50 protein-coding genes (2 of these 50 running past the window's edge) are annotated in these 56,805 nt (G+C 71.6%); 23 read left to right on the plus strand and 27 right to left on the minus strand.

What is annotated here, in order from left to right; translation table 11 throughout:
• A protein-coding gene (locus AC5L3X_RS18410) for a YybH family protein (RefSeq protein ID WP_494858291.1) crosses the window boundary here: on the plus strand, positions 1-112 show its 3' portion. 329 nt of this gene lie to the left of the window's left edge; only the last 112 of its 441 coding nucleotides appear in the window; its start codon lies off the left edge, out of view; it ends in the stop codon at positions 110-112.
• Between the two features lie 84 nt (positions 113-196).
• On the opposite strand, the gene AC5L3X_RS18415 is transcribed toward AC5L3X_RS18410, so the two are convergent.
• Positions 197-1,231: a helix-turn-helix domain-containing protein gene (locus AC5L3X_RS18415; RefSeq protein ID WP_494858293.1), complete on the minus strand. Its 1,035-nt coding sequence runs from the start codon at positions 1,229-1,231 to the stop codon at positions 197-199.
• A 108-nt stretch (positions 1,232-1,339) separates the two neighbouring features.
• Between AC5L3X_RS18415 and AC5L3X_RS18420 the strand changes: the two genes are divergently transcribed.
• Positions 1,340-2,236: an alpha/beta hydrolase gene (locus tag AC5L3X_RS18420; protein WP_494858295.1), complete on the plus strand. Its 897-nt coding sequence runs from the start codon at positions 1,340-1,342 to the stop codon at positions 2,234-2,236.
• 78 nt (positions 2,237-2,314) lie between these two features.
• On the opposite strand, the gene AC5L3X_RS18425 is transcribed toward AC5L3X_RS18420, so the two are convergent.
• Positions 2,315-3,154 carry a TetR/AcrR family transcriptional regulator gene (locus tag AC5L3X_RS18425; protein WP_494858297.1) on the minus strand — a complete coding sequence of 280 codons (840 nt, stop codon included), beginning with the start codon at positions 3,152-3,154 and terminating at the stop codon, positions 2,315-2,317.
• A gap of 115 nt (positions 3,155-3,269) precedes the next feature.
• On the opposite strand from AC5L3X_RS18425, the gene AC5L3X_RS18430 reads away from it, so the two are divergent.
• Entirely contained in the window at positions 3,270-3,743 is a 474-nt protein-coding gene (locus AC5L3X_RS18430) for a flavodoxin family protein (RefSeq protein ID WP_494858299.1), read from the plus strand.
• A gap of 51 nt (positions 3,744-3,794) precedes the next feature.
• On the opposite strand, the gene AC5L3X_RS18435 is transcribed toward AC5L3X_RS18430, so the two are convergent.
• Complete coding sequence (locus AC5L3X_RS18435; protein ID WP_494858300.1) at positions 3,795-4,799, minus strand: erythromycin esterase family protein; 1,005 nt, start codon at positions 4,797-4,799, stop codon at positions 3,795-3,797.
• Between the two features lie 45 nt (positions 4,800-4,844).
• Positions 4,845-5,069, minus strand: a complete 225-nt coding sequence (locus tag AC5L3X_RS18440) for a hypothetical protein (RefSeq protein WP_494858302.1) — start codon at positions 5,067-5,069, stop codon at positions 4,845-4,847.
• Positions 5,070-5,109: 40 nt separating this feature from the next.
• Here AC5L3X_RS18440 and AC5L3X_RS18445 point away from each other — a divergent pair, with 40 nt between their 5' ends.
• Positions 5,110-5,664 (plus strand): helix-turn-helix domain-containing protein, encoded by a 555-nt coding sequence (locus AC5L3X_RS18445; protein ID WP_494858304.1) that lies wholly within the window; start codon positions 5,110-5,112, stop codon positions 5,662-5,664.
• Here the strand turns inward: AC5L3X_RS18445 and AC5L3X_RS18450 are convergent.
• The 3 genes from AC5L3X_RS18450 to AC5L3X_RS18460 form a co-directional block, all read right to left on the minus strand.
• Positions 5,654-6,349: a hypothetical protein gene (locus AC5L3X_RS18450; RefSeq protein WP_494858306.1), complete on the minus strand. Its 696-nt coding sequence runs from the start codon at positions 6,347-6,349 to the stop codon at positions 5,654-5,656. The two genes, AC5L3X_RS18445 and AC5L3X_RS18450, sit on opposite strands and share 11 nt — an antisense overlap.
• Positions 6,350-6,553: 204 nt before the next feature.
• On the minus strand, positions 6,554-7,009 hold the full coding sequence (locus tag AC5L3X_RS18455) for a hypothetical protein (protein WP_494858307.1): 456 nt from the start codon (positions 7,007-7,009) through the stop codon (positions 6,554-6,556).
• A 257-nt stretch (positions 7,010-7,266) separates the two neighbouring features.
• Entirely contained in the window at positions 7,267-8,154 is an 888-nt protein-coding gene (locus AC5L3X_RS18460) for an NAD(P)-dependent oxidoreductase (RefSeq protein ID WP_494858309.1), read from the minus strand.
• Positions 8,155-8,240: 86 nt separating this feature from the next.
• Here AC5L3X_RS18460 and AC5L3X_RS18465 point away from each other — a divergent pair, with 86 nt between their 5' ends.
• The 5 genes from AC5L3X_RS18465 (at position 8,241) to AC5L3X_RS18485 (ending at position 19,685) form a co-directional block, all read left to right on the plus strand.
• Positions 8,241-8,552, plus strand: a complete 312-nt coding sequence (locus tag AC5L3X_RS18465) for a winged helix-turn-helix transcriptional regulator (protein ID WP_494858310.1) — start codon at positions 8,241-8,243, stop codon at positions 8,550-8,552.
• A gap of 258 nt (positions 8,553-8,810) precedes the next feature.
• The gene (locus tag AC5L3X_RS18470; RefSeq protein ID WP_494858311.1) at positions 8,811-11,543 is read left to right on the plus strand and encodes a helix-turn-helix transcriptional regulator; all 2,733 of its coding nucleotides are present in this window, start codon (positions 8,811-8,813) and stop codon (positions 11,541-11,543) included.
• A gap of 3 nt (positions 11,544-11,546) precedes the next feature.
• Positions 11,547-12,425, plus strand: coding sequence for an alpha/beta fold hydrolase (locus AC5L3X_RS18475; protein WP_494858313.1), 879 nt, complete (start codon positions 11,547-11,549; stop codon positions 12,423-12,425).
• Positions 12,426-12,644: 219 nt separating this feature from the next.
• Complete coding sequence (locus AC5L3X_RS18480; RefSeq protein ID WP_494858315.1) at positions 12,645-15,575, plus strand: helix-turn-helix transcriptional regulator; 2,931 nt, start codon at positions 12,645-12,647, stop codon at positions 15,573-15,575.
• Between the two features lie 195 nt (positions 15,576-15,770).
• Positions 15,771-19,685 (plus strand): S8 family serine peptidase, encoded by a 3,915-nt coding sequence (locus AC5L3X_RS18485; RefSeq protein ID WP_494858316.1) that lies wholly within the window; start codon positions 15,771-15,773, stop codon positions 19,683-19,685.
• Between the two features lie 215 nt (positions 19,686-19,900).
• Here AC5L3X_RS18485 and AC5L3X_RS18490 read toward each other — a convergent pair whose 3' ends face one another.
• The 8 genes from AC5L3X_RS18490 to AC5L3X_RS18525 form a co-directional block, all read right to left on the minus strand.
• Positions 19,901-20,353 carry a hypothetical protein gene (locus tag AC5L3X_RS18490; protein ID WP_494858317.1) on the minus strand — a complete coding sequence of 151 codons (453 nt, stop codon included), beginning with the start codon at positions 20,351-20,353 and terminating at the stop codon, positions 19,901-19,903.
• A 270-nt stretch (positions 20,354-20,623) separates the two neighbouring features.
• Positions 20,624-22,051: a hypothetical protein gene (locus AC5L3X_RS18495; protein ID WP_494858318.1), complete on the minus strand. Its 1,428-nt coding sequence runs from the start codon at positions 22,049-22,051 to the stop codon at positions 20,624-20,626.
• Positions 22,052-22,096: 45 nt separating this feature from the next.
• Entirely contained in the window at positions 22,097-22,783 is a 687-nt protein-coding gene (locus AC5L3X_RS18500) for a polysaccharide deacetylase family protein (protein WP_494858319.1), read from the minus strand.
• A 40-nt stretch (positions 22,784-22,823) separates the two neighbouring features.
• Entirely contained in the window at positions 22,824-24,068 is a 1,245-nt protein-coding gene (locus AC5L3X_RS18505) for an acyl-CoA reductase (protein WP_494858321.1), read from the minus strand.
• Positions 24,065-25,090, minus strand: a complete 1,026-nt coding sequence (locus tag AC5L3X_RS18510) for a LuxE/PaaK family acyltransferase (RefSeq protein WP_494858322.1) — start codon at positions 25,088-25,090, stop codon at positions 24,065-24,067. Before AC5L3X_RS18510 ends, AC5L3X_RS18505 begins: the two co-directional genes overlap by 4 nt.
• Positions 25,087-26,400, minus strand: coding sequence for an AMP-binding protein (locus AC5L3X_RS18515; protein ID WP_494858323.1), 1,314 nt, complete (start codon positions 26,398-26,400; stop codon positions 25,087-25,089). Before AC5L3X_RS18515 ends, AC5L3X_RS18510 begins: the two co-directional genes overlap by 4 nt.
• 1 nt (position 26,401) lies before the next feature.
• On the minus strand, positions 26,402-27,127 hold the full coding sequence (locus AC5L3X_RS18520; protein WP_378611255.1) for an SDR family NAD(P)-dependent oxidoreductase: 726 nt from the start codon (positions 27,125-27,127) through the stop codon (positions 26,402-26,404).
• 7 nt (positions 27,128-27,134) lie between these two features.
• Positions 27,135-27,380 (minus strand): acyl carrier protein, encoded by a 246-nt coding sequence (locus tag AC5L3X_RS18525; protein ID WP_189126290.1) that lies wholly within the window; start codon positions 27,378-27,380, stop codon positions 27,135-27,137.
• Between the two features lie 366 nt (positions 27,381-27,746).
• On the opposite strand from AC5L3X_RS18525, the gene AC5L3X_RS18530 reads away from it, so the two are divergent.
• From AC5L3X_RS18530 to AC5L3X_RS18540, 3 genes are read left to right on the plus strand one after another with little or no spacing between them, the layout of a single operon-like run.
• Positions 27,747-28,376: a hypothetical protein gene (locus tag AC5L3X_RS18530; protein ID WP_494858325.1), complete on the plus strand. Its 630-nt coding sequence runs from the start codon at positions 27,747-27,749 to the stop codon at positions 28,374-28,376.
• Complete coding sequence (locus AC5L3X_RS18535) at positions 28,373-29,956, plus strand: hypothetical protein (RefSeq protein WP_494858327.1); 1,584 nt, start codon at positions 28,373-28,375, stop codon at positions 29,954-29,956. The genes AC5L3X_RS18530 and AC5L3X_RS18535 overlap by 4 nt, the downstream gene beginning before the upstream one ends.
• Before the next feature lie 15 nt (positions 29,957-29,971).
• Entirely contained in the window at positions 29,972-31,831 is a 1,860-nt protein-coding gene (locus AC5L3X_RS18540; RefSeq protein ID WP_494858329.1) for a glycosyltransferase family 2 protein, read from the plus strand.
• Positions 31,832-31,877: 46 nt separating this feature from the next.
• Here the strand turns inward: AC5L3X_RS18540 and AC5L3X_RS18545 are convergent, their stop codons facing one another.
• Both AC5L3X_RS18545 and pseB read right to left on the minus strand, forming a co-directional pair.
• Positions 31,878-33,002: a DegT/DnrJ/EryC1/StrS family aminotransferase gene (locus tag AC5L3X_RS18545; protein WP_494858330.1), complete on the minus strand. Its 1,125-nt coding sequence runs from the start codon at positions 33,000-33,002 to the stop codon at positions 31,878-31,880.
• Positions 33,002-33,985, minus strand: coding sequence for a UDP-N-acetylglucosamine 4,6-dehydratase (inverting) (gene pseB, locus AC5L3X_RS18550; RefSeq protein WP_189126285.1), 984 nt, complete (start codon positions 33,983-33,985; stop codon positions 33,002-33,004). The genes AC5L3X_RS18545 and pseB overlap by 1 nt, the downstream gene beginning before the upstream one ends.
• Positions 33,986-34,087: 102 nt before the next feature.
• Between pseB and AC5L3X_RS18555 the strand changes: the two genes are divergently transcribed.
• Positions 34,088-34,816 carry a cytidylyltransferase domain-containing protein gene (locus AC5L3X_RS18555; protein WP_494858331.1) on the plus strand — a complete coding sequence of 243 codons (729 nt, stop codon included), beginning with the start codon at positions 34,088-34,090 and terminating at the stop codon, positions 34,814-34,816.
• Positions 34,816-35,868, plus strand: a complete 1,053-nt coding sequence (locus tag AC5L3X_RS18560) for a PseG/SpsG family protein (protein ID WP_494858332.1) — start codon at positions 34,816-34,818, stop codon at positions 35,866-35,868. Before AC5L3X_RS18555 ends, AC5L3X_RS18560 begins: the two co-directional genes overlap by 1 nt.
• A gap of 18 nt (positions 35,869-35,886) precedes the next feature.
• Here the strand turns inward: AC5L3X_RS18560 and pseI are convergent, their stop codons facing one another.
• Both pseI and AC5L3X_RS18570 read right to left on the minus strand, forming a co-directional pair.
• On the minus strand, positions 35,887-36,930 hold the full coding sequence (gene pseI / locus AC5L3X_RS18565; protein ID WP_494858333.1) for a pseudaminic acid synthase: 1,044 nt from the start codon (positions 36,928-36,930) through the stop codon (positions 35,887-35,889).
• Positions 36,927-37,427 carry a GNAT family N-acetyltransferase gene (locus tag AC5L3X_RS18570; RefSeq protein WP_494858334.1) on the minus strand — a complete coding sequence of 167 codons (501 nt, stop codon included), beginning with the start codon at positions 37,425-37,427 and terminating at the stop codon, positions 36,927-36,929. The genes pseI and AC5L3X_RS18570 overlap by 4 nt, the downstream gene beginning before the upstream one ends.
• A gap of 156 nt (positions 37,428-37,583) precedes the next feature.
• On the opposite strand from AC5L3X_RS18570, the gene AC5L3X_RS18575 reads away from it, so the two are divergent.
• From AC5L3X_RS18575 to AC5L3X_RS18585, 3 genes are read left to right on the plus strand one after another with little or no spacing between them, the layout of a single operon-like run.
• Complete coding sequence (locus AC5L3X_RS18575) at positions 37,584-39,032, plus strand: glycosyltransferase family 2 protein (RefSeq protein WP_494858335.1); 1,449 nt, start codon at positions 37,584-37,586, stop codon at positions 39,030-39,032.
• A gap of 48 nt (positions 39,033-39,080) precedes the next feature.
• Positions 39,081-39,926 carry a CDP-alcohol phosphatidyltransferase family protein gene (locus tag AC5L3X_RS18580; RefSeq protein WP_494858337.1) on the plus strand — a complete coding sequence of 282 codons (846 nt, stop codon included), beginning with the start codon at positions 39,081-39,083 and terminating at the stop codon, positions 39,924-39,926.
• Positions 39,927-39,947: 21 nt separating this feature from the next.
• Positions 39,948-40,997: a sulfotransferase family protein gene (locus tag AC5L3X_RS18585; RefSeq protein WP_494858338.1), complete on the plus strand. Its 1,050-nt coding sequence runs from the start codon at positions 39,948-39,950 to the stop codon at positions 40,995-40,997.
• A gap of 65 nt (positions 40,998-41,062) precedes the next feature.
• Here AC5L3X_RS18585 and AC5L3X_RS18590 read toward each other — a convergent pair whose 3' ends face one another.
• The 8 genes from AC5L3X_RS18590 to AC5L3X_RS18625 form a co-directional block, all read right to left on the minus strand.
• Positions 41,063-42,127: a glycosyltransferase gene (locus tag AC5L3X_RS18590; RefSeq protein WP_494858339.1), complete on the minus strand. Its 1,065-nt coding sequence runs from the start codon at positions 42,125-42,127 to the stop codon at positions 41,063-41,065.
• Positions 42,124-44,763, minus strand: a complete 2,640-nt coding sequence (locus AC5L3X_RS18595; RefSeq protein ID WP_494858341.1) for a bifunctional glycosyltransferase/CDP-glycerol:glycerophosphate glycerophosphotransferase — start codon at positions 44,761-44,763, stop codon at positions 42,124-42,126. The genes AC5L3X_RS18590 and AC5L3X_RS18595 overlap by 4 nt, the downstream gene beginning before the upstream one ends.
• An 86-nt stretch (positions 44,764-44,849) precedes the next feature.
• Complete coding sequence (locus AC5L3X_RS18600; protein WP_494858343.1) at positions 44,850-45,593, minus strand: SRPBCC family protein; 744 nt, start codon at positions 45,591-45,593, stop codon at positions 44,850-44,852.
• 82 nt (positions 45,594-45,675) lie between these two features.
• Entirely contained in the window at positions 45,676-46,530 is an 855-nt protein-coding gene (locus AC5L3X_RS18605) for an FAD binding domain-containing protein (protein ID WP_189126274.1), read from the minus strand.
• Entirely contained in the window at positions 46,527-48,929 is a 2,403-nt protein-coding gene (locus AC5L3X_RS18610; RefSeq protein WP_189126273.1) for a xanthine dehydrogenase family protein molybdopterin-binding subunit, read from the minus strand. The genes AC5L3X_RS18605 and AC5L3X_RS18610 overlap by 4 nt, the downstream gene beginning before the upstream one ends.
• Positions 48,926-49,408, minus strand: coding sequence for a (2Fe-2S)-binding protein (locus AC5L3X_RS18615; RefSeq protein ID WP_189126272.1), 483 nt, complete (start codon positions 49,406-49,408; stop codon positions 48,926-48,928). Before AC5L3X_RS18615 ends, AC5L3X_RS18610 begins: the two co-directional genes overlap by 4 nt.
• A gap of 75 nt (positions 49,409-49,483) precedes the next feature.
• Complete coding sequence (locus AC5L3X_RS18620) at positions 49,484-49,684, minus strand: hypothetical protein (protein ID WP_189126271.1); 201 nt, start codon at positions 49,682-49,684, stop codon at positions 49,484-49,486.
• On the minus strand, positions 49,674-51,566 hold the full coding sequence (locus AC5L3X_RS18625; protein WP_494858345.1) for a PspC domain-containing protein: 1,893 nt from the start codon (positions 51,564-51,566) through the stop codon (positions 49,674-49,676). Before AC5L3X_RS18625 ends, AC5L3X_RS18620 begins: the two co-directional genes overlap by 11 nt.
• A gap of 113 nt (positions 51,567-51,679) precedes the next feature.
• Between AC5L3X_RS18625 and AC5L3X_RS18630 the strand changes: the two genes are divergently transcribed.
• The 6 genes from AC5L3X_RS18630 to AC5L3X_RS18655 form a co-directional block, all read left to right on the plus strand.
• Positions 51,680-52,888 carry an ATP-binding protein gene (locus tag AC5L3X_RS18630; protein WP_494858347.1) on the plus strand — a complete coding sequence of 403 codons (1,209 nt, stop codon included), beginning with the start codon at positions 51,680-51,682 and terminating at the stop codon, positions 52,886-52,888.
• Positions 52,885-53,517: a response regulator gene (locus AC5L3X_RS18635; protein ID WP_189126268.1), complete on the plus strand. Its 633-nt coding sequence runs from the start codon at positions 52,885-52,887 to the stop codon at positions 53,515-53,517. The genes AC5L3X_RS18630 and AC5L3X_RS18635 overlap by 4 nt, the downstream gene beginning before the upstream one ends.
• Positions 53,518-53,647: 130 nt before the next feature.
• The gene (locus AC5L3X_RS18640) at positions 53,648-55,111 is read left to right on the plus strand and encodes a glutamate-cysteine ligase family protein (protein WP_494858349.1); all 1,464 of its coding nucleotides are present in this window, start codon (positions 53,648-53,650) and stop codon (positions 55,109-55,111) included.
• Positions 55,112-55,196: 85 nt separating this feature from the next.
• The gene (locus tag AC5L3X_RS18645; RefSeq protein ID WP_189126266.1) at positions 55,197-55,784 is read left to right on the plus strand and encodes a neutral zinc metallopeptidase; all 588 of its coding nucleotides are present in this window, start codon (positions 55,197-55,199) and stop codon (positions 55,782-55,784) included.
• 121 nt (positions 55,785-55,905) lie between these two features.
• On the plus strand, positions 55,906-56,163 hold the full coding sequence (locus tag AC5L3X_RS18650) for a WhiB family transcriptional regulator (protein ID WP_189126265.1): 258 nt from the start codon (positions 55,906-55,908) through the stop codon (positions 56,161-56,163).
• 9 nt (positions 56,164-56,172) lie between these two features.
• A protein-coding gene (locus tag AC5L3X_RS18655; protein WP_189126264.1) for a CPBP family intramembrane glutamic endopeptidase crosses the window boundary here: on the plus strand, positions 56,173-56,805 show its 5' portion. 51 nt of this gene lie beyond the right edge of the window; the window shows 633 of its 684 coding nt (coding positions 1-633); it begins with the start codon at positions 56,173-56,175; its stop codon lies beyond the right edge, outside the window.

Raw genomic sequence — 56,805 nt, forward strand, 5'->3', positions numbered from 1 at the left:
GGCCACGTTGTGCTTCCGGAAGAGCGACGACCATTGGTTGATCGCGCATGACCAGGCCTCTGTGCCGTTCGACATCGCGAGCGGCAGGGGCGTGGCCGACCTCGAGCCCTGACGAGTCGCCGACGTCGGGGGCGTCGCGGGCTACCTCCTGCTCCAGCTCGGCCGTGGTCATTCGGGTCACATCTGATGTTCTGCCTCAGTCATTGAGCAGCCGCCACGCGGTCAGCGCGATCCTGGCCCGGGTCAGTCCGGTGGGCTCGGTGAGGTCGACGCTCAGGGCCTTTCCGAGCTGTTGGATACGGCGGGCGACGCTGCTGTGGTGAAGGTGGAGCAGGTCGGCGGCCCGGCGCAGGGAGCCGGTGGCGCAGTAGGCGTCCAGCGTGTCCAGATCCTCCGGGCTGCCGGCCAGGCGGGCGATCGCGGCCACGTCGGCGTTGTCGCGCAAGGCGGCCGGAGGGATCTCGGCCAGGAGCGCCAGCGCGCCCAGGCTGCCGTAGCGGACGACCGGCTGACCTGGGCTGGTGAAGCGGAGGGCGGTGCGGGCCTGCAGCCAGGATCGGTCGGGGCTTTCCACCGAGCCGATGCCGGCCAGGACACCTGCCGGGAAGCGGTCCGGGTTGACGGCGGTGGCCAGGATGACACCGACGTCGGCCAGCAAGGCCGCCTTCACCGGACGGCCACGACAGATCGGGGCGCCGACCTGGTCGAGCGGGAGCGGCGAGCGTACAGCGACAACATGCATGGGCAGGTCAGCGGCGAAGCCCAGCAGGCGAAGCGCCCGGGCTCGGGCCGCCTCGTCACTGGCAGGGCTGACCGCCAGTTCGACCAGAGCTGGATCGGCCATGGTGGTGCCGGTCGGGCCGTACTGCTCGACGACCGCTGCGGCGGCGATGGACAGCCGCTCCAGCAGCACCGCGTCGAGCGGACCTGGCGGACCGGCGCGCTCCAGCCACACCGTGCCGATCTTCTCCTCGTCGAGGGTGATCGACGTCGCGCTGGACGTGGGAGCCGGTGGGTCGGACGCCTGCCGGCCGTCGGGCGCGAAACGGATCACCCGGCCGGTGCCGTTGATCCGGATCGCGGCCACGCACTCAGCCAGGCCCGCCGAGGCCCGGGCGAGGGCAGGGAGGTCGACCCGGCGGCGCATCAGCGTGTCGTAGAACATCACGACCCGGATCGCGCCTTCGACTTGGGAGTCCAGGTGCGACAGCCGTACGGCGAGGGCCTCCATGACAGCAGGATAGGCGGGGATCGTCGCGCCGATCGGCGCTTGATCGGGGCCGCATGACCGACGCATGGCGGATGACCTCTCGCGGCGGCGACCGGAAGGATGATCGGCATGGATCCCGAACTCGAGGCATTCGTCCCCTTGATCCCGCGTCCCGACTACAGCGACCCGGTCTCCGAGCGCGAGAACATCGCCAAGCTGGTGGCCTTGTTGCCCGCGCCTGACACCTCCGCGATGGAGGTGAGCAACCGCAGCGTGCCCGCGGACCCGGAGGTGCCGGTACGCGTCTACCGGCCGCAGGCGGCCCAGGGCGCCATCGTCTGGCTGCACGGCGGCGGCGGCATCGTGGGTGACCTCGACACCGAGCACCCCACGGCGGCGCGGCTGGCCGACGCGTCCGGGGTCATGGTGGTCTCGGTCGGCTTCCGTCTCGCTCCCGAGCATCCTTTCCCCGCCGCGCTCGACGACGGCTACGCCGTCCTGCTCTGGCTCGCCGAGAACGCCGCGGAGCTGGGCATCGACCCGGAGCGGATCGCCGTCGGCGGCATGAGCGCGGGCGGTGGTCTGGCGGCAGGCATGGCGTTGCGAGCCCGCGACGAGCGCGGACCGGCGATCCGGTTCCAGCTGCTGAACCAGCCCATGCTCGACGACCGGAGGGAGACCTGGTCGGCGCGGACCTTCACCGACACTCCCCGGTTGGACGCGGACAACCTGGCCACCATCTGGCGGCTCTATCTCGGAACCGCATCCGCCACGCCGTACGCCGCCCCGGCCAGGGCCACGGACCTGGCCGGGTTGCCGCCCGCCTACATCGCCACGGCCGAGTTCGACCCGCTGCGCGACGAGGGTCTCGGCTACGCGTTGCGGCTGTTGCAGGCTGGGGTCTCGGTCGAGTCGCACCTGTGGGCGGGCACCTGCCACGGGTCGCAGGCGATCCTGTCGGCCGAGGTGTCGCAGCGGCAGAACGCCGAACTGGCCGCCGCTCTGCGCCGGGCCCTGGCCGGGTGAAGCGTGTGAACGGTCACGGGGGACCTTCCACATCGGCTGGCTGAAGGCCCCGGTCCTGGAGACTGATGGGAAAGCGGGTCAGGTCCCGCGCTCAGCGTGGCCTTGGTCCACGAGGGTCGCGAGTTCGTCGAGGAGGGCGATCGAAGCGGCGATCCGGGCGGCGGTCCAGTGGACGGAAGGATCGGGCTCGAGGTAGGAGAGCGTGGCGGCGACAAGGGCATAGGTCGTGCTCGTCCAGTGCGACTCCATGGAAGAGCCGAACGCCCGGGCCCGAAATGACGTGCTCTCCTCGTTGACGGAGGCGCGGACCACGAACCCCGTCAGGAGCGCTCCCATGGCCTGGGACATCAACTCGAAGCCGCCGCCGCCGTCGACCGGCGGCGTGGTGAGCCGGTACCCGAACAGCTTCGGAAGGCGGCTGTACACGGCTGCGCGCAGTGCCGTGAAGGAGCGCTCCGCCGCTGCCAGTTCGGCCGTGACGACCGCGCGCAGGTCACTGTCGGGCAGGCCGCTGGAGGTCGCGCGGAGTGCGAGGTAGTCGCGCCATTCGCGCGAGGTCGCGAAGCGCTGGAAGTCGGCCTCCAAGGCGATGCGCAGGCCCTCGACGACCAGTGTCCGGCGTCCCGCTTCCGTTGCCAGCTCGCCCTGGTGCGCGGACACGAACTCCCGGAGCGCGTCGATCTCTTCGATGCCCTCCGGTTCGAGTCGGGTGTCGCGCACCACCCGCACGAGCACCGCGCGCAGGAATTCGGCCCGATTCGGCCAGTGGCGGTAGGCCGTGGCCCGGGAGACTCCCGAGTCGGCGATCGCCTCCTCCAGGCTGATGCCGTCGAGGCTCACCATGATGCCGCGCTCGCGGACCCGAGTGATTGCGGCGTCGATGATCCGGTCGGCGGGCTTGCGACGGGGACTGTTCACACTGCTAGCATGGCAAATGAGACATCATGTCTCAAGTTCTACCCGAAGAGAAAAGCGGCCTCGAAGCCCGCCCAGGATGATCCGGCCCTCGATGCTCGCACCTGCTGGAGGAACAATGCGCGTGGTGGTCGTTGTCGAGTCCTGCTTCGGTAACACCTCACAGGTGGCCGAGGCCATCATTGAGGGGTTACGCGCAGGCGGTGTCGCGGTCGAGGTGGTGTCAGCCGACTCCGCGCCGCCATCCCTGGCCGCCGACCTGGTCCTTGTCGGTGCGCCGACGCACAACATGGGCTTGCCCAGCAGTGCTTCGCGCGGTCAGGCAGCGCAGAAGGGCGGTAGCGCCCCCTCCTCTGGCGTCCGCGAGTGGATCGACCGGGTCGACTCGGTCGACGGCAGAGTCATCGCCTTTTCGACCACGACCGGTGGTCTGTTCGCCGGTTCAGCGAGCAAGGCGGTCGTCAAGGCGTTCAAGCGCCACAAGGTCCGGGCCGAACGTGGCACGGATTTCACCGTCATGGGCACACCCGGCCCTCTGGCCGACGGGGAACTCGCTCGAGCGCGCGAGTGGGGCCGCACGCTACAAGCCTGACCCGTCTGCCCGCACTCGTTGGGCGGCGGGTGTGTCGACCGCCGCACGGTGTCACTGTGGCTTCCACTGGGAGAACGCCTCCCGCACGTCCCGGGGTGAGTGGGCGAGTGCGTCGTCGTCGGGATCGGCTGCCGTGACGTGGGGCAGGTGCACGATGATGTCGTAGGCGTCCAGCGGGCTCACGGGGGAGTAGAACGTACCGATGCCGGCGCGCTGCCCAGTGATGCCGCGAACGGTGTCGGTCGGCGACAGCCGCCGCAGGTCGGTGGCGAAGGGCCCGTCGTGGCTGGCGTGCATGAGCGCGTCGAGGCTGCCGGGCTCGGGCGCCTCCATCTCCGTGAAGAAGGTGCCGGTGTAGAAGTCGGGGCCGGTGTTGAGGATCTGACCGGTCCCCGAGGTAGTACCGATGACCAGGTAGTCCTTGCCCAGCCGATCGGCCAGGTGCATGCCCATCGGCGTCATCGGCGTCAGGCCGGGTAGTGTGCCGGGCCCGCGTTGGATGTGGCCGTTGTGCGCGGCCAGCACGATCCGGTCCTGTCCGTCCAAGATCCACTCGACGGTGTCCGCGATCGCGGCTTCGCGGTTGAACATCACGGTCCGCTGGTCGCCCCGCACCATCGCGCGGACGATCGTGTCGAGAGTGACCGTTATGCGCAGTGATTGAAGCGCGCGCTCGTAGTCCTCGACAGTGGTCCGCTGAAGGTAGTCCAGGCGTCGGCCCATCATGAGCGCGACGAGTTCGGCGAGACTCGCCGTCAGTGCGTCCTTGGTCGCGGAGGGGAACTGGCCGTAGGCGGCGATGGCCGCGGGTGCGGAGAACGCGGACGTCGCCGCGAAGGCTGAAGCCGTCTCCCGGACGCTCGGGTCAAGCCGAAACTCGGGATCGGCCTGCGCGAGGTAGCCGAGCACGGCGTCCAGGCCGGGCAACAGGGACATGTTCGAGCCGGGCAGGTCGATCCCGGAGAAGCCGAGGGGGCGCGTGGCGGTCTCATTGTGGTGTCGCATCCACCGCAGAAGGTCGCGCATCTGCGCCCACAGCCCCATCAGCGAGGTCATGCCGTTGGCCATGACGTGGCCGAGCCGGTCGTCGCCGCCTCGGACCTAGGCGTCGACCAGGAGTCCTTCGGCGAAGCCGGTCTCCATCGCGTAAACGCTGAACCCGTGCCGCTCGACCAGGTAGCGCAGCAGGCGGTGGCGGAGCCGGTAGAACTCTCCGTTGTAGTGCGCGCTCTCGCCGATCGCCACCACCCGTGCGTCGCCGACCGCCTGGTCCAGCCATTCGAGATCGTCCAACGGCCCGGTCGGATCCAGCGTGCGCAGTGGCATGACCGCCTGGTCGCTCAGCCGCGCCGCAGTCGTTGGGCGAATGGACTCGCTTGATCTGCTCCTGCACCCGGTACGGCTGCGCATCGTGAACGCCATGTCGGGCGGACACACCCACACCACGTCCGACCTGTGCGCCCGTCTGCCCGACGTCCCCAAGACCAGCGTGTACCGGCACGTCGGATTGCTGGTCGATGGGGGAGTGCTGGAGGTCGTCGGCGAGCAGCGGGTACGCGGCGCCGTGGAACGGCACTACCGGCTACGCGGCGAGCGGACGGTGATCGACGCGGACACGGCCGCGTCGATGTCCCTGGACGACCACCGCCAGGGGTTCGCGGCAGCCATGGCCGCCCTGCTCGCCGAGTTCGACGCCTACCTCGATCGGGACGGAGCCGACCCGTCCGCCGACTTCGTCGGCTACAAGCAGGGCGTTTTCTGGCTCAGCCAGGACGAGATCGCGGAGATGGCCGGCGAGCTGCGCGCCGTCTTCGCCGCCCGTGCGGCCAACGGTCCCGAGCCCGGCCGCCATCCCCATCTGATGAGCCTGATCCTGTTCCCGGCCGAGGAGCCACGGCAGAGTGAGCAGGTCACGGGCTGAGGGGAGGTGTCCCTTGCCGGCTCGCCTGTCCTTCGGCGGCGGAAGTGCCGTCGGCATCCTGCCCGGCGACCTTCTCCCACGTCTCCGCAGACGCCAGGCCGCCCATCTCCAGGAGCCTCATCCAGCTGTCCCGGTGTCGGCGCCGCCGCTTACGGCGGTTGACGGCGTGCCCCCCGATGACGGACGCGACGAGCTGGGGATAGCCCTCGCCGAGGACGTGGAAGTCGAAGAACGTGACGATGTCGGATGCCAGCTCCGTGGTCTCGACCTCTTCGACGTCAACGTGCTCGTAGGCGAAGACGTAGTCGTCCCCGTCGCAGAAGTAGACGTCGCCGCCCTGGAGATCAAGGTAGATGCCGCTGCCGCACTCGATGTCCTCGGGAGCGCCGTAGCGTTCACAGCCGATGTGGAGTGGATTGCCCAGAGGGCAGTGCGGATCGATGTGGCGGTCGGCCCAGGCTTGGCGACCGGCCATCTCTGGTGGCTGCTGGAAGCGGAAGTAATCTCCGCCCAACCGGTGGAACAGGCCGAACACCTCCGTCACCCCCGCAGGAAGCCCAGGGACGGGCTCCAGCTCCCTGGGCTCCTCGATGATGACGCCGAAACCGTGCTCGGCCTCCACCCGCTTGAGCAGATCGAGCTTCGACCTGATCGCGGCCAGCCTCCCGCTGCGCTCCTCGGCCATCGGAAATCTCCGCCGTTCCTGAAGATGGTGTGCCATCGCACTGTGAATGGGGTTTGACCGATCCTTCGCCGCGCGTGATCCACGGACGCGCATCGGCGGCACTCGATGTGTCAGGCGAGTCGCCCATGGTCGCGTACCCGTAGGTCGACGGGCTCCATCGCCGCGGTCAACTCGACGCTGCCGAGCTCGTGCACGAGCAGGTATTCAGGAAGTGATCACGTCGGGCAGGTCGACGACCACGGTCTCCATCAGTCCGGGTGCGAGTTGCCGGGTGAGCAGGGAGTCCCGCAAGCCGGGCACCTCCGCCAGCTCCGCCTCCGGGTAGATGCGCACGCGCAGCGCCTCGGTCTCCAGGAGGCGTTCGATGTCGACCGCGGCGGCCTGTTCAAGGGCCTGGTCCCGTCCCGCCTGCGTACGAATCTCCCGGGCGAACCCGCGCGCTATGTTCGCGGCAATCAGGGGCAGTTCCTCCAGGTCGACATCGGCAAGGACGTCATAGACGTGGGCGTACCAATCGCTGACATCGACGAAGACGTCGGCAGGCTGAGAGCTGATGCTGAGCGTCCTGGAGTCTGTGAACCGGGCCTCTAAGCCCTCATCCGCGAATGCCTGGACTATTGCTTGGTTGATGGCGCGGTGAAGCACCTGTTCTCCCATCATGATCGGATAGCGGACTGAAGTCGCGAGCTTATGCGATAAGACCGACATCTCCTGGCGTCGCGTCGTGCGTGACCAGGTCCCGATCGACTTCCTCCCGCTATCGGAAACGCGAGGTCGCATCCGACGTCAGCACCTGTCCGTCCGCGGCGAACGCATAGGTCCAGCGGAACGTCACCAGAGGCCAACTCACCTCGATCAACCGGACCCAGCTCTCGACGCCCGACGTACGTTCGTCCTGCGGTATCGAGTATCAGTGATCACCGAGGGTTGAGGATCTCGGTGATCCGGAGGAATCCGTCAGTGCCGTGGCCCCGTCCGATGGCGCGGCGCCCGAGGCCTTCAGCCGCCCGCATCACGCCCGCGTCGATGCCATGGGCCTCGGAGGTGTGGACGATATGGGCCATGGACGACACCGCCGAGGTGATCGGGTTGTCCTCGCCGGAGAACCTCCCGCTGTCGACCTCCTCCGCAGACTGCTCGAAGATCGCCGGAAGGATCGTGGCGATGCCTTCGGCGAACGGCGCCAGCTCCCGCGCGGTGATCCCCTCGGCTTTCGCGACCGCCAGCGCGTGCGCGTAACCCGCCATCGCGGTCCAGAAGATGTCGAGCAGTGCGATGTCGTACGCGGCCGCCCGGCCGATGTCCGCACCGAGGTGGGTGTGGGTGCCGCCCAGGGCGTCGAGAACCGGCCGGTGCTTCCGGTAGAGCTCCTCCGGACCGCTGTGGAGGAACACCGCGTCCGGCGTTCCGATGGTCGTGGTCGGCGTCATGATCGCACCGTCCAGGTACCCGATGCCGTGCTCGGCCGCCCAGGCCGCGGTGTCCCGGGCGCGGTCAGGGGTGTCGGCGGTCAGGTTCGTGACAGTGCGCCCCTTGAGCGCGTCGGTGACCGCGTCACGCCGCACGATGGCGTCCACCGCGTCATAGTTCACCACGCAGAGCACGGTCAACCTGCTTGCGGCGACAGCCGCTTCGGGCGATCGGGCGCCGACCGCGCCCCGTCCGACCAACTCCCGTTCCCTGCCCGGCGTCCGGTTCCAGACCGTGGTCCGCAGCCCGGCGTCCAGGAAGGCGCCGGCCAGGGCTCGGCCCATCGGCCCCAGGCCGAGTACGGTGACGGCAGACTCTTCAATGTTCGAGGTCATGCCTCAACTCCTCAATAAACAGCAAACGGTGATGAATGGGGATGAAGATGACGCGTAGCCGTGCTCAGGATCCGAATGTCTGCGGAGTGACCGCCGCGATCGCCGTGATCGACGGCAAGTGGAAGACGATGTTGCTCTGGCTCCTCGAATCTGGTCCGCACCGCCCGGGCGAGCTGCGCCGGCGACTGCCGGGCCTCACCGAGAAGGTGCTGACTCAGACGCTCCGCGAGATGGAGGGCGACGGACTGGTCCACCGGGAGGTGCACGATGTGCGACCGCTGAAGACCGTGTACTCCCTCACCGCGTTCGGCCGCGAACTCTCCGAGGCGTTGGAGCCTCTCGCCGACTGGGGCCACCGCCGCCTGGAGCAGCTGGCCGAGCCCCAACCGGTTTCCTGATACACCGCCAACCCGCCCATCTCAGCCTGGATTTGACGGCCTTCGACCGCCCACGACCAAGCTTCAGGCCGCTCCGGTACGGCCGACAAGTACCCACAAAAAAGTGGCTACCGCCGGGTGTCAGGATCTTCATCGTGTAGGACACCGCCGTACACGATGACCTGATCCACGCGTTGCTGCGCGCCGTACCATCCCGGCTCGCCACCCGGCAGCTTGCCGCGCTCTGGCACGCCTACCTGGCCTTTACAGTGGGTTTCTGTGCTTTACGGCAGATCTGCGGAAATCAGCGCGCTCGACGAGGTGATCGCGCGGGCTCGCCATGGCTGCGGCGGGGCGGTGGTGCTCCGGGGTGAGGCCGGCGCGGGCAAGACCGCCCTGCTCGACGCGGCGGCCGCGCGGGGCGGGGCGATGAGGGTGCTGCGGACCGGCGGCGTCGAGTCCGAGTCCGACCTGGCGTTCGCGGCGCTGCACCAGCTGCTGTGGCCGGTGGCCGGATCGCTCGACGCGCTGCCCGGGCCGCAGCGCGACGCCGTGCGAGCGGCCCTGGGGCAGGCCGCCGGCGGCGCGGGCGACCGCTTCCTGCTGGCCGCCGGCGTGCTGTCGTTGCTGGTCGAGGCCGCCGGCCCGGAGGGCCTGATCTGCGTGGTCGACGACGTCCAATGGGCCGACCGGGCCTCGGCCGACGCGCTGCTGTTCGCCGCCAGGCGGCTGGGCACCGAACGGATCGCGATGTTGCTCGCCGTCCGCGGCGACGCCCCCATCAAGGGCGTGCCGTCGACGGTGGGCGTGCGCGGCCTGCCCGAGGACGCCGCGGCCGAGCTGCTGGAGTCCCGGCACGGGCTGCTGTCCGCCCCGGTGAGACGCGAACTCATCACGCTGACCGGGGCGAACCCCCTGGCCCTGGACGAGATCGCCGGCCGGCTGACGCCCGCGCAACTCGCCGGCCGCGAACCGCTGCCCGACCCGCTGCCCGGAGGCGCTCGGCTCTTCGGCGACCGGGTGACCGGGTTGTCGGCCCCCGCCCGGCTGGTCGCCCTGCTCGCCGCCGTCGAGACCGACGTCGAGGTGGTCCTGCGGGCCGCCGAGCGGCTGGCGGCCGGGGCGGCGTCGGGGTCGGTGGCGTCGGTGGCGGCGGCGGCGGGATCGGGAGCGGGGTCGGGGGCGTCGGTCGTGGCGGCGGCCTTCGCCGAGCTGGAGGAGAGCGGGCTGGCCGAGGTGTCGGGCACCGGCGTGCGCTTCCGTCACCCGCTCATGCGATCCGCGATCCACGAGGCGGCCGCCCCCGCCGAGGTCCGCCACGTGCACGCCGTCCTGGCGGAGCTGACCGCGGGCGACCGTAGGGCCTGGCACCTGGCCGGAGCCGCCCTGGGCCGGGCCGAGCCGGTCGCCGCCGCGCTGGCGGAGGCCGCCGAGCGGGCTCGCGACCGTGGCGGGTACGGCGCCGCCGCCACCGCCCTGACCAGGGCCGCCGAGCTGACCCCCGAGCCGCGCGCCCGCGCCGTCCGGCTGAAGGACGCCGCCGGGGCGGCCTGGCTCGGTGGCCGGCCGGGACAGGCCGAATCGCTGCTGGCCGAGGCACGCGAAGCGGCCGGCGGGGACATCACGCTCGCGATGGAGATCGCCCAGCTCCGGGGCCGGTTCGAGCTGAACTCGGGCAACGCCGCCGAGGCCGTGCGGATCCTGGCGGCGGGCGACAGCCTGGACATGCTGGCCGACGCCCTGGAGGCGGCCTCGTACGTCGGCGACACGGCGGCCATGGTCGAGCTCGGCCGGCGGGCGGCCGCCCACCCTGAGGGATTCCTGCGGGACACGGTCGCCGGGATCGGTCTGACACTGGACGGCGACGCCACCGGTCCCGGCCTGCTGCGGCGGGCACTGACGCGGGTCGATGAGCTGGAGGACGCGGCGGGCTACCTGTGGGCCACGGCCGCGGCAAGCACGCTGGGCGAGTCGGATCTGGCCACCGAGCTGGCCACCCGGGCCGGCCAGGTGGCCAGGGTGTCGGGGATGACCGGGCAGTTGCCCGTCGTGCTGGAGTTCGTGGCGACCGCCGACCGCCTCGCCGGGCGGCTCGCGCGCAGCCAGGCCGTCTCCGAGGAGGGCCTGGCGCTGGCGCGGGAGGCCGGGTACGAGAACACGGTGGCCGCGCACCTGGCCAACCTGGCGGTGCTGGCGGCTCTGCGCGGCGAGGAGGAGCCCTGCGAACGGCAGGCCCGCGAGGCGCTGGCCATCGCCCTGCCGCACCGGGTGGGACTGCGTGCGGGGGTGGCCGCGTACGCGCTGGCGATGCTCGACCTGTGCCTGGGCCGCTACGCGTCGGCGCACGACCGTTTCCGGGCGATCGCGGTGGCGGGGCCGGGCGCCGGGCATCCGACCGTGGTATGGCGGACCATGCCGGACCAGATCGAGGCCGCGGTGGGCGCGGGCGACGAGGCCGGCGCGCGGGCGGCGCTTTCGGCCTACGAGCGGTCGGCCGAGCACGCCGCGACGTCCGAGTCGCGCGCGTTGCTGGCCCGTTGCCGGGGGCTGGCCGAATCGTCGCAGGACGCCTTCGGCGAGGCGCTGCGGCTGCACACCAACCCGTTCGAGGCGGCCAGGACGGCCCTGCTGCTGGGTGAGCACCTGCGCCGCGCGCAGCGGCCGGGTCAGGCGCGAGCGCATCTGCGGATGGCGTGGGAGATCTTCGAGCGGGCCGGCGCCCGGCCGTGGGCGCGGCGCGCGCAGGAGGAGCTGCGGGCGGCGGGCGAGAGCGGCAGCGCCCCGCCCCCCAGCGTGCTTGACGCGCTGACCCCGCAGGAACTGCGCATCGCCGGCCTGGTCGCGGACGGGTTGTCGAGCAAGCAGATCGCCGCCCAGCTCTTCCTGAGCCCCCGTACGGTCGAGTACCACCTGTACAAGATCTATCCGAAGCTGGGCATCGGCACCCGTACGGAGCTGGCGCGGCTGGTAGTTCTACAGAAGGCGCCCGTGGCCGGGGACGGCATGCTCTGAGGCATGCACAACGTAACCATCTGGAGCGAAGAGTTCGGCGCCGAGACGGACGCGCCCATTCTGTTGATCATGGGCTCGATGTCGCAGGGCATCCTGTGGCCGGACGAGTTCGTCGGCCGGCTGACCGCCGGAGGCCGCAGGGTGATCCGGTACGACCACCGCGACACCGGCAGGTCCGGCACCGTCGACTTCGCGGCCGAGCCGTACACCTGGGACGACATCAAGAACGACGTCTACCGCGTGCTGGAGGCCCACGGCCTGGACAGCGCCCACCTGGTGGGCCACTCTGCGGGTGGGCTGCTCAGCCAGCTCATCGCCGTGGAGGCGCCGGAGCGGGTGCGGTCGCTGACCGTCATCGCCTCCTCGCCGCTCGGCGGGGGCGAGGGCCAGGTGCTCCTGCGGGCCCTGACGGGGCAGCCGCAGCCCGAGGGCAGCCTGCCGGAGCCGGAGCCGGAGTTCGTGGAATTCTTCCGCGCGCTGATGACCGCCCCGCCCGCCCAGGACCGCCGCGCGCTGATCGACGGCATGATCGCCGAGCAGCGCGTGCTGCACGGCACCGGGCTGCCGTTCGACGAGGACGCGGCGCGCCGGCTGCAGGAACGCGTCTACGACCGGGCCCGCGACCTGTCGGCGGTGGCCAACCACCGGCTGGCCGCGGGGGCCGACCCCGACTTTGAGCCGGTGGGCGCGCTGCACCGGGTGAAGGCGCCCACACTGGTCATCGAGGGCAGCCACGAGCCGGTCAAACCGGGTCACGGCGCGATCATCGCCGAGCGGATCCCGGGGGCGCGGCTGATGATCGTGGCGGGCATGGGGCACACGCTGCCGCCGGAGACCCACCAGGAGCTGGTCGACGCGATCCTCACGCACACGGCCGAGTGACGACGGCACCGTCCAGGTCGTGCGGCCAGGTGGAGCGGCGCCCGGCACCAACCTGGTGTCGTGTGGGTTATAACGACTATTATGATCTCGCTCCGGCTGTGCCGGACGGTAGTGCGCTCGGGTCCGAAGTCCGTGTCCGGAACGGTGCTCTCGTCAAGGCGATCGCCGGGTGGGAGCGGATCCCGCGGGCCGTGGTCTCACGGTAGGGAGCTCCCGCCTGTGGCTGGTACAGCGACTCCTGGCGCCGGCGCCTCGCGCCTGATGTCGATGCCCGCGCTGGTCGGCCGCGACTCGGAGCTCGCGGCGTTCCAGCAGGCGCTGGCCGGAGGGCCGGCGATCGTCCTCGTCGAGGGAGAGGCCGGGGTCGGCAAGAGCCGCCTGCTGCGAGAGTTCCTCAGTTCGCGGGTGGCCCGCGACAAGCGGAGCCTGGTGGCCTCATGCCCGCCCTTTCGCGAGCCGTGCACGCTGGGCCCGATCGTCGACGCGATCCGCCAGGCGACCGGCCAGGTCGCCGGACTGCGGCTGAGCGCGCTCGGCGGAGCGCTGCGGCCGTTGTTCCCCGAGTGGGCGGACGAGCTGCCACGGGTGCCGGATCCGCCGGAGGATGCCCGTGCCGCCCGCCACCGGCTCTTCCGGGCCCTCGCCGAGGTGCTGGACCGCCTCCAGGTGTCGGTGCTGGCGATGGAGGATCTTCACTGGGCGGATGACGCCACGCTGGAGTTCCTGCTGTTCCTGGCCGCCCGGCACCCGCTGCGGACCAGCCTGGTCGTGACCTACCGCCCGAACGACGTGCCGCAGGGCTCGTTGCTCCTGCGGCTGTCCTCCCGGCTGCCCACGGGCACGACCGGGCTGCGGCTGGCGGTGGAACCCCTGGACGTGGCGCACACCGGCGAGATGGTGTCGTCGATGCTGGCGGACGAGCCGGTCTCCCCGGCGTTCGCCACGCTGCTGCATCGGCACACGGACGGGATCCCGCTGGCCATCGAGGAGTCCGTACACCTGCTGTACGACCGCGCGGACCTGATCCGGCGGAACGGGCAGTGGGCACGCCGCAGGCTCACCGAGATCGACGTGCCCCCGACGGTGCGTGACGCGGTTCTCGAACGGGTCGCCCGGCTGGACCCGCCCGCGCGGGCCGTCCTCCAGGCGGCGGCGGTGCTGTCCGCCCCGGCGGACGAGGCCACGCTGGGCGCCCTCCTCGCCGGTCCCTTGGACGGCCTTGCGGAGGCGCTGGCCGGTGGACTGCTGCGCGAGGACGGCGGGCTGCTGTCGTTCCGGCACGTACTGGCCTGCCGGGCCGTGTACGAGGCGACCCCCGCGCCGGAACGCCGGGCGATGCACCTGCGAGCAGGCGACGCCCTGGCCGGCCGGACGCCGCCCCCGGTGTCCCAGCTGGCCCGTCACTTCCGCGAGGCCGGGGACGTGGCCGCCTGGAGGAGGTACGCCGAGCGGGCCGCCGATCTCGCCCTGGCCGCCGCCGACGAGGCCGGAGCCACGTCGCTGCTGTACGACCTGCTCACCCACCCCGAGCTGCCCGCGTCCGACGCGGCCCGGCTGGTCGTCAAGATCCCGTTCTCCTCGTTCACCGGCGACGACCGCTTCAAGGGGCTGGTCCGGAGTCTGCGCGCCGCGCTCGACTCGGACACCATGTCGCCCGTGGAGGGGGCGGAGACCCGCTACCAGCTGGGCCGGGTCTTGACGATCATGGAGGAGTACGAGGCGGGCCAGGCCGAAATGAAGAAGGCGGTCGTCCACCTGCCGCCCGGCTCGCTCAGCGCTGCCCGGATCATGGTCACCCTCGGCTGGCCGCGCGAACCGTCGGCGCCGGTGTCCGCGCACCTGCGCTGGTTACGCCAGGCGGCGCAGGCCGCCGAGTCGTTGCCCCCGATCGAGCGCCTCGGTGTGCTCGTCGAGCGCGCCTCCGCCCTGCTGTTGCTGGGAGAGGAGGAAGGCTGGGCGGAGGCGTCCCGGATCCCCGGCGACCCGGCCTGCGCCGACGAGGCCCGGCATGTCGACAAGGGCTACATGAATTTCGGCGACGCCGCGGTGCGCTGGGGACGCTACGCCGAGGCCGCCCGGCACTTGGCGGCGGCCGCGCGGATGGCCGAGCGCTACCAGTTTCTCCGTCACAGAGGCATCATCGACGCGACTCGCGTCCATCTGGACTGGTTCAGGGGCGAATGGCAGGGGCTGGCCGAGCGGACCGCCGCCCTCGCGGACAACGACGAGCTGCAACCGGTGACGAAACTGGAGGCGGTGCTGGTCGCCGCCCTGTTGCGTGCGGCGGCAGGTGATCCCGAGGCCGGTGAGCGGCTCGAGCACGTGCTCGCGCAAACCCACCGGCGCGGTGCCGCCGAACTCGTGGCCGAGCCGGCGGCGGCCCTGTGCGAGCTGCTGCTCGCGCGGGGAAGCGTCGAGGAGGCGCTGCGGGTCACCGACGAGCCCATCCGGCAGGTGGCGGACAAAGGCATCTGGCTGTGGGCCGCCGACCTCGCGCCGGCCCGCACCCGGGCGCTGGTCGCCGCCGGCCGGCTGGACGAGGCCGCCGACCTGGTCTCCGCGTTCGCGGACTGGGTACGAGACCGGGACGCGCCGGCGTGCTGGGCCGGTCTGGAGCTGAGCCGCGCCATCCTGACCGAGGCAGGCGCCATACGCGGGGAGACCGCGACCGCTCTGACCGAGGCAAGTGCCGGGCGAGGAGACGCGGCGACCGCGTACGCCCGCGCGGCCGACGCCTGGCAGCGGCTGCCCCGGCCGTACGACGCGCTGCTCGCCCAGGAGCGGCAGGTCGCCTGCCTGCTGGCCGCCGGCGAGACGGAGGCGGCCCTCTCTCTGGCCCGGCTGGTGTTGCAGGGCCTGACCGGCCTCGGCGCCCGGAGGGCGGCGGAGCGGCTGGCGAGCCTGCTGCGCGATCACAAGGTCGAGGTGCGCGGGCGCGGCCGGCGCGGCTACGGTGACCAGCTCTCACCGCGCGAGCTGGAGGTCGTCCGCCTGCTCGCCACCGGCAGGACCAACCGGGAGATCGCCGTCGTCCTGTCGCGCTCACCGAAGACGGTCGCCTCCCAGATCAACTCGGCGATGCGCAAACTCGGTGTCAACTCCCGTACGGCACTCGCGGTCAGCGCCGTCGAATCGGGACTCGTGTCCTGACTCCAGACCAGGGTCGATCGTCATTATTAGGTCATCCGACTCATGACAAGGGTTTCCGGCTGACCGAAGCTCTGCCCATGTGCATCCCTCCGGATGAGCCTCGGGACGACCCTTCCGACGAGGAGCAAGCCCTGCCCGAGGCCGAGGCCGGCGCCGACGAGTACGAGCCACTCTGACACCCCTCAGGAGACCCCCATGAAGTTCCCCCCAGGCGCGCGGCGACGATGGCCGGTCGCGGCCGTCGCCGTGATCGCGATGGCCGCGACGGTGGTGCCGGTCCGCTCCGCCGCTGCCCAGGACCAGGCCCAGGCCAGGCAGACCTCAGGGCCGATCACGCTCGACGGCGTCAAGCCGGGCAAGCACGAGATCACCCTCATCACGGGTGACAAGGTGACGCTGACCGACGCGGGCGGCGGGCGCTACGGCTTCGAGACCAAGGCCGCCGTCAGGCCCGGCAGGCCGCTGCCCGTCTTCCACGGCCAGGCCACGCCCGACGGCTTCTACGTCTACCCCGACGACGTGCTGCCCGCGATCGAGGCGGGGCGCGTCGACCGCGAGTTCTTCGACGTGAAATACCTGGCCGAGCACGGCTACGCGAACGACCGCTCGGCCCACACCCCGGTGATCGTGCAGTATCCCGAGGCCACGAAGGGCCTCAAGGCCACGGCCGAGGCGCTGCCGGCCAGCTCGGCGACCGGGACTCTCGACAGCATCAACGCCGCCGCGCTGGCCGTGCCGCACCAGGAAAGCGCCACGTTCTGGTCGGCCGTACTGGGCCGGACGGCGGAGGGCAGGACGGCGAGCACCCTCAGCGCGGGGCTGACCAAGGTGTGGCTCGACCGCAAGGTCGCGGCCGACCTCGACCGGACCGTGCCGCTGATCGGCGCGCCGCAGGCGTGGGCCGCCGGATTCGAGGGCACCGGCGTCAAGGTCGCCGTCCTGGACACCGGCATCGACGAGGCACACCCGGACTTCGCCGGCAAGATCGCCGAAACCCGGTCGTTCGTCCCCGACGTCGAGTCGGTCAAGGACGGCCACGGGCACGGCACGCATGTCGCCTCGATCATCACCGGCAGTGGCGCAGCCTCGGACGGGAAGTACAAGGGCGTCGCACCCGGCGTGAAACTCGTCGTTGGCAAGGTGCTCGACGACTCCGGCGGTGGGTACGAGAGCGACGTCATCGAGGGCATGCAGTGGGCCGCCACCAGCGGCTCCAAGATCGTGAGCATGAGTCTGGGCGGTGACGCGACCGACGGCACCGATCCGATGAGCCAGGCGCTCGACAACCTGACGGCCGACACCGGCACGCTGTTCGTCGTGGCCGCGGGCAACGCGGGCGCGGCCGAGACCGTCGGCGCTCCCGGCGCCGCCCAGGCCGCCCTGACCGTCGCGGCCACTGACAACGATGACAAACTGGCCGATTTCTCCAGCCGTGGCCCCCGGCTCGACGGGGCGCTCAAGCCGGACATCGCGGCTCCCGGCGTCGACGTCGTCGCCGCCCGCGCCGCTGGTACGAGCATGGGCAACCCGGCCGACGACTCCTACACGGCGGCGTCCGGCACGTCGATGGCCACGCCGCACGTCTCCGGAGCCGCGGCGATCCTCGCCCAGCAGCACCCGGACTGGAAGGCCGCCGAGCTGAAGGCCGCGCTGATGAGCACCGCCAAGGACGTGGACGGGACCGTTTACGAGCGCGGAGCCGGCCGGCTGGACCTGGCGAACGCGATCACCCAGCGGGTGCGCGCCGCCACCGCGAACCTCGACTACGGCTCGGTGAACGACGGCAGCGCGCCGATCAGCAAGGAGATCGCGTACGCCAACACGTCCGACCAGCCGGTGACCCTCACCCTGACCCCCAGGCTGACGACCGTCGCCGGCGAAGCCGTCCCCCAGGGCGTCCTGACGGTGGACGGGACCCTGACCGTTCCGGCGGGCCAGACCGCCAAGGCCACCGTCACGTTGACCTCGGCCGATCTCGGACTGGGCACGTACACAGGCGCGGTGACCGCGACCGACGACCACGGCACCCGCCTGACCGTCCCCGTCGGCCTGACCCGCGAGCCGCCGCAGGTCACGCTCACCATCCGCACCTTCGACCGCGAGGGCGCGCCCGCGAACCCGCGCCTGCTCGGCGTCCTGGACCTCACCGGTGGCCGGGGCGATCTCGCCCGCCGCGCCAAGAGAGAGTCGCCCGGCGTCTTCCGGGTCCAGGTGCCGCGTGGCTTCTACAGCGTCACCGCGGCGGTCAACTGGGTGGATCCGTCCTCGTACCTGTCGAACGTTGGCTGGACGCTGGCACCGGAGGTCGAGGTGTCCGAGGACACCGAGGTCACCCTGGACGCGCGCAAGCTCAAGGAGATCGGCTTCAGCACCCCGAAACCGGCCGTCGCGTCCCCGGGCTCTCAGGGGTTCACCTACTTCCAGCACACGCTCAAGGACGGCAGCACCTGGTACTCCATAACGGCGTCCGCTCCTTTCATCCGGCACTGGGTCACTCCCACCAAGAAGGTCACCAAGAGCGAGTTCCGCTTCTCCACCCACTGGGGACTGGCCCCTCGCGAGGTGACCATGGAGGTACGCGGACGCGACCCGCTCCAACTGCACCCGGAGGTCTGGGCGCATGACGGAGACCTGCTCAAGGGCACCCCGCTGGAGTACGTCCCCTTCACCGGCGACCTGACCGCGAACCTGGTCGACGCCGGGGTCGGCAAGCCGGAGAACCTGGCCGGCCTCGACCTGCGCGGCAAGCTGGCGCTGCTCGACGACGACGGCGCCTGCGGCGCGGGGCTGGACCGCGTCCGGAACATCCGTGAGGCGGGGGCGTCCGGAATCCTGCTGTGGCCGTCGGCGCCGCTCTACTCCTGCGGGGACGGGCCGCATATCCCCCAGACAGTGTGGCCCGAGTCCTGGGAGAACCCCGCGACCATCGGCATCCCCTACGTGAGCGTGTCTCCCGGCGAAGCGCGAGCGCTGATCAAGCGGCTCGCCAAGGGGCCGGTCACCATCGCCGTTCAGGGCAGGCCTCATGCGTCCTACGGCTACCAGCTGGCTCCCGCCGAGAGAGGCCGGGTGCCCGCCACGCCGACCTTCAAGATCACTAACAGGCAGCTCGCGACCATCGACACCCACTACCACTCCGGTGTCCCCACGGAGTACCTCGTCGCGGCGTCCTTCATCAGGAAGGGGCAGATGGGGGCCTTCGCCGCGCACCTGCCGGTGATCAACGGACCGGGCAGGCGCACCGAGTACGTCGGCCCGATCGACCCCGAGCTGATCGTCGTCCGCGAGGTGAGCAGTGAGCAGCAGAGGTCGCTCCGCACGCTGCACGTGTTCGACAAGCCGGGACGCCACACCCAGCACTGGAATGCCGGGCCGTTGACACCGGGCGCGACCACCGTGCCCGACCCGGTCCAGCGGCTGATCGATGACTCTCCGCAGAGCGTCGCCGCCTGCTCGATCTGCCGGCAGGGCGACACCCTGTGGACCAACTACAACGAGATCGGGGCACAGAGCCAGACCGGAATGATCTGGCTCGGTGACACACGCCTCTACCGGAACGGCGCGGAGATCCCGCTCGACCTCACGAGTGGCCTCCCCGGGTTCACGTTGCCCAAGGAGGCGGGGGACTACCGGCTGACCCTCGACAACCCGAGCACCCGGACGACGGCGGAGTGGACCTTCCGCTCCGAGACGGTCACCAAGAGCGCCACGTTGCCCGGCCAAGACTGCCTGGGCTCCCTGATCGGCGCCCCGGACCCGTGCCGGCCGGAGCCGGTCGTGTTCGTCTCCTATGACCTGTCCGACGACATCGGGCTCGACAACACCGTGCCGGCGGGAAGGCGGCACACCTTCGACGTCAACGTCTACCACTCGCCGGGGACCGCCCGGATGCCCGCCATCGCCGGCCTGAAGCTGTGGATCAGCACTGACGACGGTCAGCGCTGGACCGCCGTCGACGTCCGCCGCGGTCGCGGAGGCGACTACACCGCCTCGGCCACGTATCCGCGCCTGGCCGGCACCAAGGGCGCGGTCAGCCTGAAGGCGGAGGCGTGGGACGCGGCCGGCAACCGCGTCAAGCAGACCACGCTCCGCGCCTTCACCCTGCGCTAGGACGGGAAGGTCCCGTGGCTCTCCAGAAGGGCCACGGGACACCACCGCCAGGTTGCCGGCCGATCCGCGTCGGTGCCCCCGACTCCCTGGGCGTCAGCCCACTGGAACTCCGCCACCAACTCGCCGACTTCTGGTGCCCGCGGATCGACCGGAACGTCCGTGGCGCCGCGAGCAGTTCGGCGACGGACGCTCGCGGCTCTCGGCCCACGGCGCTGTCAGGAGACGCGGGTGGAATCCATGACCCAGTTGGTCTCCCAGGACCGCTCGCCGTCATAGGAGAACGCCTGCTCCCAATGGCAGGAATCCGGCATGATCCCGGACCAGGTGAACCGTACCCGGATCGGGCGCCCATCGTCGGTGTCGTCGGCGTAGAACCTGCCGACCCCGTCGACGAACCGGCCGACGACCGGAACCGGGTCGAGGCCACGCTCACTGTTGATCCAGTGGAGCGACCACTCGTTCCGCCCGGCGTCGTACAGGCGAATCGTCGCGCCGTCGAAGTCCTTGGTCGGGAAGGTGATCTCGTCGAAGTTGCCCGCGCCACCGAACACGCTGTGTGAGACGGACCTTGCGGGAAACTCCTCCCATTCTTCGCTGCCGATACCTCGCTTCAGGAGCCTGCGGTTGGCCACGTTCCAGGTGCCGATGTAGAAGTCGAAGTCGTTCAAAGGCCTATTGGTCCTTCCGGGCGCGTGTCGGCGAGATTGCCGTCGAGTTCAGGGGGTCAGGGAAGAACCTGTGGCGACTCCAGGTGGCTCGCTCGTACTCAAGCGCGGGGAGCTCATGTTCTTCTCGCTGAACGTCATGGACTGTACGACGAGTCCACTGACACCTACTGTCAGCGGATGCGAGCCTCTCGGCTTCTGCCCATCCCCCTGCCGCTCCAGGCGCACGGGAGCGTGGCGGCCCGGCACGGAATGCCCGCCACCGGCTGATCGTCAGTCGGGTGCCGGAGCCTGCGCAGGCGGCCTCCTCCGCCGGACCAGGCGCCAGGCGGCGGCCACCAGCAGCGGCAGGAGCAGCATGCCGACGTAGATGGGCGTGGCCATGTAGCGGAAGTCCTGGGCCGAGATGTTGGCCAGAATCGCCAGCTGCTGCCCGGCGACCACCGCGGCCACGGCCACCACGTAGCGGTTGCGCAGCGCCCACGCCGCCAGCGCGACGGCCACGTACGCCAGGTAGGCCCAGAGCGCGCCCCGCCAGATCAGCGAGTCGTACTCGGTGCTGCCGATCAGCCAGGCTTCGGCCACCCGGTGCAGGTCGGGCGACTTCGGCCGGAGCCGGAAGACCTGCCGCTCGGGATAGTCGGGCACCTTGCCCGGGCCGACGTACGTCTCGGAGGTGGGCCGGAGCGAGAAGTGGTAGGTCTCCCCGCCGACGGCCCACTCGTCCTCAGCCGGCCGCCAGGCGATCTGCCCCCTGCAGAGCCTGGCCTCCACGATCAGACCGGGGTGCTCCAGCAGCAGGCGTTTCCACAGGCTGAGCAGCTCGCCCGCGTGCTTGTCGGCCTGCTGCCAGCTGAAGTCGCGCCGCCAGATCAGCGTGTTGATCGTGTGGCAGGTGCCGCCCTCCCGCCATCTGGACAGTGGCGCGACGGCGGTCATCAACGTCTGGTCCTGGTCGGTGAACACCTCGGGATGGTCGCGGTAGAGGACGGCGACGTCGCCGAACGCCGTGTGGTAGACGTACGTGCTGGACGGGGCGGAGATGCCGGCGTGCGGCAGCACCACGTTGTTCAGCAGCAGGGGCACGGCCGCCGCCGCGGCGCCGACGACCGCCAGCCCGGCTCTCCTGGTCCTGACCACCACGACCAGCACGACGACGGCCACCGCCACGACCAGGAAACCGTTGGCCCTGAACAGGCCGAGAGCGGTCATCAGCCCGCCGAGCGCGACCAGCCGGGGGCCGCTGAGGGTGCGGCCGGCCGCCATCCCCGCGCACACCGCGGCGATCGCGACGGCGCAGAGCGTGAACGGCACGTCCTTCCACAGCGCGACCGCGAACGCGCCGACCGGCGGCAGCAAGGGCAGCAGGATCGCCACCGCCGTCGTGGACCGGCGCGGCGCGCCGAGCGCCTTCAGCGCGCCCGCGAGATAGGTGAGCACCGCGGCCATGGCGGTCGTCTGGAGCAGCGTGACCAGGCCGACGTCGCCGGTCATCCGCATGCTCAGCCACAGCAGCCCGTCGTAGGCCACCGAATGGTCGCTCACCCACGGGCCGGCCATCGTGTGGCTGAGATACAGCACCGAGTCGCGGCTGAACAGGCCCGGATAGAAGGCCGCCCACCAGCAGGCGAGCACGGCCTGAATGGCGACGAAGGTCGCGAGCGGCGCCCAGCGCGGACGTTTCGCGGTCTCGGTCTGCATGGTTCCATTTCCCGGGCAGCCGGGAAACCCCGGACTCGGCGAGCTCTAGGGGTAGCTGACGCCGGGTCGCAGCCCCTTGGCTCCCTTGGCTCCCGCTAACGCAGGCACGGTGACCAGGTGGTAGCCGCGTTTCTTCAGCTCCTTGACGATCGCCGGCATGGCCTGGACGGTCTGCGGGACCGTGTCGTGCATCAGGATCACGCCGTCACGTCTGGCCAGCCGGAGCACCGCGGCCTTGATTTTCTTGGCGTCACGCAGGCTCCAGTCGAGCGTGGTGCCCGTCCACAGCACCTGCGCCAGGTCCTGCTCGCCGGCGATGCCCAGCACCCGCTCGTCCGTGTGCCCGTACGGCGGGCGGAACATTCGCACCCGCCTGCCCGTCGCGTCCTCGATGGCGGCCGAGGCGGCGCGCATCTCGTCGCTGATCTCGTAGGTGAGCAGCGGTGGCAGCGACTGGTGGGAGTAGGTGTGGTTGCCGATCGCGTGTCCCTCGCGCGCGGCCCGCCTGACGACCGACGGAGACTCCTCGGCGTGCTTGCCCGTGACGAAGAAGGTCGCCTTGACCTTCTCCTTCTTCAGCAGGTCGAGCAGGGTGCGGGTGTGCTTGCCCGGGCCGTCGTCGAAGGTCAGCGCCAGGCACTTGACCTTGGAGCAGTCGATCTTCGCCTGGACGTCGGCGGCGGGGAGGACGCTCGTCGCCAGTGACAGTGCCAGCAAGCCGTGAACCACCACAGGTGACACCTTAAGCCCAAAACTGGACGGGTGCGCCGGGTCACCCGGTGACGGTGACCAGGCGGGTGAACTCGGCCGGTAGGTCGACACCGTCCCACACCCGGTGGAAGCTGAGCGCGCCGCCGACGGGCACCATGCGGTCGACCCCCCGTCCGGCCAGCGACTCGGCCAGCTCCTCCAGCTCGGCCCGCGCGAAGCCGAAATGCGCCAGCGTCTGGTCCTTGCGCCTCACCAGGCCGGTCAGCTCGGCCAGGGCGGCGAGCCGGGTGTGCGCGAACGTGCCCGCACCCAGCCAGCGCCGGGGGGCCGCCTCGGGACCGGCCAGAACCACGCTGGCCAGGGTGTTGCCGTGGAAGCCGACCGTGTCGGCGGCGCCGTCGGCGGCCAGGCCGTAGGTCGCCACCCGCTTCTCGACCGCCATCGCGGTGTCGACGGTCCAGCCCCGCCGCTTCACCGCCCGCGCCAGGCAGGTGGTGAAATCGGCCCGCGCCGCGTCACAGTCGGCGGCCGAGCCCACCCAGAACACGGTGCGCGGCGACGAGCAGGCGGCCTGGTCGAACCAGTAGGAGTCGCTCGCGAACCCGTCGGCCACCGCCTCACGCGTGCCCGGAGGAGCCTCCAGCCACGCCGCCGCCCGGATGACCGCGAACGACGACCGGTCAGGGAAGGTGAGGTCGCGCGCGTGCGGCGCCAGCGGATGCCGGCGGATCTCCGCCACCGTACGGTCGCCGCCCCAGATCACCCGCAGGTCGCAGGCCGCCGAGAGCGCCGCGGTGACCACGTCGGAACGGTCGTAGGTGACGATGCGCTGCGTCGCCGCCACCACCGGGTCGGCCCCGGCGAGCGTCTCCTGGAGGGTCCGCACGATCGTCGAGGCCACGGCCCCGGCGCGCGGCGAGAGCCGTACGACGTTGCGGTTGCCCATCAGGGCGGACAGCGCCCACGAGTAGACGAAGACGGTGTCGACGTTGGCGGGCGGGATGTGCAGGATCAGGCCGCGCGGCACCCGCAGGTGCTCGCCACGCAGCCCGTCGACGGTGCGCGCCAGCTCGCCGGGCCGCAGGAAGAAGCCGAGCGAGGCCAGCTCGGGATGGCGACGCGCCGACTCGGGGGTCAGCAGCCGCCGCCCGAACGCCGCCAGGAAGTCACGCATCCGCCCGTCCCCGGCCCGCAACGTCCCACCCGAGAGCGTCGCGCCGGAGGAGAGCTCGTCGAGCAGGGCCTCGACCGTCACGGGTCGCGTCGTGGGAAACAGCACCTCGACCAGTGCCGCGGCGGGTGTCACGCGGGCACCGCCGTGTCGCTGCAGCCGCGGACCTCGGCACGGGGCAGCCGCCCGAGGATGGAAAAGCGCTTGCCCGGCCACACGCCGTCGTCGATGCCGTGCACTACGCCGAGATCCTCGGTCAGCAGGACGTGCCCCGGATAGGAGGTGGGCAACGTGCTGACCACCTCGACCACCCCGGGCACGCCCGGCGGGGCCTCCTCCCACGTCTCCGGGTCACGGATCAGCACGTTGGCGAAGTCGGGGCAGTAGAGGCCGCCGCCGTCGGGGCCTTCGAGGAAGACCGTGCCGATCTGCTCGACCATCCCGTAGAAGTCGTGGACGCGGGTCAGCCCGCACTCGCGGCGGAGCGCGCCGCGGAACACGGCGGCGTCCACCGCCTGGTCGGCCAGGCGTTTCCAGCCGCCGGAGTGGATCAGGATCCCGCGCGACAGGTCGAGGCCCAGCTCGCGCAGGTGGAGCCAGACCATGAAGGTGAACCCGAAGATCAGAAAACGCCCGCCGCCGTGCCGCGCGAGGAAGGCGCGCACCGCCGCGGCGTCGACCTCGCCGCCCTCGTCGAGGACGAACGTGTAGTGCCTGCCGAGGTTCATCATGCCGAGCACGCCCGCTCCCCGGGCGCTGAGGGCCGGGCCGCGCACCGCCGCGCGGCTGTCGACGATCAGCATGGGCAACCGCTGCTCGCCGAGCACGGTCCTGAGCGTCGCGGCCAGCATGCGCGGCTGGGCCGCCGCCGCCTCCCGGTCGAGGTGGATCCGGCTGGGCGCCTGCCCGGTGGTGCCGCTGGAGGTCAGCACCCGGAACACCCGCTCTCGCGGCACGCTGCGCAGCTCGTGGGTCTTGAACAGGCGCACCGGCAGCCACGGCAGGTCTGCCACCCGCGCGTAGGGGGGCTCCGACCTGATCGCGGCTAAGATCCGCGCGTAGGGCGGGCAGGCATCGCGGTGCCGGACGGTCAGCGCGGCCAGCCGTGGCAGCAGGAACGCCTCCCGCTCGGCCTCCGTCAGGGTGAAGACCGTCACGCGCGGGCCTCCAGCGCGCGGTAGTCGACCTTGCCCGTGGCGAGCATCGGCAGCCGGTCGACCGCGCGCACGTCGAAGCCGCTCCAGTGCAGCCGCAGCTCCACGCCCAGCCGCCGGGCGAGCCGGCCGCACCCGTCGCGGTCGAGCCCCTCGGCCCAGACGGTGACCCGGTCGTCGCCACTGGTCACCGCGATCGGGCCGCAGTCGCGCAGCAGCCCCTCGACGTCGTCGAGGTTGACCCGCACGCCGAAGATCTTGGCGATGCGCCTGGCCCGGCCGGTCAGGAAGAGGAAGCCCTCGTCGTCGAGGTGGCCCAGGTCTCCGGTGCGCAGCACGCCGCCCAGGTCGTCGCCCCGGGCCAGGTCGGCCGCGGTCTCGGCGTAGCCCATCATCACGTTGGGGCCGTGGTAGACGATCTCGCCGCCGTCGACGGCCAGCCGCCCGCCGGGCAGGGCCAGGCCCGCCGAGCCAGGCTTGTCGGGCAGCCGCTCGGGCGGCAGGACGGCGATGCGGGCGGTGGCCTCGGTCTGGCCGTACATCACGAAGAAGCGCTCGGCGACGGCGGCGAACCGGGTCACCAGCTCGGGTCGCAGCCGCCCGCCCGCCTGGGTGAGCGTGGTGAGGCTGGGATGCTCGGCCGGGTCGAAGCGGAGCCGGCGCAGCATCTCGTACTGGTAGGGGACGCCCGCGAGGGAGGTGCAGCGGTGGCCGTCGAGATGGGTCCAGAACGAGCGCTCCAGCAGGCCCGCGTCGGTGAGCACCACGGTCGCGCCCGCGGCGAGATGGCTGTTGAGCACCGACAGCCCGTAGCTGTAGTGCAGGGGCAGGCTGGTCGGCGCGACGTCGCCGGGGCCGATGGCCAGGGCGTCGGCGATGGCGCGGGCGTTGGCCAGCACGGCCGCCCGCGACAGCCGGACGAGCTTGGGGTTGCCGGTCGAGCCCGACGTGGCGAGCAGCACGGCCAGCTCGGGATGCGGCTCGGCGTCGGGGCGCCGGCCGCGCGGCGAGCCCTCGACGGCGTGCGCGAAGCCGGTCAGCCCAGCGGGCCTGAACCGCGCGATCAGCTCGGTCAGCGCGCCGGCCGAGAGGTCGGGGTCGAGCAGCGCGACCGGCCGGCCGGCCCGCCACGCGGCCAGGTAGCGCACCACGGACGCCAGGTCGTTGCGCATTCCGCAGAACAGCGGGCCGGGCGGCAGCCGGGTCAGGACCTGGGCGGTGCGCTCGATCCGGGTGGTCAACGCGTCGCCGGCGAGCGCGCCGGGCTCACCGGCGACGACCAGCCGGGCTTCGGGATGCGGGAAGTCGGCCACCTCAGAGCACCAGCCCGCCGTCCACGCCGATGACCTGGCCGGTGATGAAGCCGGCGTGGCCGGAGAGCAGGAAGGCCACGGTGGCGGCCACGTCGTCGGAGCTGCCCAGGCGGCCGAGCGGGGTCGCGGCGACCGTCGCGGCGCGGGCCCGGTCGTCGAGGGTGGCCAGCATGCCGGTCTCGATGTAGCCCGGGGCCACCGCGTTGACCCGGATGCCCGCCGGCCCCAGCTCCCGCGCGGCGGCCATGGCCAGACCGAGCAGGGACGCCTTCGTCGCGGAGTAGACCGCCTGACCGGGCGCCCCACGGTGGCCCATGACCGACGAGATCAGGACCACGGCGGGGCTCATGCCCCGGCGCAGCAGCCGGACCGCCGCCTGCAGGGTGTGCGCGGCGCCCATCGCGTTGGTCTCGAACAGCCTGACCACCGCGGCGCTGGACATCATGCCGAGCAGCCCGGCCTCGTGCACCCCGGCGTTGATCACCAGTGCGTCGAGGCGCTCGTGTCGTCTGCGGACCTCGCGCATCATCGCGGACACCGCGTCGGGGTCGGCCACGTCGCCGTGGACGGAACCGGCCCGCCCGCCGGTCTCGGCGGCGATCTCGGCCGCGGCCTTCGCCGCGCGCTCCTGGTCGCGCCCGTGGACGACGACCTCGTGCCCGGCCTTCGCCAGCCTGACGGCCACGGCCCGCCCAATGCCCGAGGTCGAACCGGTGACCAGCGCCACGCGCGGGTCAGAGCGCGGCGCTGACACCGTGCTTTTCCAGCAGCCGGGCCGCGTGCGCGAACGAACTCATGTCGATCATCTCGTCCGTGTCGATCATCACGGCGAACTCGTCCTCCATCGCGGCGACCAGCGCCATGTGGGCGAGCGAGTCCCACTGCGGGATCGCCCGGTATTCGAGGCCGTCGACGTCGGTGCCCTCTGGAAGGCTCAGCGCGGCGCGGAAGACGTCGCGCAGCCGGTCGAGATGACTCATGATGACTCACTCTCTGTGGTCGTGCCGGAACGTAGTGTAGCCCCGATCGTGCACGGCTCAAACCCGGAACCGTCGCGGGTAATGGAACCGTATAAACGCCTCTGGCGCGGTGGCCGGGCTGCGAATCTCGGACGCGGCACGCCGGTCACTTCAGGGGGAATGATGGACAAGTCCAATCACTGGTACGGGCATTCCCGAATACTCGGTAGATACTGCGGCCTGGCGGACGACACGCCCAAGCGAATCCAGGGATTCCTGCAACACGGCTGGAACTACCTTCACGGATTTCCGCCCGACGACCACTGGTGCAGCCCCGGATATCCCCGGTTCGTCTGGTCTGACGTGCTCCGACGCCGCGGTTGGTCGATGGGGCGCAGGGGCCACTACGTTATCGGGGCCCCCTGGGTCTACCTCCTCCAGTTGGAGCCCGATCTCGGCAGGGTGCCGGAACGGAAAGGGACGATCTGGTACCCGTTCCACGGCTGGGAGAAAAGCTCGGTCCGCGGTGACCACGCCCGGCTCGCCGCCGAGATCCGCGAGGTGGAGACCGGCCCTGTGACCGTCTGTCTTTACTGGCTCGAATTCGCCAATCCGGCCATTCGGCAGGCGTACGAATCGGTGGGTTTCCGGGTGGTCTGTCACGGCGAGCGCGGCTCGCGCTGGGACCGCAAGGGGCGCGGGTTCCTGCGCAGGCAGCTCATCGAGCTGCGCAGGCACCGCCGGGTGGCCTCCAACCGGCTCGGCAGCGCGCTGTTCTACGGCGTCTCGGTCGGCTGCGACGTCGCCGTCTACGGCGATCCCATGCAGTACGAGGACGAACGGCCCGAGTACGGCGGCACGGCCCGGCGGCGGCGCCTGTGGCCGGAGCTGCACGGAGTGCACGTCGATCGCGCCCTGGCCGCCGAGACCGCCCGGAGCGAGCTGGGTTTCGACCACCAGGCGACACCGGAGGAGCTACGGCGCATGTTCGGCTGGAAGCGGGTGCGGTCCGCATGAACGAGGCACCCCAGAACGTCCGGTTGATCGGTGGCGAGATGCTGCTGTGGTCGGACGCCGACGACCCCGTCGACTGGCGCGGAGCCGGACTGGAGCTGGTCAGGCGGCTGCTCCCCGCCGAGGGCCGGGTGCTGCTGGCAGGCCCGCATCCGCAGGCGCTCGTCGACGCGGTCGCGGCCAGGGCGGGGTCGGTCGCGGTGCTGGTGCGCTCCTATCCCGACGCGTGCGCGCTCGGCGAGCGTCACCCCGCGCTGACCGTGCACTGCGGCAGACTGCGGGCGCTCACTGTCGAGGAGCCGTACGACCTGGTCCTGGCGCTCGACGGTCTCCAGCGCACCAGCTCGGCCGAGGAACCCGCGCCCGCCTGGCGGGCCTCGCTCGACGCGCTGGCCGCTCTCGTGGCGCCGGGCGGGCGGCTGGTCCTGGCCGTGGCCAACGACCTCGGCATCGACCGGTTCGTCGAGGCCCGGCCCCCCGACCGGGAGGGCGGCGACGGCCAGTGGGAGCCGCACGGCTTCGACCCGAGCCACCCGCGCGGCTCCGGCCCGCTCGACCAGGCGCTGGAGGCGTCAGGACTGGCCGTCGACCGCTGCTACGCCGCCTACCCCGGACGCCGCGCCCCGCGCGCGCTGCTCGGGCGCGAGCTGCTGGAGCGTAACCTGCCGGAGGCCCTGACGGTCCCGCTCAGCGCGCGCGGCGGCGACACGATGCGCGTCGCCGATCCGCTGCGGCTGTCGCGGCTCGCGTTCCGGCACGGGCTCGGCGAGCAGCTGGCCCCGGCGTGGGTGGCGGTCGCCACCAGGCCGGGCGACGCGGGCGACGTCGAGCTGCCGCCCGGCCTCATCGAGGTGGGCCGGGCCGTGCACGAGATCACGCCGGAGGCCATCAGGCGGCTGCCGGGCGGCGCCGCCCGCCCGATCCCGCGTGGCCGGGTCGTGGAGGAACTGCTGGTCGAGGCGTGCGCCCGCGAGGACGTCCGCGCGGTGCGCGAGCTGCTCGCCAAGCTGGCCGACTGGGTCACCGACGGCGGCGACGCCACGGTCGACAACCTCGTGTGGGACGGCGAGCACTTCGCCGCCGTCATCCCGGTGCCCGCTCCGGCCACCACGCCGGTCGCCCGGGTGGTGCTCTGCCGGATCCTGTGGAGGTTCGCGGTCCGGCTGCTGGCGGCGGGCCACCACCACCCGTGGCCGTGGCCACTGGCGGCCGACCAGCTGACCCTGACGCTGTGCGGCATGGCCGGGAAGCCGTGCGACCAGGCCGACCTCGACCTGGCCAGGAAGCTCGACGCCGAGCTGGGGCAGCCGGCCGAGGTGCCCGACGCGTCGCCCACCTACCGCGACCTGCTCGGCGCCCGCGACCGCCTGGCCGACCAGCTCACCGCCGCTCTGGCCCGGGTCGCCCGCCTGGAGACCAAGCTCACCTACCGCGAGCGCGAGCTGGTGCGCGCCCGGGCCAAGGTGCGCAGGAGCCAGCGGAAGGTGGCCGCCTACCGCAGAACGCTCGGATATCGCCTCTCCCGCCGCCTCGTCCATCCGCGGAAGGTGGCCCGCAGGGTCAAGCGCATGCTGTCTCGCTGAGGAAAGAAGGCTCTCGTGCCGGTTCTTTCGGTGATCGTCCCGTTCCACGACGTGGAGAAGTATCTCGGAACCTGCCTCGACTCGATCGGGGCGCAGACCTTCCGGGACCTGGAGGTGATCTGTGTCGACGACGGCAGCCACGACGGCGGCGCTGCGGTGGTGGAGGCCGCGATGGCGGCCGACGAGCGGGTGCGGCTGATCCGGCAGGCCAACCACGGCGCCGGGCACGCCCGCAACACCGGGGTGCGCCAGGCGACCGGCCGCTACCTCGCCTTCGTCGACGGCGACGACACGGTGCCGCCCACCGCCTTCCAACGGCTGCTGTCGTCGCTCGAGTCCACGGGCTCCGACCTGGCCTGCGGAAACGTCATGCGGCTGCACCGCAACCTGCTCGTGCCGTCCTGGGCGCACCGCAAGGCGTTCGCCGAGCCGCTGAAGCGCACCCACATCACCAGCCATCCGCTGCTGATCCGCGACCGCATGGTCTGGAACAAGGTCTACCGGCGTTCCTTCTGGGACGACCTCGGGCTGAGCTTCCCCGAGCGCAGGTACGAGGACCAGCCGGTCTCCGTCGCCGCCCACGTGGGAGCCGCCGCCGTCGACGTGCTCAAGAGCGTCGTCTACCACTGGCGGCAGCGCGACGAGGAGAACGCCTCGATCACCCAGTGCCGCCTGGAGCCGGGCAACCTCCACGACCGCCTGCTCTCGGTGCTGCAGACGGCCGAACTGCTCGCTGAGCGGGCGCCCGAGCTGAAGCCGTACTTCGACCGCGACACGCTGGTCATCGACCTGACCGTCGCGGTGGAGGCCGTGGCCGCGGTGGGCGACCAGGCCGACCCCGCGCTGGTCGAGCTCGCCGTCCGCTACCTCGACGGCGTCGCGCCGGAGGAGTGGCTGGGCGTCCCGTACGCGCACCGGCTCCTCGTGCACCTGCTGCACCAACGGCGGCTGGACGACCTCGCCTTTCTGTTCGCGCAGGAACGCGACGAGCGCCTGTGGCCGCGCCTGTGCCGCCCCGGCTTCGGCCGCAGGCGGTGGTACGGCCGGCATCCGGCGATGCCCGAGCACCTGTCGGACGTCACCGACGAGCTGGAGCTGGTGACCCGGCTGACGACCCTGGAATGGCGCGACGGCGTCCTGTACGGCCAGGGGGTGCTGTCGGCCGGCCGGTTCGACGGCAGGGACCTGCGCCGGACCGCCGTCCGCGTGTGGCTGGAGGAGCGCGGCACCGGGGAGACCGTGCCGCTCCCCGGCCGGGCAGGCAGGCGCGGCGTCCCCTGGGAGAGAGGCGGTTTTCCCTTCGGGTTCGCGTTCGACCCGGCCGCGCTGACCACGGCGCAGCTCACCCGCAGGGGGCAGTGGGACCTGCGAGCCGAGCTGCGGGCGACCGGGCTGCGGCTGGCCGGACGGGTCGCCACGCCTCGCGGACTGCCGCTCGCGCCGCCGGCCCCGGCGCGCCGGGGCAACACCTGGCTGGTTCCCGTCCGCAACCGCAGGGGGGTGTGGGGGTTGCGGCTGTGCCGGGCCCAGGCCGTCATCGGCGAGTGCCGGGTCGACGGCGACGACCTGGTCCTGTCGGGGGAGCTGGCCGATCTCGGCGACGGCGAACCGGTGCTGCGGCTGGTGCGCAGGAGCGACGGGGAGGAGATGTACTTTCCGCTGGTCATGGCCGGGCACCGCTTCCGGGCCCGGGTTCCGCTGCGGGACGTCGACGAGTCCGTGGGCCAGGAGTCGAGGTGGGAGGTGGTCATCGACCAGGGCCGGGAGATCAGGCCCCTGGTGCGCACCCGGGAGCGGCCGATGGCGACCGTCGCCGACCGGCGCTTCGAGGTGGACCGGGGCGGCGACGGCTGCCTGGTGCTGGCCGAGCTCTGAGCCGGGGCGGCGACGGCGGCTGGTGCCGGCCGAGCTCTGAGCCGGGTCAGCGCAGGACGGCGGCCAGGTGGTCGGCCACCCGGTCCTGCTGGGCGTCGGTGAGGTCGGGGAAGAGCGGCAGCGAGAGCTGCTCGGCGTAGTAGGCCTCGGCCTCGGGGCAGAGCCCGCGCTGGTAGCCGAGGTCCTCGAACACCGGATGCCAATAGGCGGGCACGTAGTTGACCTGCACCCCGATGCCGGCCGCGCGCATCCGCTGGTAGACCTCGCGCCTGCGGCCGTCGTGGATCCGTATCGGATAGAGGTGCCAGCTCGGCTCGGTGTAGGACCGCCGCGCCGGAAGCGTCAGACCGGGCAGGCCGCCGAGCAGCGCATGGTAGCGGGCGACCAGCTCGGCCCGCCGGGCCCGGAAGGCCCCGAGCCGCCGCAGCTGGCTGAGACCGAGCGCGCAGAGCACGTCGGGCAGCCGGTAGTTGAGCCCGAACTCGTGGACCTCCTGGTGCCAGCCGCCGTGCTCGGGGTCGCGCTGCTCGGCGGGCTCCCTGACCAGCCCGTGGTTGCGGAAGCGGGAGGCTCGCGCGAACCGCTCGGGGTCGGCCACCGCGACCGCGCCGCCCTCGGCCGTGGTCACGGTCTTGGTCGGGAAGAAGGAGAACGTGGTGAGATCGGCCAGCCGCCCCACTGGGCGGTCCCGGTAGGTCGAGCCGAGGGAGTGGGCCGCGTCGCCGATCAGTGTCGCGCCGGCCCGCCCGGCGACCTCGCGCAGCTCGTCGTAGTCGGCCGGATGGCCGGCGTAGTCGACCGCGGTGATCGCGCGAGTGCGGCCGGTCACCGCCGCCGAGGCGGCGCCGGGGTCGAGGTTGCCCGTGTCGGGCTGTACGTCGGCGAAGACCACGCGGGCCCCGCGCAGGACGGCGGTGGAGGCGGTCGCCACGAACGTCAGCGGAGAGGTGATCACCTCGTCACCCGGCCCGACACCGGTGGCCGCGTAGGCGACGTGCAGGGCGGCGGTGCCCGAGGTGACGGCCAGGCAGGGCACCCTGCCCGTCCAGCGGGTCAGCTCGGCCTCGAACCGGCCGACCGCCGGGCCCGTGGTCAGCCAGTCGCCGCGCAGCACCTCGGCGACCGCCTCGACGTCGTCCTCGGTGATCGAGTGGCGTCCGTAGGGCAGCATCAGACGCCGGCCGCCACGATGGCGCGCAGGTCGTCGACCGACAGCCACCGGTCGTTGGTGTCGGAGCGGTAGCAGAAGCCCTCGGGCAACTGCTCGGCGTGCTGCGGCGGCTGGTAGCCCCAGGTGGCGATCGTCGGCTGGACGATGTAGCGGTCGGCCAGCCGGAGCGCCCGGCGGCCGTCGTCGGGGCCGATCATCTCCTCGTGCAGCTTCTCGCCCGGCCTGATGCCGATCTCGTAGACCGGGCTCCGCGGGGCCACCGCCTCGGCCAGGTCGGTGATCCGCATGCTGGGGATGCGCGGCACGTACAGCTCGCCGCCCCGCATCAGCTCGAACGACTCGACGACGAACCGCACGGCCTGGTCGAGCGTGATCCAGAACCTGGTCATCCGCTTGTCGGTGATCGGCAGGCTGCCGCCCTCCTCGGCCAGCCGCCGGAAGAACGGCACCACCGAGCCCCGGCTGCCGACCACGTTGCCGTAGCGCACCACGGCGAACCGGGTGACGTGGCCGGCGGCGTAGTGGTTGGCCGACACGAACAGCTTGTCGGCGACCAGCTTCGTGGCGCCGTAGAGGTTGACCGGGCCGGAGGCCTTGTCGGTGGAGAGCGCGACGACCCTGCTCACCCCGCTGTCGATCGCCGCCTCGACCACGTTCTGTGAGCCCGACACGTTGGTGCGGACGTACTCGAACGGGTTGTACTCGGCGGTGTCGACCTGTTTGAGGGCGGCGGCGTGGACCACGTGGTCGACGCCGTGCATGGCCCGGGTCAGCCGGTCGCGGTCCCTGACGTCGCCGATGAACCAGCGCAGCCGCCGGTCGTCGCCGAACAGCTGGCGGGCCTCCCACTGCTTCAGCTCGTCGCGCGAGAACACCACCAGCCGGCGCAGGTCGAGGGAGTCAAGGGCGTGCCGGATGAACGCCTTGCCGAAGGACCCCGTGCCTCCGGTGATCAGAACCGACGATCCACTGAGAATGCTCACGTGGCCCCCTGGTGGCGTTTACGCGCTGTAGTCGTCCGGGTCGGCCGGTAGCATAGCGCGGTCTGCTGGCCACGCACGGTCACATGGGGGATTGGGGCTTCGGTGCGGATTGTCGGAATCATCCAGGCGCGGATGGGATCCACGCGGCTGCCGGGCAAGGTGCTGCGCGATCTCCACGGCCGTTCGGTGCTGGGCTGGGTGGTGCGCGCCGTACGCCAGGCGGGCGCCGTCGACGACCTGGTGGTGGCGACCACGACCGAGCCGGCCGACGACGCGATCGTGGCGCGGTGCCGCACCCTCGGCGTCCGGTGGCACCGGGGCCCGGTCGACGACGTCCTCACCAGGTACGTCCAGGCGCTCGCCGCCTGCCCCGGTGACGCGGTGATGCGGATCACGGCCGACTGCCCGCTGCTCGACCCCGAGGTGATCCGCGAGACCGCGCTGGTCTACCGGGCGGTTCCCGGCCTTGACTACCTGAGCACCGGCCTGGCCCGCACGCTGCCGCGCGGTCTCGACGTCGAGATCGTCGGCCTGCCCGCGCTGCGCCGGGCCGACCGGGAGGCCACCGGACACCACCGCGCGCACGTCACCTCCTACGTCTACACGCATCCGGGCGGCGCGCGGCTGCTCGGCCTCGCCCACGCCCCGGCCGCGGCCGACCTGCGGGTCACGCTCGACACCGAGGACGACTGGCGGCTCATCTCGCGCGTCGTCGCCGAGTTCGGCGACCGGTGCGTGCCGTTCGCCACGCTGGCCGGCTTCCTGCGCGACCGGCCGGAGATCCGCCTGCTCAACGCGCACGTCGAGCAGAAGGCGTTGCAGGAGGCCTGATGGGCGGGATCGGCATCCGGTGCGACGTGGGGGTCCGGAGCGGGCTGGGCCATCTGGTGCGCTGCGTCGCGCTGGCCGAGGAGCTGTGCTCCCGGGGGGTGGACGTGCGCTTCCTCGGCAACCTGGCCGGCTCCCCGTGGGCGCGCACCCAGCTGCTCGAACGCGGGCTCCCGCTGGTCCCCGCTCCCGACCGGCCCGACCGGCTGGCCGGGCTGGTGCGCGACCTGGGGCTCGGCGCGGTCGTGCTCGACTCGTACGAGCTGGCTCCCGGCACCGGCGCGGCGATCAGGGCGACCGGCGCGGCGGTGCTCGCCATCGTCGACGGCGACCCCCTCGGCCAGGAGGCCGATCTCTACCTCGACCAGAACCTCGGCGCCGAGCTGCGCGCCTTCCCGATGGCCGGTGAGCGGCTGGCGGGCGCCCGCTACGTCCTGCTCCGCGACAGCGTCCGCGAAGTCCGCGAAGTCCGCGAAGTCCGCGAACCCGCCGGAGACCTGTCCGCCGGAGGCAGGGGCGGGTTCGGCCAGGTGATACGGCCAAGCGCTGAGCACGGCCGGCGCGGCCTGGGCTCTGGTGCGCCGCGGGTGCTGTGCTGTTTCGGCGGCACCGACAGCGCGGGCGTGGCGCCGGCCTGGACGCGGGCGCTGCTCGACACCGGGCTGCCGTTCTCCGCCACGGTGATCACGCCCAGGAAGTTCCGGATCGATGGGCCCGTCACCGTCATCCCGCCCACCGACCGGCTGCCCCAGCTGATGGCCGAGGCCGATCTGGTGGTCTCGGCGGCCGGCTCGACCGTCTGGGAGTTGCTCTACCTGGGCGTGCCGACGGCGCTGACCTGGGTCGCGGCCAACCAGTTGGTCGGCTACGAGCCGCTGGTGCGTGACGGCATCGCCGCCGGGCTCGGCCCTGAGGCCGACGCGGCCGCCACTGAGACGCTGGCCCGCCTGCTCGCCGACGCCGGGCTGCGCGAGGAGTACGGCAGGCGGGGCAGTGGCCTGATCGACGGCAGAGGCCGGGAACGCGTCGCCGACGCCCTGCTCACGCTCCTCTGACCTCTCACAGGTCGCAGGTCAGACGAGGTCCCAGGTGAGGGGGGTGCCGGGGGCGGCGTCGCGGGTGAAGCGGCGGCCCATCACCTCGGCGGCGGCCGCGGGAGGCAGGCCGCCCGCGGGCCGGATGGAGCGGACGTTCTGCCCGGTCACCGGCTCGCCCGCGCGCACCTGCCGGACCACGTAGAGCGACCGGCGAAAGCGCAGCCCCTCGCGCTCGGAGGCGCGCGGGCCGATGACGGGGGAGCCCAGCGACTGCCAGGCGCGCTCGCTCTCCACGACCAGGGCCGCCAGCTCGGCGGGCTCCAGCGAGAACGCCGCGTCGACGCCCCCGTCGCTCCTGGCGGTCGTGAGGTGCTTCTCGATCAGGCAGGCCCCGAGCGCCACCGCCGCGAGCGCCGCGCCGAGGCCCGGCGTGTGGTCGGACACGCCGACGACCGCGCCGGTGAGCCCGGCCAGCAGCGGCAGCGCGCGCAGGTTGCTCTCGGCGGGAGAGGCGGGATAGGAGGCGGTGCACGCCAGCACGGCGAGCTGGGTGCAGCCGCCCTCGCGGGCGGCCTGCACGGCGGCGTGGATCTCGCCGACCGACGCCATGCCGGTGGAAATGATCAGCGGCTTGCCGGTGCCGGCGGCGAGCCGGATCAGCGGCAGGTCCACGACCTCCGACGAAGCGATCTTGTACGCCGGCGCGTCCAGCTTCTCCAGGAACTCCACGGCCGTCGGGTCGAACGGCGATGAGAACGGCACCAGCCCCAGCGCGCGGGCCCGGTCGAAGATCGGCTCGTGCCACTCCCACGGCGTGTGGGCCCGCTCGAACAGCTCGTAGAGGCGCTCACCTCCCCACAGCTCGTGCCCGTCGCCCAGACGGAAGGCCGGACCGTCGGCGTCGATCGTGATGGTGTCGGGCCGGTAGGTCTGCAGCTTCAGCGCGTGGGCACCGGCGGCGGCCGCCGCGTCGACGATCGCGAGGGCCCGCTCCAGGCTGCCGTTGTGGTTGCCGGACATCTCGGCGATGACGAACGGCGGCCGGTCGGCTCCGATGGCGCGGCCCGCTATCTCGATCACGCGTCTTCCTCCCTGGTGAGCTGGATGGCGACGACGTCCACGGGCGCGCCGTCGACGTGTCGCGTGTGCCGGCCGGTCTCGGCGAACCCGAACCGGCGGTGCAGCCGCCTGACCGCCTCGTTGCCGGCCAGCACCTCGCCCCGGAGCGTGGTCAGCCCGAGCGGGCCGAAGGCGTGGCCGACGGCCGCCCGCTCCAGCCCGATCCATGCCCGCACCAGGGCGCCGGACCGTTCGAGACCGTCGAGATCGAGGTAGAAGCCCCAGTCGGCGCACCGCGAGCCGGGCCGCAGCCCGGAGAAGGTCACCACGCCCGCGGCCGCCCCGTCGTGCTCGTAGACCAGCACCCGCCGGGCCGGGTCGTCCTTGACCGCCGCCCACCAGCGGGCGTGCTCGACCTCGCCGATCTCATGGGTGGTGAAACTCGCCGCGCGGACCCGTGGGTGGTTGCGCCAGCGGCGCATGACGGGCAGATCGCGATCTGTGACGGGCCTCAGCATCATCGCCCCCTACGCCTCGTGTCGGCACGATCCCACACCGTAGCGGATGCCGGATCGGGTAAAGAGCTGATCAGGGAGAGGCATCGCCCGCCGCCCTCAGGCGATGGCCGGGGCATCCTGCCCTCTAAGCATCCCCCGCACACAAGGAGTCACGGCATGGCGCCCCTGGTCAGCGTCGTCGTCCCGGTCTACAACGTCGAGCCGTACATCACCGAGTGCCTGGAGTCGCTGGTCGCCCAGACGCTGCCGGACCTGGAGGTCATCGTCGTCGACGACGGCTCGCAGGACGGCAGCGCGCGGATCGCCGAAGGCTTCGCGGCCCGGGATCCGCGGTTCGTGGTGGTCCATCAGCCCAACCGCGGCCCCGGGCCGGCCCGCAACGAGGGGGTGCTGCGGGCGCGCGGGACCTACCTGGCGTTCGCGGACAGCGACGACGTCGTGCCACCCGAGGCGTACGAGACGCTGGTCTCCTCGCTGGAGCGGACCGGGTCGGACTTCGCGTGCGGTGGGGTGCGGCGGCTCCGGGAGGGCGAGCTGGCCGAGTCGACCCTGCACGAGAAGGTGTTCAGGCGTGACGTGCACCGCACTCACATCACGGACAGGCGGGTGCTCATCAGGGACCGGACGGTGTGGAACAAGGTCTACCGCCGCGGCTTCTGGCACGAGCAGCGGCTGCGGTTCGCCCCGGGGATCTACGAGGATGTGCCGCTCAGCATGCGGGCGCATGTCATGGCCGCGAGCGTGGACGTGCTGTCCGACGTCGTCTATCACTGGCGCGAACGCGATTCCGGCGAGACGTCGATCACGCAGCGGCGGGCCGAGCGCGCCAACCTGGCCGAGCGGCTGACCGCGATCCGGGAGGTCAGGTCCTTCCTGGAGAAGGAGGCGCCCGACCTGGCCGACGCCTTCGACGGCCTGGTCCTGGAGAAGGACACCGTCTTCCTGTTTCAGGCGCTGGAGCAGGCCGAGAAGGACGAGATCCCGGCGCTGGTCGACCTGGGCCGCCAGTGGGTGGCCACGCTGAGCCCGGACGTGCTCGCCGCCGCGTCGTCGCTGCGCCGGCTCGAACTGCACCTGATCGAACGTGGGCTGGTGAAGCAACTGCGGGAGGTCCGCAAGTTCCGGCGCGCCGCCGTGAACGGCACCAGGATCGTGCCGCGCGGGCTGCGCACGACCGGCTGGTACGGCGACTACCCCTACTTCCGCGACCGCAAGCTCAAGATCCCCGACGAGGTGTTCGACGCCCGCCAGGAGCTCAGGCTGCTGGCCACGGTCGAGGACTGCCAATGGACCGGCGACCGGTTCGTCGTGCGCGCGGAGGTGTCGATGCACCGCGTGCGGCGCAGGCCGGGCCGGCTGGAGGTGTGGCTGACCGACGGCAAGCGTCACGTGCCGCTGGAGGTGCGGCGGGTCCGTGGCCCGGGGATCGTCCTGACGGTCGACCCGGCCTGGCTCAAGGGCGGGCGGCCCAACTGGCGGCTGCACGTGCGGGCCGAGACCCGGGGGCTGGTGCTGGAGGAGCGCTTCCGCGACGCCGACGGTCACCGTCCGTGGCGGCTGTCCGTGCCGGGATGGTCAAGAACGGGCATGGACATCTCCTATTAGTTCCAGAGAGTAATCAGTCGAGCGCGAGTCGTGGCCATGCTGGAAGCCATGAGGACCTATTCGCTCGATGACGTCCACGCGACACGTAAGCGGAGAGATTCCTGGTGGACCGTGTACGTCGTGGACCCGGTCGCGTGCCGGGCGGCTCTGGTGGTGGCCAACCACACACGGATCACGCCCAACGAGCTCACGGTGTTCTCGCTGGTCCTCGGCCTGGTCTCGGCGGTCTGTTTCGCACTGGACCAGTTGGTGGCGGGTTCGGCCATGTTCTATCTGAGCTTCATGGTCGACTGCGTCGACGGCAAGATCGCCAGGCTCAAGGGCACGGGGACGCCCTTCGGCCTCTGGCTCGACTACGTGGGTGATCGGGTCAGGGTGGTCTTCTGCGCCATGGGGCTGGCGTACGGGCAGTACACGCTCACGGGGGACGTGCGCTACATCCTGCTCGGGGCCGGGGTGGCCGTGCTCGACCTGTTCAGGTACGTCAACGCGCCGCAGATGAAGCGGGTGCGGGAGACGATCAAGCTGGCGCGGGCCGAGGCGGCGGAGCTGGCACTGGGGTACGGCGTGGACAAGCCCGTCAGGCGGGGCCCGGCCCGCTCGCCGGGCAGGCCGCTCACGCCGGCCGTCAGGGTGCGCCGGTTCATGAAGCGGCTCAACAGGTATCTGGCGCGTCGCCGGGTCCGGTCCCACCTGATCAGCGGCATCGAGTTTCACGCCGCGGTGTTCGTGGTGGCGCCGCTCGTCGGGGTGGTGGCCCTGGTCCCCGTGGCGGCGGCCGCCGGCGCGCTGCTTCTCGCCAACGAGATCTTCCTTGTCTACCGGATGTGGATCTTCACCCGCCGGCACACCGTGCCCGTCCAGGTGGAGAACCGAGAGCACGTTCTCGTCTAAGTTTTCGGGGGTTAGAACGAAATGTCCGATCGCCCAGTGTTCGTCGTCGGCTGCCCGCGGTCCGGCACCACGATGCTGCAGCTCATGCTTCACTCGCACCCGCGGATCGCGGTGCCGCCGGAGACGCGGTACCTCGTACCCGCCTACCAACGCCGCCGGATGTTCGGCGACATGCGCCTCGCGCAGCGCCGTCAGGCTCTCGCCGAGTGGATCGCGGGTGACCGGACCACGAAGTTCCACGAGCTCAAGATCGACAAGGACGAGTTCGTCCGGCAGTGCGTCGAGGGCCCCGGCTCGCTCGGCTCGGTGATCGGGACGACCTTCCGGATGTACGCCGACCGCTTCGACAAGCCCCGCTGGGGAGACAAGCGGCCCAGCTACGTCAAGCAGGTCGACATGCTGCTCAGGCTCTTCCCCGACGCCCAGTTCATCCACCTGATCAGGGACGGCCGCGACTGCGTGGCCTCGCTGAAGGAGATGCCCTGGTTCACGCACAACTCCTTCCACGCGGTCTCCACCTGGGCCGAGGCGATGGACGCGGGAGCCAAGCTGCGGCGGACGATGGCCGCCGACAGCTACTACGAGCTGCGGTACGAGGACCTCACCGACGACCCGTCGACCGAGCTGAAGAAGCTCTGCGTCTTCCTGGAGGAGGACTTCGACGAGGCGATGATCTCGCCGCGCGAGGCGGCCAGCGTGGCCGTGCCCGTGCACAAGGTCTGGCACAGCAACACCCACGGCGACGTCACGCGCGCCCGCGTGGGCAGCTGGGCCTCGCGGCTGGAGAACTGGGAGATCGCGCTGTGCGAGGACGTCCTCGGTGACCGGCTGGTGAGCCAGGGCTACGAGCTGACCGGCGCGGCTCCGGCCGCCAAGGCGCACCTGGCCGCGTGCCAGAAGACCATGCAGAAGCGCCGCGCCAGCCGGCTGCGCAAGAACATGCGCGACCGCATCAACCGGCTGCGCGAGCCCAGCCCGGTGGCCGCGCTGCTCACGAGCGGCCAGCGGGCGATCGCCGGCGTGCCGCGCCAGCGGATCGACTCGCCCGAGATGGCCGACCGGACGCTTTAGACCTGCCGAGCTGGCCGGCCGGACGCTGTAGGGCTGCCGAGTCGGCCGGCCGGACGCTGCGGGGCTCAGCGCTCGATGTGGGCGAACAGCGACTCCCAGCCGTCCAGGACGTGGTCGAGGAGGAACGCCTCGGCCGTGGCCCGGGCGGTGGCGCCCAGCCGCCGCCGCTCCTGCACGGAGCCCATGAGCCCGGCCAGTTCCTGGCCGAAGGCGTCCACGTCGCCGGGCGGGACGAGCACGGGAGCCACCGAGCGGACCCCGCCCGACACGTCGAAGGCCACCGCGGGCACGCCGTGCGCGGCCGACTCCAGCAGCACGACGGGCAACCCCTCGTGCTCGCTGGTCACCGCCAGGATCGAGGCGCCGAGGTATTCGCGCGGCATCTCGGCGGCGGGCACGCGGCCCCTGAAGACGACCCGCTCCTCGACGCCCTCCCGGATCGCGTGGGCGCGCAGCCGGTCCAGCTCGGCGCCGTCGCCGATCAGGTGCAGCTCCCAGCCGGGCGGGGCGTCCGATCTGGCGAACGCGCTGATCAGCCGGTCGAACCGCTTGACCCCCTCCAGCCGCCCGACGCCCAGCACCCGGGGCGTCTCCAGCGTCGAGACCTTCTCGGGCCAGGCGGCCAGCGGGTTGGGCACCGACCAGGTGTTGGGCAGCAGCGCGTGCTCGGCGAACCGCCACGCGTCGTCCGGGCTCAGGAAGACGGCCTGGTCGAGCTCCGGGTAGTGGACGCGGATCGAGTTGAGGTGCCAGCAGTCGCGGGCGTGCTCGTAGGAGCCGTGGTACTGGCCGATCGGCCGCAGCGAGGCGGGCACCGCGCCCGCCATCCGGGTCACCATCCCGGGCGAGGTCATGATCACGAAACCGGGAGGCATCGTGGCGAGCAGCCTGGCCAGGCGGCGATCGGCCGCCGCGCGCGCCGACCGGCCGACCGTGTCCAGCGGGTGGCGGCTGATCACGTGCTGCCGGTAGAGCGGCTCGTCCACGTAGCGGAACGGCGCGCGGGCCCGGTGCACGCCGATGACGTGCACCTCGTGCCCGCGCTCGGCCAGGCCCTGCGCCAGGGTGTGCGTCACCTGCTGGACGCCGCCCAGCGTGTCGGCGTCCAGGCAGGCGAAGACCACGTTCACGAAACCTCCCGGGTCTCGAAGAAGTCCGTCACGATCCTGGCCGCCGCGTCGCCCCGCTCGTCGGCGCACCACAGCTTCCGGAAGGCCGCGTACCGGTCGGCGTAGGAGGCGTGTGTGGCGGGCAGATCGCGGATCCGGTCGATCAGCTCGCTGGTCGAGGTCACGCACGGCCCCGGGGCGATGGCCGGCAGGTCGTGGTAGACGCCCCGCTCGGAGAGCCGGTAGTCGTCCCAGTCGTCAATGTGGAACAGCATCGGCCTGCCGGTGAGCGCGTAGTCGCACATCACCGACGAGTAGTCGGTCAGCAGCGCGTCGGAGGCCAGGATCAGGTCGTTGATCTCGGGGTACGACCCGGCGGGCCGGACGAAGTGCCGCAGGTGCGACGGCACCTCGTAGCTCTCCACCGGGTGGGTCCGGAGCACGATCACCCACTCGTCGCGCAGCTCCTCGGCCATGAGGTCGAGGTTCACGCGCACCGAGGCGCCGCTGCCCTTGACCCGGTCGCGGTAGGTGGGCGCGTACAGGAGCACCTTGCGTCCGGCGGGGATCTCCAGCCGGACCCGCACGTCGTCGCGGGACGTCCCGTTGACCAGGGCGTCGCAACGCGGCGTCCCGTACCTGTAGACCGGGCCGGTGTAGCCGTTGGCGGTCAGGAAGTGGCGCGAGAACTCCTCGCTGGGCGAGACCAGCGCGTCCCAGCGGGCGACGGCGGCGCGCCACTGGGCGCGTGGCCGGTCGAAGTCCGCGCGCAGGTCCGGCGCGTCGAATCCGACGGACTTGATGCCCTGCCCGTGCCAGGTCTGCAGGTAGCGGGTGCGGCGGGGTTTCGGGTAGTCGAGTGGGAAGCCGTGGCTGTCCACCCAGACGCCGGCGCGGGCCATCGTCCAGACGTGGCGCCAGCTCCCCCGGCGCACCACCCGCGCGTCGGCGGGGAGGGCGCGCCGGTGGCCCCTGGCCACCGACCAGACCGCGTCGATCGGCAGCGCGCGTCGCCGCAGCTCGTCGTAGATGGCGCGCGGGCTGCCGGTGCAGCCCTTGCCGACGTCCGACTCGAACAGGGCCAGGTCGTGCCGGGGCGGCAGCAGCCGGATCATCGCCTTGTAGAAGCGCAGCTTGCCGGTCGGCGTGCTGACGCGCCTGAGCACCGCGCGCCTGATCCGCCGGGCCAGCGGGCGCAGCCGCGAGCGCGACTGTATCCGCAGGTAGGAGGCGTTGCCGTCGGTCGTCACGGTGACACCCGGCAGCTCGATCGGCCGCAGTCCGGGGTCCGCCATCAGCCGGTCGGTCGTCGTGTGGCCGTCGGACAGGCGGGTGAAGCCGATGCGCGGCTCGCAGCCGGCCCGGGGGGTGAAGGTGATCTCGCTGATGTAGCCGCCCTCGCCCGACGGCTCGGGCTCGATGGGGATCCGCGTCCGGCCGAGCCGCAGGAACGCCTTCCAGTCGACGGGCAGCGCGCCGAACGGGTCGTAGCTGTGCACGGTCATCCGGACCCGGTCGCCGTCGGCGGCGATCTCGGTCACCTCGTGCCGTAGCCGGCTGGCGCTGAAGGGCAGCTCGGCCAGCCGCAGGGCGGTGATGTCCATGCCGGGCGCGACCGTGGTGCCCCAGTACGTACGCCCGTCGCTCCGCACGGCGGCCCGGGGCGGCGCCTTGGGGCCGGTCAGCGAGCTCGCGGCGATCCTGAGGTCGTCGATCCGGTCGTCGAGGATGAGATGGCAGCAGACCCGGGTCATCGGGTCGATCCGCCGCAGCACACCGGCGGGGATCTCCGCCAGGTACGGCCGCACGACCGCCGCGAACTCCTTGACCCACACCCGGTCGCGCGTCGGCAGCGGGTTGAGGTAGACGCGCAGGTCCTGGCGCAGGAAGCGCTCCTGCCGGGCGGGCAGCAGGTCGTCCGCGCCGTGGCGGCGCAGTACGTCGTCGCTCCGCCGGGCCGCGACGACCCGGTGGCGCACGTTGTCCATCTCCTTGATGCTGAGCGAGATGGACGTGCGGTCGCGCCCGCGCCGCCAGTGGTAGACGACCCACGGCACGATCGCGAACCGGTGGGACGTGGCGTACAACTCGGTGGCGAAGACGTGGTCCTCGTAGTGGATGTCCTCGGGGAAGCGCAGCATCGCGTCGCGCAGGAAGCGGACGCTGTAGAGCTTGTTGGTGGTGAAGGAGTCGAGGAACAGCTCCGGCTCGGCGCGGATGCCCGGCACCACCCTGCGCCTGGCGAACAGCGTCGGGTAGTAGCGCTGCATCCGGCCGTTCCACTCGTACAGGCGGGAGATCTGCCCGGAGACGAAGTCGGCGCCGGTCCGCTCGATCTCGGTCAGCAGGCTCTTGCAGGCGTGCCGGGGCAGCTCGTCGTCGCTGTCGAGGAACATCACGTACGGCGCGGTGGCGGCGTCGAGGCCGTCGTTCCTGGGAGCGCCGCAGCCGCCGCTGTTGGCCTGCCGGCGCAGGTAGCGCACGCGCGGGTCGGCGCGCATGAGCTCCTCGGCCACTCTGGGCGTCTCGTCGGTCGAGGAGTCGTCGGCGATGACGACCTCAAGGTCGCGCAGGGACTGCCGGAGCACGGAGCGCACCGCCCTGGGCAGCCGCTCGGCATCGTTGTACGTGATCACGACGACACTGCACGCCGGCATGCCAACACCCCCGAGTCAGACACGTGGAGAGAGGCATTCCCCCTGTTCGGGAGATGTGTCCGGACTTGATGGTGTTTTTGCTGGAATTAGCGCATGAGCCGTCTGATCAGCCAGCCGATCAGCAGCAGTGCGGCGACCGCTCCGGCGACCGGCGCGAGCCGCTTGAGCAGCGGTGCGCCGGCGATCTCCAGGAGATCCAGCGCCTCCTCGTCGGGCGTGCGCGAGGTGCGCAGCGTGCCGGTCGGCCGGATGTCCTGGTCGGGAGACGAGGGCACCGCGCTGAGGTGGCGCTCCTCCACTACCGCCGGCCCTTCTTCGGGCCCTTCCGCGGGCCCTTCTGCGGGCACGGGCGCGGCCGTGGCCGCCGGAAACTCGTGGGCCGGCTCGGCCAGCAGGTCGGCGAGATTGGCCGCGAACCTGTCGATCAGCTTGCCGCCCACCTCGGCCATCACGCCGCGGCCGAACTGTGCCGGACGCCCGGTCACGTTGAACGACGACTCCACCGCGACGGCGGTCGAGCCGTCGGCCGGGCTCAGCCTCGCCTTGACGGTGGCCGCGGCCGTGCCGGTGCCGCGGGACTCCTTGCCCGACGCCTGGATCGTGAGCGTGTGCGCGTCCTTGTCGACGTCCTCGAACCTGGCCGAGCCGCGATAGGTCACGGTGATCGGTCCCACCTTGATCTTCATCCGGCCGGTGAACTCGTCGCCCTCGACGGTGTCGAGCGCGGCGCCCGGCAGGCACGGCGCGACCCGTTCCACGTCGAGCAGCACCGCCCACGCCTGCTCGATCGGGACCGGAACCGTGAACTCGTGCTCGAACCGCATCGCCATCGATCCGCTCCTTTTCCCGCTATTGCGACATTACGTCGATAAGGGGGCGCCCCGGAAGAGGGGACGCCCCCCGGAGCCGAGGTCAGGGAGAACCGGCGGCGGTGCGGATCGCGCGATGGGTCAGCACCCTGGCCAGATGCCGCCGATAGTCGGGCTGGGCGTGCAGGTCGCCCGACGGCGAGGTGCCCTCCGCCGCCTGCTCGCACGCCTGGCGGACCTGGTCACCCAGCTCCGCGCCCTGCAGCGCGCTCTCCACCGCACGGGCCCGCAGCGGTGTCGGGCCCATGTTGGTCAGCCCGATCCTGGCCTCCTGGATCGAGCCGTTGGAACGCCGGACGGCCGCGGCCACCCCGACGATGGGCCACGCCTGCGCGGTCCGGTGGAACTTCTCGTAGTGATAGCCCCAGCCGTCGCCCAGCTTGGGAATCCGCGCCCCGAGCAGGATCTCTCCCGGTCGCAGCGCGGACTCCAGGTAGTCGACGAAGAACTCGGCGGCGGGGATCTCCCGCTCGCCCTCCGCCGACCGGGCCACGAGCACGCCGTCCAGCGCCAGCACCACGGCCGGCAGGTCGGCCGCCGGGTCGGCGTGGGCCAGTGAGCCGCCGAACGTGCCGCGGTGCCGTACCGCGGGGTCGGCCACCGTGGCGGTGGTCAGCGCGACCAGCGGGCAGGCCGAATTGACCAGGCTGGAGCGCATCACCTCGTCGTGCGTGGTCATCGCGCCGATGAACACATGGTCGCCGCGGTCGTGCACGCCGGTCAGCTCGGGCAGCCGCCCGAGGTCGACCAGCGTCGACGGATAGGCCAGCCGCAGCCGCAACAAGGGCAGCAGTGACTGCCCGCCCGCGAGCGCCTTGGCGTCCTCGTCCGAGGCGAGCGCCTGGCAGGCCTCGTCGAGCGAGCCGGGACGGACGTAGTCGAACGTGGCAGGGATCATCGCCGAACTCCTTCCAGGGCCCGCCAGACACGCTCGGGAGTGCACGGCATCTGGACGTCGTGAATCCCGCGCGGGCGCAGGGCGTCCACGATGGCGTTGACGACGGCCGGCGTGGAGGCGATCGTGCCCGCCTCGCCGACGCCCTTGACGCCCAGCGGGTTGCTCGTGGCCGGCGTCTCGGTCCGGTCGGTGACGAACGTGGGCAGGTCGGCCGCCGACGGCAGCAGATAGTCGGCCATCGTCGTGGTGAGCAGGTTGCCCTCGGCGTCGTAGACGGCCTCCTCGTACAGGGCCTGCGCGATGCCCTGGGCGATGCCGCCGTGCACCTGGCCGTCGACGATCAGCGGGTTGATCACCTTGCCCACGTCGTCGACCGCCACGTACGAGCGGATCTTCGACATGCCCGTCTCGGTGTCGACCTCCACCGCGCACAGGTGGGTGCCGTGCGGGAAGGAGTAGTTGTCCGGGTCGAACGTGGAGTCGGAGTCGAGCCCGGCCTCCACACCCTCGGGCAGGCTGTGCGCCGTGAACGCGGCGAACGCCAGCTCCTGGATCGTCTTCCGCGAGTCGGTGCCCCGCACCTGGAACGCCCCCTCGGCGAACTCCAGGTCCTCGGGAGAGCACTCCAGCAGGTGCGCGGCCAGCTTGCGGGCCTTGTCCTTGACCTTCTCGCACGCCTGCAGCACCGCGACGCCGCCGACCACCAGCGAGCGCGAGCCGTAGGTGTCCATGCCCTTGTGCGAGATCGCCGTGTCGCCGTGCAGCACCGTGATGTCCTCGAATGGCACGCCCAGCGTGTCGGCCACGATCTGGCTCCACGCCGTCACGTGTCCCTGGCCGTGCGGGGAGGTGCCGGTGATCACCTCGACCTTGCCCGTGGGCAGCATGCGGATCGTGCCGTGCTCCCAGCCGCCGGCCCCGTAGTTGGACTCACCGAGCAGCCTCGACGGGGCCAGCCCGCACATCTCGGTGTAGATGCTGACGCCGATGCCGAGCTGGACCGGGTCGCCCCTGTCACGCCGGTCGGCCTGTTCGGCCCGCAGCTTGTCGTAGCCGAACAGCGCCATCGCCCGGTCCGTCGCCGCCTCGTAGTTGCCCGAGTCGTACGTCAGCCCGGCGATCGTCGTGTACGGGAACTCCTCGTGCCTGATCCAGTTGCGCCGCCGCACCTCCACCGGGTCCAGGCCCAGCTCGGCGGCCAGCTCGTCCATGACGCGCTCGATGGCGTACGTCGCCTCGGGCCGCCCGGCGCCCCGGTAGGCGTCGGTCGGCATCTTGGTGGTGAACACACCCGTGCAGCCGAACTCGTACGCGTCCATCTTGTAGATGGCGTTGTACAGGGCCGCGCCCAGCATCGGGATGCCCGGTGTGACCAGCATGAGATAGGCGCCCATGTCGGCCAGCAGGTCCACCTGGAGCCCTCGGATGCGCCCGTCGGACTCCGCCGCCACCCTGATGTGCTGGATCTGGTCGCGGCCGTGGTGCACGGTCAGGTTGCCCTCGGAGCGCGACTCGGTCCACTTGACCGGCCTGCCGAGCCTGCGGGTCAGCAGCAGGCACAGCACCTCTTCCGCGGTGACCTGCAGTTTCGAGCCGAACCCGCCGCCCACGTCCGGCGCCACCACGCGGATCTTGTGCTCGGGGATGCCGGTCGTCACGGCCAGCATGACCCGCAGCACGTGCGGGATCTGGGTGGAGGTCCACAGCGTGAAACCGTCGCCGTCGGTGCTCGCGAGCACCGCGCGCGGCTCCATCGCGCTCGGGATGAGCCGCTGCTGGATGTAGGTCCGGTCGATGAGGACCGGCGCGTCCCTGAACGCCGCCTCGATGTCGCCCGAGGTGATCTTGGCGGTGAACGCCTGGTTGCCGGCCTCGTGCACCTTCGGGCTGCCCTCGGTCAGCGCGTCGTTCATGTCCACGACGGCGGGCAGCGGCTCGTAGTCGACCTCGATGGCCTCCAGCGCGTCGGCCGCCCGGTAGCGGTCCGTCGCGACGACGCAGGCCACGGCCTCCCCGACGTAACGCACCTCGGACACGGCCATCGGCGGGTGGTCCGGGATCACGATGTCCTCGCTCACCGGCCAGGCGCACGGCAGGCTGCCCTGCTCGTCGGCGAAGTCCTGGCCGCTGAACGCGGCGAACACCCCCGGCAGGCCGCGCGCGCCCGACACGTCCACCCGGGTGATCCGGGCGTGCGCCATCGGGCTGCGCAGGAACATGACGTACAACATGCCCGGCTGAACCAGGTTGTCGGTCCAGCGCGTGTGCCCGGTCAGCAGCCGGGCGTCCTCCTTGCGCCGCCGCGACCGGCCGATCTCCCCGCCGGTGCCGCCCGGCTCGGAGATCTGGTCGCTCTCGGCGATCTGCTCGCCCACCAGACCGGGATCCAGCTCGGTCATGACGACTTCACCGCCTGCCCCATCTCCTGGGCGCCACGCCGTACCGCGCGGACGATGTTGCAGTAGCCGGTGCATCGGCAGAGGTTGCCTTCCAGGCCCTCCCTGATGGCCTCCTCGGACGGGTCCGGCGTATCCCTGAGCAGGTCGATCGCGGCCATGACCATGCCAGGTGTGCAGTAGCCGCACTGCAGGGCGTGTTCCTCGTGAAAGGCACGCTGCATCGGGTGCATGGACCCGGGCGAGCCGAGCCCCTCGATCGTGACGATGTCGCATCCGTCGGCCTGGACGGCCAGCACGGAGCAACTCTTCACAGTCTTGCCGTCGAGCATCACGGTGCAGGCGCCGCAGTTGCTGGTGTCGCAGCCGACAGGAGTGCCGGTCTTGCCCAGTCGTTCTCGTAGCAGGTGAACGAGGAGAAGTCGCGGCTCGACTTCCTCCTCGTATCCGACTCCGTCAACGGTGACGGTGATCCGGGGCATACGTCCTCCCTCAGGAGCAGGGGGAAAGGCGGATAAATGCCAACGTACGCCGGTGTTTTTCCCGGTCAAGGGTTATCAACCGCGGAGCACCCTCGCGACGATGGCCACGAGACCCGCGAAACCCAGCCCGACGACCAGCAGCGAGACCAGGACCAGCGGATCCGTGATCGCGCGGGTCATGATCAGTATGCCCAGCACGACGAACAGCACACCACTGAGCAGCGCCATCCAGTCGGTCCGGTGCAGCCGGCGCGGCCGGTCGACGTCAGGCCGCATGACGCACGTCCATGTCGCCGACGCCACCGCTCAGATTGAGCACGATGGTCGACACCTTCCCCGATGGTGGAGTCTCCGGCTCCAGCACCGTGTCGAACCTGACGTCCATGCCACCCCTCAGCGACTGGCCCACCTGGATGTCGCCCACCTTGTTGATGGCGTGCACCTCCACCTTGACCGTCGGCGGCACGATCACGGTCAGCTCCCCGATCGACATCGACGCGTTGAACGTCAGCCTCGTGCCCGGGATCAGCCTGAGCTCCGACAGGTCGAGCCGGCCGCTGCCCACTCCCACGTCGTACACCTTGTTCGCCTCCGCTGCCGTGACCGGAGTCCACACCGAGTCGCCGACCTTCTCCGGCAGGCCGCCGAGCGTCAGGGCCAGGGCCACCATGAGCGCCACGGCCGTGCCCGAGGCCACCAGCCCGGCGCCCCGGCCCCACCAGGCCGCGATCAGCAGACCCGCCCCGATCGTGACGAGGACGCTGCCCCCCACGATGATCGGGTTCACTCCGGGGCTCGATCCGGCTTGGACCGCCACGACGATCCCTCCAATGACGATGGCGAGCAACATGGTGATGGCGCCGATGAACGATCGCGGGCGCGGGCGGCGTGGCGGCGTCGGCGTCGGCGGGCCGTACAGGGCGGGGTCGTAGGGGGAGTAGCCGGCGCGCCTGCTCGGGTCGAGCGGCTGGTACGCGTCGCGCGGGCGGTAGGGGCCGTGTGGCGCGAACGGCGCCCCGTACGAGGCGAACTCCGTGTCCCGTCCGCCTCCGGACACTCCGTCGCCCACGGACCTGTCCAGGCGCGTGAAGCCACTCGCGTACAGCGAGTCAGGTGTCTCTTCGCGGGTGGTCGCGCCGGTGTAGGGCGAGTCGGTCGTCTCTTCGCGGGTGGTCGTGCCCGCGTACGGCGAGCCGGGCGTCTCGTCGCGCGGAGTCTCGACGGCGGCCGTGCCCGGGGAGGCGGCGGTGCCGGCCAGCGCGACGTCGGTCGCCGCGACGGCTTCCCGTGGCACTTCGGTGGCGTCGTCCTCGCGGGGGCCGGCCGGCGTGCTCTCGTGTGGCGCGTCGCCCGCTGGAGTGTCGGCACGAGGGAGGTCGTCCGTCGGGAGGCGCGCGGTGACCGATTCGCTCGGTGAGGTGGTGGCGGGGATGGGCGACCGGTGGGGGACGGTCGGGTCCGGGACCGGCGGCGCCTCCGGCGTGGCGGCGGAAGACGGCATGTCCGGGACCGGCGGCGCCTCCGGCGACCGGGAGGTGGCGGCGGAAGACGGCATGTCCGGGCGGACGGGACGGGGGGTGGTGTCCACGCCCAGGGAGCCGTGGGCCGTTTGGGCCGTCGCGACCGGCGGTTCGCCGTACGGGGACGGCCGGGGGAAGCCGGGGGAGGGCGCCACGGGCGGCGGTGGATACGCCTCGGCGGCCTGGCGGCGGGTGAGCCGCTCGGGCATCGAGCGGGCGAGGCCGAGCAGGTCGACGCCCTTGGAGTGGGCGGCGAGCAGCGCGACCGCCAGCAGCAGCCCGACCACCAGGGTGCCGGTGCCGAGCCAGACCGTGGTCAGGTTGATCGCCAGCCCGAACGCGAGCACCGCCGTCAGCAGCGCCATCACGGTGTCGGCGTCGAAGTCGCGGCGGCTCCACTGCTCGATGTAGCCGGGCCGGCCGTCCGGCTCCTTCATCAGCAGGAACGCCGCGATGTACAGGAAGAGGCCGATGCCCGAGCCGAACAGGAGCACCGCGAACCCCGCGCGGAACACCACGGGGTCGATGCCGGTGTGCCGTCCCAGCCCGGCGCAGACGCCCATGAGGAAGCGGCCCTCGCCGCTGCGCCGCAGGACCCGGGGAGGCGCGGCCGGTTCCTTCGCCGGTGCTTCTGTCATGGCACCATCGTGGACCCGCCCGGTGGCCGTCCGCATCGGGGAGACCCCTGAGCCGACCCTGGGGGTTGTTCCCGATGTCCGAATCGCCGGGGGCGTGTGACGATGGTGGCGTTATGGCTGACCAGAAGACACTTGCCGAGCCCGGCGGCGACGCGCCCTACCGCCGGATGACACGGCCCATGGAGGGCCGCCTCGTCGGCGGCGTGGCGCAGGGGCTGGCGAGCCAGCTGAAGCTCGACCCGGTCGTGGTCCGGCTGATGTTCGTGCTGCTGAGCGTGGTCGACGGGGTCGGCTTCGTGGCGTACGCGGTGCTCTGGATGGTCGCGCCGCGCGAGCCGCACGAGGGGCCCGCGCCCGCGCGTGACTGGAGCCAGCTGGCCGCGTTCAGCGCGATCGGCATGGCGCTGCTGGCGTTCGGGTGGCTGACCGGCGCCTCCAAGGGAGGCATCGGCATGCTGCCGTTCGCGGTGGGCGGCATCGGCGCGCTCATCCTGTGGCAGCAGGCCGATCCGGTACGCCGCCGCAACTGGGTGAGCGGCGCGACCCAGAGCATCAGGAAGAACCGGGTCCGCACGGTCCTCGGCGTGACCCTGGTCGTCGTCGGCGCGGCCGGCTTCCTGGCGGCGCAGGGTGAGCTGGCCCAGGCCCGGCCCGGCCTGCTGTTCACCGTGGTGGTCGTCGGCGGGCTGGCCGTCATCGCCGCGCCATGGCTCGCGGGCCTGTGGAAGGAGCTCCAGCTGGAGCGCCGCGAGCGCATCCGGCAGGAGGAGCGGGCCGAGGTCGCCGCGATGGTCCACGACTCGGTGCTCCATACGCTCACGCTGATCCAGCGCGTCGCGCAGGACCCGCGCGAGGTCACCCGCCTCGCCCGCGCGCAGGAGCGCGAGCTGCGCAACTGGCTCTACCAGCCGGCCCAGGACGCGGACGCCACCGTGGCCGCCGCGGTACGCCGGATCGCCGCCGAGGAGGAGGACGCGCACGGCGTGGCCATCGAGGTGGTCTGCGTGGGGGACATCGCGCTCGACTCGGCCGGCAAGCTCGCCGCCATGCTGAAGGCGTCCAGGCAGGCGATGGTCAACGCGGCCAAATACTCTGAGAGCCCGTCTATTTCCGTCTATGCGGAAGTGGAGGGTGAAGAGGTGACGATTTTCGTGAAGGATCGGGGCAAGGGCTTCGATCTCGACACGGTGCCGCTCGACCGGATGGGGATCAGGGAGTCCATCATCGGGAGAATGGAACGTCACGGCGGCACGGCCCGGGTGCGCACCGAGCCGGGTGAGGGCACGGAAGTGATGTTGACCATGAAGGTGGAGAAACCATGACGCGGGTGCTGATCGTCGACGACCACCGGTTGTTCCGTTCCGGCGTGCGGGCCGAGTTGGGTGACTCGATCCAGGTCGTGGGCGAGGCCGAGGACGTCGACACGGCGGTCAAGGCGATCGCCGAGCTGGAGCCCGACGTGGTCCTGCTCGACGTGCACATGCCGGGCGGCGGCGGCCAGGAGGTGCTGCGCAAGGTCCTCGGCTCCGGCTCCTCGGTGAGGTTCCTCGCGCTGTCGGTCTCCGACGCGGCCGAGGACGTGATCGGCGTGATCAGGGGCGGCGCCCGCGGCTACGTCACCAAGAACATCAGCGGCAAGGAGCTGACCGACGCGATCCGCCGGGTGGCCGACGGCGACGCGGTCTTCTCGCCGAGGCTGGCCGGGTTCGTGCTCGACGCGTTCGCCTCCTCCGAGGCGCCCTCGATCGATCCGGAGCTCGACTCGCTGACGCAGCGCGAGCGCGAGGTGCTCAGGCTGATCGCCCGCGGCTACGCGTACAAGGAGATCGCCAAGGAGCTGTTCATCTCGGTCAAGACGGTCGAGACCCACGTGTCGTCGGTGCTGCGCAAACTCCAGCTGTCCAACCGGCACGAGCTCTCCCGCTGGGCTACGGCGCGCCGCCTGGTCTAGCCGCCTGGTCTAGCCGCCTGGTCTAGCCGCCTGGTCTGGCGGCCTGGTCTGGCCACCCGGTGTGGCCGCCCGGACGTGGCCGAGGGGGGTGGGCTGGTTTCGGCGCGGCTGACGTGCGACATTTCAAGATATGGGGAGGGACGTACCAGCCGTCGTCTTCAGCCGGGACGACCGACGCGCCTACCGGGAGAAGGTGCGGCGATGTCTCGACGTCTTCGCACGCATGCTCCGCGAGTCCCGCTTCGAGCTCGACCGCCCGCTCGCCGGGCTGGAGATCGAGCTCAACATCGTGGACGCGGCCGGCGAGGCCAACATGCGCAACGCCGAGGTGCTCGCCGCGATCGCGCGGCCCGACTGGGCGACCGAACTCGGCCAGTTCAACGTCGAGATCAACGTCCAGCCCCAGGACCTGCGCGGTGACGGCGCGCTCCAACTGGAGAACGACGTCCGCGCCCGGCTCAACCACGCCGAGATCCGGGCCCGCTCCGAGGGCGGCCACCTCGTCCTGATCGGCATCCTGCCCACGCTGCGCGAGGAGGACATCGGCGAGGGGACGCTGTCGTCCAACCCGCGCTACCGGCTGCTCAACGAGCAGATCTTCGCCGCCCGGGGCGAGGACCTGCACCTCGCGATCGAGGGCGTCGAGCGGCTCGACACGCACGCCGACAGCCTCGCTCCCGAGGCCGCCTGCACCAGCGTCCAGCTGCACCTCCAGGTCAGCCCCGAGACGTTCGCCGCCCACTGGAACGCCGCCCAGGCCATCGCCGGGCCGCAGGTGGCGATCGCGGCCAACTCCCCCTACCTGTTCGGCAAGGAGTTGCACCGCGAGACCAGGATCGCGCTGTTCGAGCAGGCCACCGACACCCGTCCGGACGAGCTCAAGGCCCAGGGGGTGCGGCCCCGCGTCTGGTTCGGCGAGCGCTGGATCACCAGTGTCTTCGACCTGTTCGAGGAGAACGTCCGCTACTTCCCCGCGCTGTTGCCGCTCTGCGAGGACGAGGATCCCAGGGACGTCCTCGACCAGGGCCGCATCCCCCAACTGCCCGAGCTGACCCTGCACAACGGCACGATCTACCGCTGGAACCGGCCGGTGTACGCGGTGGCCGACGGCGCCCCGCACCTGCGCGTGGAGAACCGGGTGCTGCCCGCCGGGCCGACCGTGGTCGACATCGCGGCCAACGCCGCCTTCTATTACGGACTGATGCGCGTGCTGCCGTACGCCGAGCGGCCGATCTGGAGCCAGATGTCGTTCGCCGCCGCCGAGGAGAACCTGGCCGCCGCCGCCCGGTACGGCATTGACTCCCGCCTTTACTGGCCTGGAGTGGGTGAGGTGTCCGCCGCCGAGCTGGTCCTGCGCCGGCTGCTGCCGATGGCCCGCGAGGGGCTCGCCCTGTGGGATGTGGACGGGGCCGTCGCCGACCGGCTGCTCGGTGTCATCGAGGGGCGCTGCCTGACCGGGCGTACCGGTGCGACCTGGCAGGTGGACAAGGTTCGGGCGATCGGCGGAGACCGGCATGAGGCGCTCCGCGTGATGACATTGGAGTACATCGGGCGTATGCATGAGAATGAACCGGTTCACACCTGGGAAGTGTGAGTCTGTGACACGCGTCTTGACTGCTCTCCTGGTAGCGCTGGGGCCCCTGGCACTCGTGTCGTCGGGGTGTGGCTCCTTGCCTCCCATGCCCGCGCCCGTGCCGGCGGAGCCTCCCCCCAAGGTCGACTCGTTCGCGGACGACATGCGGGACGCCAGGGAGCTGACCGAGGCGTTCTGGACGAAGCAGTTCGCCAAGTTCGGCTGGACCTACCAGCCCATCAACGACTTCATCGCCTATTCGGGTGACTCCGGGCCGAGCTGCTCAGGTCACCGGGCCGCGCCCAAGAACGCGTTCTACTGTCGGCAGGGCCACTTCATCGCCTACGACCACGAGTGGATGGAAGGACTCTGGAAGGAGATGGGGGACGGCTCCGTCTATGTGATCATCCCGCACGAGCTCGGGCATGCCGTGCAGGCCCAGCTGCGCGCCGACTTCCGGCACAACATCCAGGCCGAGCTGCAGGCCGACTGCTACGGAGGCGCCACCCTGGCGTCGCTGATCAACTCCGGGGCGCTGAACGTCGAGGAGGGCGACGGCCGTGAGCTGCTGCTGAGCCTGGAGGCCGCCGGCGATCCCACCGACGACTGGCTGAACCCCTCCGCCCACGGCACGGCCAAGCAGCGCCAGCGGTCGTTCGCCGTCGGTTACAACGAGGGCGTCGAGTCCTGCTGAGAGTCCCGCCGCGCCGCGATGACCATCCGCGATGACCACCCAGGATGACCACCTGGGATGTAGCCGAGGGTCAACCCAGAGGATGATGCGACTGATCATGACCTCGTCGTAGCGTTGGCGCATGCCTTTGGAGGAGACCGGCTGGCTGCGCGGGGGCGCTTGCAGATCCAGCGATCCTGAGCTCTTCTTCCCGCTCGCCCCCTCTCCCGCGCAGGAGCAGCGGGCCAAAGCGGTCTGCGCGACCTGCGCGGTCGTCGACGAGTGCCGGTCCTACGCACTGAGGGCGGGCGAGTCCGAGGGCATCTGGGGCGGCCTCACCCCGCAGGAGCGGCGCCGCACCCGCTTCCCCGCGGGCTGGCGCAGCCCGGCCGCGACGTAGCCTGCGAGGGTGCTGCTTCCCTCGATCGCCGTGCTCGCCGTCGCCAACCTCCTGAACAACAGGGTCGCGCCGAGGCTCGCCCCGCTCACGTCCGCCGCCGCCACGGCCGCGCTGGTGGCCATGGCGCGCGGCTCGGGGCTGTCCTGGCGGGAGCTCGGGTTCGAGCGTCCTCGGCGCGGCGCCCTCACCGGTGGCGCCCTCGCCCTGGGGGTGGTCGGCGTCTACACGGCCGGGGTGGCGACGGCGCGCACCCGTCCCCTCTTCCACGACGACCGCGCGCTCTCCCTGTCCCGGTCGCGCGCCCTGGAGGAGGCCCTGCTCCAGGTGCCGGTGGGCACGGTCCTGCTGGAGGAGGTCGGTTTCCGGGGCGTCCTGTACGGCCTGCTTCGCCGTACACACGGGGCCGGCGCCGCGACGGCGGTGTCATCGGCGCTGTTCGGGCTCTGGCACATCCTGCCCGCGATCGACATGGCCCGGGCCAACCCCGCGCTGGGCGCCCTCACGGCCGGGGAGTCGCCGGGGCGTCTCGACACCGCCCGGGTGGTGGCGGGCAGCGTGGTGTCGACGGGCGCGGCGGGGGTGCTCTTCTGCGAGCTCCGCCGGCGTGCCGGGCTGCTCGCGCCGTCGATGCTGCACGTGTCC

The organism is Nonomuraea sp. CX421 (assembly GCF_059358955.1).

What these genes read in the sequence shown, in the direction of transcription:
- AC5L3X_RS18415 (WP_494858293.1), bottom strand. Translation starts at nt 1,231, where the DNA reads ATGGAGGCCCTCGCCGTACGGCTGTCGCACCTGGACTCCCAAGTCGAA.
- AC5L3X_RS18420 (WP_494858295.1), top strand. Translation starts at nt 1,340, where the DNA reads ATGGATCCCGAACTCGAGGCATTCGTCCCCTTGATCCCGCGTCCCGAC.
- AC5L3X_RS18430 (WP_494858299.1), top strand. Translation starts at nt 3,270, where the DNA reads ATGCGCGTGGTGGTCGTTGTCGAGTCCTGCTTCGGTAACACCTCACAG.
- AC5L3X_RS18435 (WP_494858300.1), bottom strand. Translation starts at nt 4,799, where the DNA reads ATGACCTCGCTGATGGGGCTGTGGGCGCAGATGCGCGACCTTCTGCGG.
- AC5L3X_RS18440 (WP_494858302.1), bottom strand. Translation starts at nt 5,069, where the DNA reads ATGCCACTGCGCACGCTGGATCCGACCGGGCCGTTGGACGATCTCGAA.
- AC5L3X_RS18445 (WP_494858304.1), top strand. Translation starts at nt 5,110, where the DNA reads ATGGACTCGCTTGATCTGCTCCTGCACCCGGTACGGCTGCGCATCGTG.
- AC5L3X_RS18450 (WP_494858306.1), bottom strand. Translation starts at nt 6,349, where the DNA reads ATGGCCGAGGAGCGCAGCGGGAGGCTGGCCGCGATCAGGTCGAAGCTC.
- AC5L3X_RS18455 (WP_494858307.1), bottom strand. Translation starts at nt 7,009, where the DNA reads ATGATGGGAGAACAGGTGCTTCACCGCGCCATCAACCAAGCAATAGTC.
- AC5L3X_RS18460 (WP_494858309.1), bottom strand. Translation starts at nt 8,154, where the DNA reads ATGACCTCGAACATTGAAGAGTCTGCCGTCACCGTACTCGGCCTGGGG.
- AC5L3X_RS18475 (WP_494858313.1), top strand. Translation starts at nt 11,547, where the DNA reads ATGCACAACGTAACCATCTGGAGCGAAGAGTTCGGCGCCGAGACGGAC.
- AC5L3X_RS18485 (WP_494858316.1), top strand. Translation starts at nt 15,771, where the DNA reads ATGAAGTTCCCCCCAGGCGCGCGGCGACGATGGCCGGTCGCGGCCGTC.
- AC5L3X_RS18495 (WP_494858318.1), bottom strand. Translation starts at nt 22,051, where the DNA reads ATGCAGACCGAGACCGCGAAACGTCCGCGCTGGGCGCCGCTCGCGACC.
- AC5L3X_RS18525 (WP_189126290.1), bottom strand. Translation starts at nt 27,380, where the DNA reads ATGAGTCATCTCGACCGGCTGCGCGACGTCTTCCGCGCCGCGCTGAGC.
- AC5L3X_RS18530 (WP_494858325.1), top strand. Translation starts at nt 27,747, where the DNA reads ATGGGGCGCAGGGGCCACTACGTTATCGGGGCCCCCTGGGTCTACCTC.
- AC5L3X_RS18535 (WP_494858327.1), top strand. Translation starts at nt 28,373, where the DNA reads ATGAACGAGGCACCCCAGAACGTCCGGTTGATCGGTGGCGAGATGCTG.
- AC5L3X_RS18545 (WP_494858330.1), bottom strand. Translation starts at nt 33,002, where the DNA reads ATGCTGCCCTACGGACGCCACTCGATCACCGAGGACGACGTCGAGGCG.
- AC5L3X_RS18560 (WP_494858332.1), top strand. Translation starts at nt 34,816, where the DNA reads ATGGGCGGGATCGGCATCCGGTGCGACGTGGGGGTCCGGAGCGGGCTG.
- AC5L3X_RS18570 (WP_494858334.1), bottom strand. Translation starts at nt 37,427, where the DNA reads ATGCTGAGGCCCGTCACAGATCGCGATCTGCCCGTCATGCGCCGCTGG.
- AC5L3X_RS18575 (WP_494858335.1), top strand. Translation starts at nt 37,584, where the DNA reads ATGGCGCCCCTGGTCAGCGTCGTCGTCCCGGTCTACAACGTCGAGCCG.
- AC5L3X_RS18580 (WP_494858337.1), top strand. Translation starts at nt 39,081, where the DNA reads ATGAGGACCTATTCGCTCGATGACGTCCACGCGACACGTAAGCGGAGA.
- AC5L3X_RS18585 (WP_494858338.1), top strand. Translation starts at nt 39,948, where the DNA reads ATGTCCGATCGCCCAGTGTTCGTCGTCGGCTGCCCGCGGTCCGGCACC.
- AC5L3X_RS18595 (WP_494858341.1), bottom strand. Translation starts at nt 44,763, where the DNA reads ATGCCGGCGTGCAGTGTCGTCGTGATCACGTACAACGATGCCGAGCGG.
- AC5L3X_RS18600 (WP_494858343.1), bottom strand. Translation starts at nt 45,593, where the DNA reads ATGGCGATGCGGTTCGAGCACGAGTTCACGGTTCCGGTCCCGATCGAG.
- AC5L3X_RS18605 (WP_189126274.1), bottom strand. Translation starts at nt 46,530, where the DNA reads ATGATCCCTGCCACGTTCGACTACGTCCGTCCCGGCTCGCTCGACGAG.
- AC5L3X_RS18610 (WP_189126273.1), bottom strand. Translation starts at nt 48,929, where the DNA reads ATGACCGAGCTGGATCCCGGTCTGGTGGGCGAGCAGATCGCCGAGAGC.
- AC5L3X_RS18615 (WP_189126272.1), bottom strand. Translation starts at nt 49,408, where the DNA reads ATGCCCCGGATCACCGTCACCGTTGACGGAGTCGGATACGAGGAGGAA.
- AC5L3X_RS18620 (WP_189126271.1), bottom strand. Translation starts at nt 49,684, where the DNA reads ATGCGGCCTGACGTCGACCGGCCGCGCCGGCTGCACCGGACCGACTGG.
- AC5L3X_RS18625 (WP_494858345.1), bottom strand. Translation starts at nt 51,566, where the DNA reads ATGACAGAAGCACCGGCGAAGGAACCGGCCGCGCCTCCCCGGGTCCTG.
- AC5L3X_RS18630 (WP_494858347.1), top strand. Translation starts at nt 51,680, where the DNA reads ATGGCTGACCAGAAGACACTTGCCGAGCCCGGCGGCGACGCGCCCTAC.
- AC5L3X_RS18635 (WP_189126268.1), top strand. Translation starts at nt 52,885, where the DNA reads ATGACGCGGGTGCTGATCGTCGACGACCACCGGTTGTTCCGTTCCGGC.
- AC5L3X_RS18640 (WP_494858349.1), top strand. Translation starts at nt 53,648, where the DNA reads ATGGGGAGGGACGTACCAGCCGTCGTCTTCAGCCGGGACGACCGACGC.
- AC5L3X_RS18645 (WP_189126266.1), top strand. Translation starts at nt 55,197, where the DNA reads ATGCCCGCGCCCGTGCCGGCGGAGCCTCCCCCCAAGGTCGACTCGTTC.
- AC5L3X_RS18650 (WP_189126265.1), top strand. Translation starts at nt 55,906, where the DNA reads ATGCCTTTGGAGGAGACCGGCTGGCTGCGCGGGGGCGCTTGCAGATCC.